The sequence below is a fragment of the Ensifer sp. Root1252 genome (assembly GCF_001425885.1).
Lineage (GTDB): Bacteria > Pseudomonadota > Alphaproteobacteria > Rhizobiales > Rhizobiaceae > Ensifer > Ensifer canadensis.
The window spans coordinates 1-52245 of the sequence record NZ_LMDT01000025.1 but is presented as its reverse complement, the minus strand read 5'-3'; the positions used below and the strand labels follow the sequence as shown (position 1 = coordinate 52245).

At 60.2% G+C, this 52245-nt stretch carries 46 protein-coding genes, 1 tRNA gene and 3 pseudogenes; 23 read left to right on the top strand and 27 right to left on the bottom strand.

Features of this window, described 5'->3' with window-relative positions; translation table 11 throughout:
- The 7 genes from ASD02_RS25040 to ASD02_RS25010 all read left to right on the top strand — a co-directional run.
- Nucleotides 1-483, top strand: a 483-nt coding sequence (locus tag ASD02_RS25040) for a VCBS domain-containing protein (RefSeq protein WP_057258485.1), incomplete at its 5' end; no start/stop codon positions are given.
- A complete protein-coding gene (locus ASD02_RS25035; protein ID WP_057258484.1) occupies nt 395-2680 on the top strand; it encodes a VCBS domain-containing protein in 2286 nt (761 codons plus the stop codon). The genes ASD02_RS25040 and ASD02_RS25035, both read left to right, overlap by 89 nt.
- A gap of 77 nt (nt 2681-2757) precedes the next feature.
- Nucleotides 2758-3123: a hypothetical protein gene (locus tag ASD02_RS25030; RefSeq protein WP_057221319.1), complete on the top strand. Its 366-nt coding sequence runs from the start codon at nt 2758-2760 to the stop codon at nt 3121-3123.
- An 86-nt stretch (nt 3124-3209) separates the two neighbouring features.
- The gene (locus tag ASD02_RS25025; protein ID WP_057221318.1) at nt 3210-4352 is read left to right on the top strand and encodes an ABC transporter substrate-binding protein; all 1143 of its coding nucleotides are present in this window, start codon (nt 3210-3212) and stop codon (nt 4350-4352) included.
- A gap of 291 nt (nt 4353-4643) precedes the next feature.
- The gene (nuoH, locus tag ASD02_RS25020) at nt 4644-5645 is read left to right on the top strand and encodes an NADH-quinone oxidoreductase subunit NuoH (RefSeq protein ID WP_057221317.1); all 1002 of its coding nucleotides are present in this window, start codon (nt 4644-4646) and stop codon (nt 5643-5645) included.
- 10 nt (nt 5646-5655) lie between these two features.
- On the top strand, nt 5656-6222 hold the full coding sequence (locus ASD02_RS25015; RefSeq protein ID WP_057221316.1) for an NADH-quinone oxidoreductase subunit I: 567 nt from the start codon (nt 5656-5658) through the stop codon (nt 6220-6222).
- A gap of 45 nt (nt 6223-6267) precedes the next feature.
- Complete coding sequence (locus ASD02_RS25010) at nt 6268-6708, top strand: CBS domain-containing protein (protein ID WP_057221315.1); 441 nt, start codon at nt 6268-6270, stop codon at nt 6706-6708.
- Between the two features lie 23 nt (nt 6709-6731).
- On the opposite strand, the gene nuoG is transcribed toward ASD02_RS25010, so the two are convergent.
- The 16 genes from nuoG to ASD02_RS24930 all read right to left on the bottom strand — a co-directional run bounded on the left by nuoG (nt 6732) and on the right by ASD02_RS24930 (nt 23199).
- Nucleotides 6732-9350: an NADH-quinone oxidoreductase subunit NuoG gene (nuoG, locus tag ASD02_RS25005; protein ID WP_057221314.1), complete on the bottom strand. Its 2619-nt coding sequence runs from the start codon at nt 9348-9350 to the stop codon at nt 6732-6734.
- A gap of 30 nt (nt 9351-9380) precedes the next feature.
- Nucleotides 9381-10646: an NADH-quinone oxidoreductase subunit NuoF gene (gene nuoF / locus ASD02_RS25000; RefSeq protein WP_057221313.1), complete on the bottom strand. Its 1266-nt coding sequence runs from the start codon at nt 10644-10646 to the stop codon at nt 9381-9383.
- Between the two features lie 4 nt (nt 10647-10650).
- The gene (gene nuoE, locus ASD02_RS24995) at nt 10651-11163 is read right to left on the bottom strand and encodes an NADH-quinone oxidoreductase subunit NuoE (protein ID WP_057217306.1); all 513 of its coding nucleotides are present in this window, start codon (nt 11161-11163) and stop codon (nt 10651-10653) included.
- 17 nt (nt 11164-11180) lie between these two features.
- Nucleotides 11181-12395, bottom strand: a complete 1215-nt coding sequence (gene nuoD / locus ASD02_RS24990) for an NADH dehydrogenase (quinone) subunit D (protein WP_057217308.1) — start codon at nt 12393-12395, stop codon at nt 11181-11183.
- A 29-nt stretch (nt 12396-12424) separates the two neighbouring features.
- Entirely contained in the window at nt 12425-12961 is a 537-nt protein-coding gene (locus tag ASD02_RS24985; RefSeq protein ID WP_057221312.1) for an NADH-quinone oxidoreductase subunit C, read from the bottom strand.
- A complete protein-coding gene (locus tag ASD02_RS24980) occupies nt 12958-13461 on the bottom strand; it encodes an NADH-quinone oxidoreductase subunit B (protein ID WP_025431448.1) in 504 nt (167 codons plus the stop codon). The genes ASD02_RS24985 and ASD02_RS24980 overlap by 4 nt, the downstream gene beginning before the upstream one ends.
- Complete coding sequence (locus ASD02_RS24975) at nt 13449-13814, bottom strand: NADH-quinone oxidoreductase subunit A (RefSeq protein WP_025431449.1); 366 nt, start codon at nt 13812-13814, stop codon at nt 13449-13451. The genes ASD02_RS24980 and ASD02_RS24975 overlap by 13 nt, the downstream gene beginning before the upstream one ends.
- A gap of 154 nt (nt 13815-13968) precedes the next feature.
- Nucleotides 13969-15408: an NADH-quinone oxidoreductase subunit N gene (locus ASD02_RS24970; protein ID WP_057221311.1), complete on the bottom strand. Its 1440-nt coding sequence runs from the start codon at nt 15406-15408 to the stop codon at nt 13969-13971.
- Nucleotides 15405-16880, bottom strand: a complete 1476-nt coding sequence (locus ASD02_RS24965; RefSeq protein ID WP_057221310.1) for an NADH-quinone oxidoreductase subunit M — start codon at nt 16878-16880, stop codon at nt 15405-15407. Before ASD02_RS24965 ends, ASD02_RS24970 begins: the two co-directional genes overlap by 4 nt.
- 8 nt (nt 16881-16888) lie before the next feature.
- Entirely contained in the window at nt 16889-18649 is a 1761-nt protein-coding gene (locus tag ASD02_RS24960; RefSeq protein WP_057221309.1) for a Na(+)/H(+) antiporter subunit D, read from the bottom strand.
- The gene (locus ASD02_RS24955; protein WP_025431453.1) at nt 18642-18896 is read right to left on the bottom strand and encodes a hypothetical protein; all 255 of its coding nucleotides are present in this window, start codon (nt 18894-18896) and stop codon (nt 18642-18644) included. The genes ASD02_RS24960 and ASD02_RS24955 overlap by 8 nt, the downstream gene beginning before the upstream one ends.
- Nucleotides 18893-20356, bottom strand: a complete 1464-nt coding sequence (locus tag ASD02_RS24950; protein WP_025431454.1) for a monovalent cation/H+ antiporter subunit D family protein — start codon at nt 20354-20356, stop codon at nt 18893-18895. Before ASD02_RS24950 ends, ASD02_RS24955 begins: the two co-directional genes overlap by 4 nt.
- Before the next feature lie 4 nt (nt 20357-20360).
- Complete coding sequence (gene nuoK / locus ASD02_RS24945; RefSeq protein ID WP_025431455.1) at nt 20361-20663, bottom strand: NADH-quinone oxidoreductase subunit NuoK; 303 nt, start codon at nt 20661-20663, stop codon at nt 20361-20363.
- The gene (locus tag ASD02_RS24940; RefSeq protein WP_025431456.1) at nt 20663-21163 is read right to left on the bottom strand and encodes an NADH-quinone oxidoreductase subunit J; all 501 of its coding nucleotides are present in this window, start codon (nt 21161-21163) and stop codon (nt 20663-20665) included. The genes nuoK and ASD02_RS24940 overlap by 1 nt, the downstream gene beginning before the upstream one ends.
- Before the next feature lie 240 nt (nt 21164-21403).
- A complete protein-coding gene (locus ASD02_RS24935; RefSeq protein ID WP_200951712.1) occupies nt 21404-21823 on the bottom strand; it encodes a hypothetical protein in 420 nt (139 codons plus the stop codon).
- A gap of 23 nt (nt 21824-21846) precedes the next feature.
- A complete protein-coding gene (locus ASD02_RS24930; RefSeq protein ID WP_057221308.1) occupies nt 21847-23199 on the bottom strand; it encodes an MFS transporter in 1353 nt (450 codons plus the stop codon).
- A gap of 20 nt (nt 23200-23219) precedes the next feature.
- On the opposite strand from ASD02_RS24930, the gene ASD02_RS24925 reads away from it, so the two are divergent.
- Together ASD02_RS24925 and ASD02_RS24915 are read left to right on the top strand one after the other, a co-directional pair.
- Nucleotides 23220-24224, top strand: coding sequence for a LysR family transcriptional regulator (locus ASD02_RS24925; RefSeq protein ID WP_200954067.1), 1005 nt, complete (start codon nt 23220-23222; stop codon nt 24222-24224).
- Nucleotides 24225-25776: 1552 nt separating this feature from the next.
- Nucleotides 25777-28374 carry an SH3 domain-containing protein gene (locus ASD02_RS24915; RefSeq protein WP_082555628.1) on the top strand — a complete coding sequence of 866 codons (2598 nt, stop codon included), beginning with the start codon at nt 25777-25779 and terminating at the stop codon, nt 28372-28374.
- A 542-nt stretch (nt 28375-28916) separates the two neighbouring features.
- Here the strand turns inward: ASD02_RS24915 and ASD02_RS24910 are convergent.
- From ASD02_RS24910 to adhP, 4 genes and pseudogenes are all read right to left on the bottom strand, one after another.
- Nucleotides 28917-31262 (bottom strand): ethanolamine ammonia-lyase, encoded by a 2346-nt coding sequence (locus tag ASD02_RS24910; RefSeq protein WP_057221345.1) that lies wholly within the window; start codon nt 31260-31262, stop codon nt 28917-28919.
- Between the two features lie 101 nt (nt 31263-31363).
- Complete coding sequence (locus ASD02_RS24905) at nt 31364-31663, bottom strand: ATPase inhibitor subunit zeta (RefSeq protein ID WP_063978373.1); 300 nt, start codon at nt 31661-31663, stop codon at nt 31364-31366.
- Between the two features lie 28 nt (nt 31664-31691).
- Nucleotides 31692-31945: pseudogene (locus tag ASD02_RS39945) on the bottom strand (glucoamylase family protein); the annotation flags it as partial.
- Nucleotides 31946-32198: 253 nt separating this feature from the next.
- The gene (gene adhP / locus ASD02_RS24900; protein WP_057221305.1) at nt 32199-33224 is read right to left on the bottom strand and encodes an alcohol dehydrogenase AdhP; all 1026 of its coding nucleotides are present in this window, start codon (nt 33222-33224) and stop codon (nt 32199-32201) included.
- Nucleotides 33225-33283: 59 nt separating this feature from the next.
- Here adhP and ASD02_RS39940 point away from each other — a divergent pair.
- Nucleotides 33284-33553, top strand: a pseudogene (locus ASD02_RS39940) (transposase); the annotation flags it as partial.
- Between the two features lie 427 nt (nt 33554-33980).
- Here the strand turns inward: ASD02_RS39940 and ASD02_RS24895 are convergent.
- Nucleotides 33981-34904, bottom strand: coding sequence for a LysR family transcriptional regulator (locus ASD02_RS24895; RefSeq protein ID WP_057221304.1), 924 nt, complete (start codon nt 34902-34904; stop codon nt 33981-33983).
- A gap of 124 nt (nt 34905-35028) precedes the next feature.
- Between ASD02_RS24895 and lysA the strand changes: the two genes are divergently transcribed.
- The 7 genes from lysA to ASD02_RS24860 all read left to right on the top strand — a co-directional run bounded on the left by lysA (nt 35029) and on the right by ASD02_RS24860 (nt 42655).
- Nucleotides 35029-36480 (top strand): diaminopimelate decarboxylase, encoded by a 1452-nt coding sequence (gene lysA, locus ASD02_RS24890; protein ID WP_244494281.1) that lies wholly within the window; start codon nt 35029-35031, stop codon nt 36478-36480.
- 106 nt (nt 36481-36586) lie between these two features.
- Nucleotides 36587-38173: an ABC transporter substrate-binding protein gene (locus ASD02_RS24885; protein WP_057221303.1), complete on the top strand. Its 1587-nt coding sequence runs from the start codon at nt 36587-36589 to the stop codon at nt 38171-38173.
- A 134-nt stretch (nt 38174-38307) separates the two neighbouring features.
- On the top strand, nt 38308-39246 hold the full coding sequence (locus ASD02_RS24880) for an ABC transporter permease (RefSeq protein ID WP_057221302.1): 939 nt from the start codon (nt 38308-38310) through the stop codon (nt 39244-39246).
- Nucleotides 39243-40133, top strand: coding sequence for an ABC transporter permease (locus tag ASD02_RS24875; RefSeq protein ID WP_025431468.1), 891 nt, complete (start codon nt 39243-39245; stop codon nt 40131-40133). Before ASD02_RS24880 ends, ASD02_RS24875 begins: the two co-directional genes overlap by 4 nt.
- 11 nt (nt 40134-40144) lie before the next feature.
- Nucleotides 40145-41143 carry an ABC transporter ATP-binding protein gene (locus ASD02_RS24870; protein WP_025431469.1) on the top strand — a complete coding sequence of 333 codons (999 nt, stop codon included), beginning with the start codon at nt 40145-40147 and terminating at the stop codon, nt 41141-41143.
- Nucleotides 41140-42114 (top strand): ABC transporter ATP-binding protein, encoded by a 975-nt coding sequence (locus ASD02_RS24865; RefSeq protein WP_057221301.1) that lies wholly within the window; start codon nt 41140-41142, stop codon nt 42112-42114. The genes ASD02_RS24870 and ASD02_RS24865 overlap by 4 nt, the downstream gene beginning before the upstream one ends.
- Nucleotides 42115-42139: 25 nt before the next feature.
- Nucleotides 42140-42655 carry a L,D-transpeptidase family protein gene (locus ASD02_RS24860; protein WP_057221300.1) on the top strand — a complete coding sequence of 172 codons (516 nt, stop codon included), beginning with the start codon at nt 42140-42142 and terminating at the stop codon, nt 42653-42655.
- 217 nt (nt 42656-42872) lie between these two features.
- On the opposite strand, the gene ASD02_RS24855 is transcribed toward ASD02_RS24860, so the two are convergent.
- Nucleotides 42873-44234: an aspartate aminotransferase family protein gene (locus ASD02_RS24855; protein WP_057221299.1), complete on the bottom strand. Its 1362-nt coding sequence runs from the start codon at nt 44232-44234 to the stop codon at nt 42873-42875.
- A 133-nt stretch (nt 44235-44367) separates the two neighbouring features.
- Here ASD02_RS24855 and ASD02_RS24850 point away from each other — a divergent pair, with 133 nt between their 5' ends.
- The 4 genes from ASD02_RS24850 to ASD02_RS24825 all read left to right on the top strand — a co-directional run bounded on the left by ASD02_RS24850 (nt 44368) and on the right by ASD02_RS24825 (nt 49101).
- Nucleotides 44368-45237: a LysR substrate-binding domain-containing protein gene (locus ASD02_RS24850; RefSeq protein ID WP_057221298.1), complete on the top strand. Its 870-nt coding sequence runs from the start codon at nt 44368-44370 to the stop codon at nt 45235-45237.
- Between the two features lie 165 nt (nt 45238-45402).
- Nucleotides 45403-46455 carry a D-alanyl-D-alanine carboxypeptidase family protein gene (locus ASD02_RS24845; RefSeq protein WP_057221297.1) on the top strand — a complete coding sequence of 351 codons (1053 nt, stop codon included), beginning with the start codon at nt 45403-45405 and terminating at the stop codon, nt 46453-46455.
- 233 nt (nt 46456-46688) lie between these two features.
- Nucleotides 46689-47051 (top strand): hypothetical protein, encoded by a 363-nt coding sequence (locus tag ASD02_RS24840; RefSeq protein WP_057221296.1) that lies wholly within the window; start codon nt 46689-46691, stop codon nt 47049-47051.
- 370 nt (nt 47052-47421) lie between these two features.
- The gene (locus ASD02_RS24825; protein ID WP_082555624.1) at nt 47422-49101 is read left to right on the top strand and encodes a GMC oxidoreductase; all 1680 of its coding nucleotides are present in this window, start codon (nt 47422-47424) and stop codon (nt 49099-49101) included.
- 141 nt (nt 49102-49242) lie between these two features.
- On the opposite strand, the gene ASD02_RS24820 is transcribed toward ASD02_RS24825, so the two are convergent.
- Nucleotides 49243-49692: a hypothetical protein gene (locus ASD02_RS24820; protein WP_057221293.1), complete on the bottom strand. Its 450-nt coding sequence runs from the start codon at nt 49690-49692 to the stop codon at nt 49243-49245.
- On the opposite strand from ASD02_RS24820, the gene ASD02_RS38515 reads away from it, so the two are divergent.
- A complete protein-coding gene (locus tag ASD02_RS38515) occupies nt 49691-50077 on the top strand; it encodes a hypothetical protein (RefSeq protein ID WP_057247467.1) in 387 nt (128 codons plus the stop codon). The genes ASD02_RS24820 and ASD02_RS38515 overlap by 2 nt on opposite strands.
- Here the strand turns inward: ASD02_RS38515 and ASD02_RS24815 are convergent.
- The 3 genes and pseudogenes from ASD02_RS24815 to ASD02_RS24805 all read right to left on the bottom strand — a co-directional run.
- Nucleotides 50048-50673 (bottom strand): annotated as a pseudogene (locus tag ASD02_RS24815) (DUF5131 family protein); the annotation flags it as partial. The gene ASD02_RS38515 and the pseudogene ASD02_RS24815 overlap by 30 nt on opposite strands.
- 36 nt (nt 50674-50709) lie before the next feature.
- Nucleotides 50710-51141, bottom strand: a complete 432-nt coding sequence (locus ASD02_RS24810) for a PIN domain-containing protein (protein WP_057208401.1) — start codon at nt 51139-51141, stop codon at nt 50710-50712.
- Nucleotides 51138-51440, bottom strand: a complete 303-nt coding sequence (locus ASD02_RS24805) for a hypothetical protein (protein ID WP_057221292.1) — start codon at nt 51438-51440, stop codon at nt 51138-51140. The genes ASD02_RS24810 and ASD02_RS24805 overlap by 4 nt, the downstream gene beginning before the upstream one ends.
- 223 nt (nt 51441-51663) lie before the next feature.
- Between ASD02_RS24805 and ASD02_RS24800 the strand changes: the two genes are divergently transcribed.
- Nucleotides 51664-51924, top strand: coding sequence for a hypothetical protein (locus tag ASD02_RS24800; protein ID WP_234908109.1), 261 nt, complete (start codon nt 51664-51666; stop codon nt 51922-51924).
- 223 nt (nt 51925-52147) lie between these two features.
- Here the strand turns inward: ASD02_RS24800 and ASD02_RS24795 are convergent.
- Nucleotides 52148-52224: transfer RNA gene (locus ASD02_RS24795), tRNA-Met, on the bottom strand.
- Nucleotides 52225-52245: the final 21 nt, after the last annotated feature.

Sequence of the window (52245 nt, the reverse complement as noted above, 5' to 3'; positions counted from 1 at the left end):
ATCGGTGCGGCCTCGACGATCACCGGTTCGGTGACCGAGACGGGTCTTGCAACCGACGACACGACACCGGTGACCGGTCCGCTGACGGCGACGGGCACGATGGTATCGAGCGACGTCGACACCGGCGCGACGGCGACCTGGAGCGGCAGTGCCGGCGGCACTTTCGGCGGCTTCGCGATCACCGCGGCCGGGGTCTGGACCTACACGCTCAATGATGCGGTGGCCAACAGCCTGGCCGAGGGCGAGACCCGCACCGAGAGCTTTGTCGTCACCGTTACCGACGACAAGGGCGCGATCGACACCGAGACGGTGACGATCACCATCAACGGCACCAACGATGCACCGGTRATCGGTGCGGCCTCGACGATCACCGGTTCGGTGACCGAGACGGGTCTTGCAACCGACGACAAGCGGCAGTGCCGGCGGCACTTTCGGCGGCTTCGCGATCACCGCGGCCGGGGTCTGGACCTACACGCTCAATGATGCGGTGGCCAACAGCCTGGCCGARGGCGAGACCCGCACCGAGAGCTTTGTCGTCACCGTYACCGACGACAAGGGCGCGATCGACACCGAGACGGTGACGATCACCATCAACGGCACCAACGATGCACCTATTCTCACTGCCGATGGTGCCGGTTCCGTAACGGAAGACGTAAGCGTTGTTGCCGGAAAGCTCAGCGATAGCGGCAGCTTGAACTATACGGACGTGGACATCGGCGACACGCATACGGTGACGAATACGCTTGTCGGAGCACCCGTGTGGTCAGCTGGCAATCTTTCGACAGTCCTGAGCGCGGCCCAGATCGCCGAGCTGACGAGTAATTTCACGACCTCCGGTTCTGCCTGGAACTACAACGTCTCGAATGCGCTGGTGCAGTTCCTCGACAGCGGCGAAACGATCACGTTCTCCTACAATGTCGCCGTTACCGACGACAAAGGCGCGGCCGACACCGAGACAGTGACGATCACCATCAACGGGGCCAACGACGCACCGGTGGTCGCCAGCACAAGCGTATGGCTGCCGAGTGACCCTGCTCAGCAGACGCCCGGATTTACCAACGGCTATCCGCTGCAGGTGTCCGTGCCGACGGATGTCGATGGTGAAAATGTAACCGTCACCGCGACCAACGCCCCTGCTGGCGTCTATTACTTCAACGGCAGCAGCTATGTCGCCGTCACAAGCAGCACGGTGCTCTACAACTCCGCAGCGGGCGTCAATCTGCTTGATGATCTCGTCTACAGGCCAACTTCTACGGCAAACGACACCGTCACCAACATCTTGAATTTGGCGGCGAGCGACGGGACCGCAACGACGACCTATTCCGTGTCGATCAACGAGGTGCCACCGAACCGACTTCCAGCCACCGACGTGACCGTCGGTGACGGCAGCGGCCCATTGAACTCGGGGAACACCTTCACCTCGCAACTCGTGTTGTCTCAAGGTGTGGCCGACGGCATCAATGCAAATCTGTCTGGTTCGACGATCCGAGTTCTGACTGATTTTCAACGGGCCCCCTTCGACTCGCCGATACCGACGACTGAGCAGAATCCTGACGGATTTAATGGGAACAGTGCCGGAACCGCGCGCGAGAGGGAGCTGCAGGTCGAACTGTGGATCGGCACTAACAAGTTCGTCGTAGTCGAAGCCGACACAACGACCGCGAAATTCGAGCAGAGTTGGTCTTTCGACTCGGCAACCGGCAGCATGGCGGCGACCGCAAACTATTCGAGTATCTATCTACTCAATAGCTCCGGCGTTCCGACGGCAACGACCCTGGCGGATTTCCTTGCACTCAATCCTGCCCACGCGAACGATCAATGGACAGTGAGTTACTTCGACAGCACGGGGGGCAACTTCCAGGCGCGGTTCGCCAAGTTTGAGTTTTACTACAACGACCCCGGCGACGCTGGCATCGTAGTGGTAGGCGACAATGCCAAGGAAAACCTCATCTACGGCACCTCGGGCAACGACAACCTGACAGGCGGGGCTCTCGACGACACCATCATCGGCCGTGGCGGAAACGACGTGCTCAGCGGCGGCGGCGGCCACGACACACTGAAGGGCGGTGCGGGCAACGATACGATCGATGGCGGCGCTGGCACCGATCTGCTCGACTTGTCTGATGCTACAGGGGGCCTGACCCTTACACTCGTGCAAAGCAGCAGCAACACGACCATGAACCTAACGAGTGCGGGCCTAGGAGCCGACATTTACAGGAATATCGAGGGTCTGATCGGCTCGGACTTCAATGACAGTATCACCGGCAGCACCTCCAACGACCAACTCTATGGCGGCGGAGGCTTAGATACGATACGTGGTGGCACCGGTTCAGACACCATGACTGGCGGCGCCGGCGGCGATACCTTCGTGATTGGCTCCGACTCCGTGCAGCTTAGTATCGACGACGTCATAACCGACTACTACTACGGCGAGGGCGACACCGTCGACCTGTCCGACCTGCTGGGCAACCTACCATCGGGAACGAACCTCGACGGCAATTTTGTCCAGGTCGTTCAGGATGGCCAGAGTGCCAACCTGCAGGTCGACACGGACGGCAGTGCAGGCAATGCTTCGGGTTGGCACACGGTCGCCGTACTGGAAGATTTCCAGGTGTCAACCGAGGTGGTGAAGGTCCTGTTCAACGAAAACGGTGCGCCGAAGACACAAGACGTTCCTTAAACGCAAAGTCGATCTCGACAGTTCCGCGGTTCTCGGCAATCATCCGGGAACCGCAGTTTCCAGGGGGAATCTTTTTCATGATCAGAAGCATGCTGGCGGGCGCGATTGTCGCTCTAATGCCCTTTTCAGGGTTCGCGGCCGATCTCATCGTCGACTATGCGCCGGTTGCCAGACAGTGCACCGAGCTTAGCCAATCCTCGCTGACAGTCGAGGAGAACGTCGCCACGTTGACGAAGGAGGTCGTGTCGCGCATGGACGAGGCGATCGCTGTTGCCGACGATCCGCGCTGGATTTTCTCGACGCGCCCCGCTTTCGTTTGGGCGTCCGAAACCAAGGTCGCTTGTGGCAAGGCCTACGGTTACCTTCGAGCCAATTGGCGCGACGAGGACTATCTCACCAAGTGCGATTGCTTCCACGCCAAAATGCGTCGCTTCATGAACTGAAACAGGCGGTTTGATCGTCAATGTCTCGCGCTGTCATTTCATCAGCAACGTGTGTGTCGCCTCGTCGGCAATGGCTAACCCTTTGCATGTTCGCGCTCGGCGTGCTTGCCGGCTGCCAGGGCACCCCCACCCCTCAAGACGTGCTCGACGTGGAATCACCGCAGGCGATGCATGCCCGGCGCGCGGCAGAACATGCGGCGAAACCGCAGGAAACCTTCGGCAGCGGCGCGACCCGGATCGCCCTCATCACGGCCCTCATGTCGCCGACCGGAGAAACGGTGCGCGAACGTGACATCCGGGATGGCGCGTCGCTCGCCGTGGATGAGGTTGGCGGTGGCCAGCTCTCGCTACTGGTCGAGAATACCGACGGCTCACCACAGCAGACCCAGGACGCGGCGAAACGGCTCGCCAGCCAAAACGTCGCGCTCGTTGCCGTATCCGTCGCCGATGTGCCTGTCAGCACCGTCCGCCAGGGCCTCGGCAATGCCCGGGCCCCACTGCTGGTGTTACGCGACAACGGCGCCGAGCGGCCGACAGGCACCTTCGCCTTCGTATCCGACCGCATCGACAGCGCCGTCGAGGGCGCGTCATACGCGGTGGCTTCCGGCCATAAGCGGTTTGTCGTGCTTTTGCCGAGCGATGTCTCTGCCGCCGAGCGGCAAAGGCTCGAGCGCGAGCTTGCCGGCTATGGCATCAAGCCGATCCTCGTTGCTTTGACAGGAGGGACCGCGTTTTCCGCCGACGCGGCCACCAAGGCCAAGCTGAAGGACGTCGATGCAGTGATCCTGGTCGGTGCTGGAGACTCCGACGTCGGCGCGTTGTCGCAACTCAAGGCCAACGGTTATCTGAAACCAAACGCGATGGTCGTTGGAAGCTCCGGCTGGAGCGCTGCCGCCTACAGGCGCCCAGAGCTTTCCGGAAGTCATCTCTGTCTCTTCGGTCCGGAGAACGGTTCGCGGATGACGTCGCGCTATCTCGACCGCTACGAGCGTGCTGCCAGCCCCGACGCGGCCTATGGCTTCGACATCATTGCGCTTGCAGCCGGTCTCGTCCGTACCCAGGGTGAAGACGCCATCAACCAGGAGAACATCCGTTCTCCGAACGGCTTCATCGGCGCAGCGGCGGCATTCCGCTTCGAAAAGAACGGCACCGTGCGGCGGACCTGCGCAATCCATCAAGTTACGGGCGGAAGCGTGAAGCTCCTGGATCCGGCCCCACGCTCGTTTTGAGCCGGGCGACTGGACACTGTGCAAGCCCTGAGATCGACAACGAAAGGTTCGCCCACGGCAATGGCGGCCTCGCGATTTGGTCGCGTGGGCATGCTTGCGCTGAGACTTATAAGAATCAGCTGAGTTCAAGTTTTGAATGAAGTCGTTTGCGCCAAACGCGCAATAGATGCGGAAATGATTTTCGCTTTGCAAGTAATGCATCACCGCTGTACCGTAATACTGGCATTCAACGTATAGCTGGAGCCAACGTCCGGGCGTCGTTTCAACCCGATGAATAAGTAGCCGCCGATCATGGAACTTATCGTCGCTCTTGGCCTGATCGTCTTCAAGGTCGCATTTCTAATTGCGATCCTGCTACTGCTGCCCTTGCCGCTGACCTGGGTGGAGCGCAAGGTCGCGGGTCACATCCAGCAGCGTATGGGGCCAATGCGCGTGGGTTGGCACGGGCTGCTACAGCCGCTGGCGGACGGTATCAAGCTGCTAACCAAAGAGGATCATATCCCGGCCGAGGCCGATCGCTTCCTCTTCAAACTGGCGCCGATCCTGGCGCTTGCCCCACCCTTCGTGGTGTTCGTCGCGATCCCCTTCGGCGAAACCGTCTCGGTTCTCGGCACCGAAATTACGCTCTACGTCTCCAATATGAATGTGGGGCTGCTTTTCGTTTTCGCGGTGATCGGGATCGAGGTCTACGGCGTCATCTTCGGCGGCTGGGCCGCCAACAGCAAATATGCTGTCCTGGGCAGCCTCAGGACCTGCGCGCAGATGATCAGCTACGAGATCCCGATGGGGTTCGCGGTCATCGGCGTGGTCATGCTGGCGCAATCCATGAGCCTGCTCGAGATCGTCCGGGCGCAAGCCGATGTCTGGAACATCGTCTACCAACCCGTCGGTTTCTTCGTGTTCTTCGTCGCCGGCCTGGCCGAAGCGCAGCGCATTCCCTTCGACTTGGCGGAAGCGGAAGGCGATTTGGGGGCCGGGTTCCACACCGAGTACAGCGGCATCCGCTTTGCATTCTTCATGGTCAGCGAATACGCCATTGTGTTGCTGGTGTCGGTGCTGGTGGTGATCCTGTTCTTCGGCGGTTGGAACGGCGTGCTGCTTCCCTTGCCGCCGCTTCTCTGGTTTGCGCTCAAGGTCGCCTTCTTCATCTATGTATTCATATGGTTCCGCTTCACTTTCCCACGCTATCGCTACGACCAGTTGATGGCGATCGGATGGAAAGTCTTGCTTCCTCTTTCGATGGCGAACATAATTATAACCGGTGTTCTTTTGGGAGCCGCAGCGGCTCCGTAGCGGGGCGGCGATGTCGCACGCAGGAAACAGAGTTGGAACTTGGATCGGCTGGGTGTTCTTCGCCGATCTAGCGAACGCTTTGGCTCTGACATTCGGCTACATGTTCTCCAAATCCGTGACCATGCAGTATCCGGACAAGGAAAAATGGTTGCCTTATGCGCGTTACCGCGGGCACCATTTCCTGAAGCGCGACGACCAGGGCGAGATTAAATGCGTGGCCTGTGAACTCTGCGCGCGGATCTGTCCCTGCTACTGCATCGAAGTCGTTCCCTACGAAGACGAGAAGGGCAACCGTCGGCCAGCAAAATTTGAGATCGACACGGCCCGATGCCTATTCTGCGGGTTGTGCGAGGACGCTTGCCCAGCGGACGCGATCGCGCTTGGCCAGCAATACGAATTCTCGAGTTTTTCCTCGCCCGACCTGGTGATCGGGCGTGACGATCTGCTTGCCAAGCCGGGCAAAGCGATGACCGGCGGCGGTGTGGTCGCGGCGCACCTGAACACCGACGGGGACGTTCTGGTCGAGACGAGCGAACTGCAGGGGTACAACTGGTGGCGGAATATCCGGCGAACGTGAACGCGCGTCCGCCGCCAAGCCGGAACGCGTAGACAGGAGGCTCAGATGCATATCTGCCAAATTTTGAAAACCAAGTCTCCCAACCTCATCTCGGTTACGCCGGATCAGACGATGGAAGAAGTCCTGCGGCTGTTTCGGGCGAACAATATCGGCTTCGTAGTCGTCAGCCGTTCTCCCGGGGAATGCCTGGGCACAGTGTCAGAGCGGGACTGCTGCTATGCAGTGGCTGAATACGGAACCGGGGCGCCCACTATGCGGGTCGCCGACATCATGAACCGCAATGTGGCGACGTGCTCAACAGAGGATTTGCTGCCCTATGTGATGGCCATCATGACCAATTGGCGCACGCGCCATGTGTTGGTCATGGACGGAGGCGCGCCTGCCGGCGTGGTGAGCATCGGCGACGTAGTCAAGCACCGGCTCGAAGAAGCGCTGCGCAATGAACAGGCATTGCACGACTACATTGCCGGCACCGCCTATCACTGAGGGCGCAAACCGGGGAGCGGGAATTAGGGTGGACTGCCCGGAAGCTCGGCAATGCCTCGGCCGGGATTTTCAGTTGCTGCCCCGGCTCCCGCCGCCGAATCGAAGGCGGCGCGCACCTTTTCAACCTCCACCGGACAAGGGTATTCGCCCTGCCGCATCAGGCTGTTGAGACGCAGGTCTCGGTAATTTTCCGGCACGAACACGAGCCCGCTGGGAAAGTGCCTGTTGATCTTGAGCTGCGCTGTCAGTTCGCCCTGGGTGGATCGCACGACCACGTGATCGCCATCCGCAACACCAAGTTGCGCCGCATCGCGCTCGCTCATCTCGACATATGGCTCGGCAGCAACCGTATTCAGGATCGCGGAGCGTTCAGAAAGATATCCGTTGTGGAACAGGCAGTTGCCGGTAATCAGCATGAGCCGGTCGCCGGCATTCGGAATGGCAGGCGGCGGCGCGAGGAACTCATCAGCCGGCGGTGTCGGCACCGATCGGGTAAATGCTCCGTCAATGCCAAGCCCGTTCAGCGTCAGCCCCTGATAGGCCGGTACCAGTTGGGTCATCTCGTCGAAGATTTCGGCTTGCGTTGACGACCGCAACTGCTGATTTCGAAGCGCCGCGACGAAGTCGAGGATCGCCAGATTGCCCCGCGTCTCGAAGGCGGCTTCGCGGAACTTGCAGACTTTCTGGGTCCGGCCCTCATTGCTGGTGAAGGTACCGGATTCTTCGCCGTAACTCGCTGCGGGCAGCACCACATCGGCAAGCCCCACCGTATCTGTGAGGAATGCGTCCTGTACGATCAGCAGGTCAGCGGCGCCAAGCGCCCGCGTCACGCGTTTCCGGTCGGGGTAGCTCATCACTGGGTCGCTTCCAACGATATAGAGCGCGCCCATCCGCCCGCCATCGCAGATCTCAAGCATGGCCCCGAAATCTGCGCCTGGCTCAGGCGGGATCGCGGCGCCCCAGGCCCGTTCGAGAGTTGCGCGCGCAGCAGCATCGGTGACGGCACGCAGTCCTGGTAGCGCTGCCGGCAGAACCCCCATGTCCCAGGCGCCCAGCTGGTTGGCACGGTCGAACAGGAATTGCATCGCCAGGTCCTTGCCAAGGGCACGGAGGAGCCGCAGCAGCTTGTTGATCTGTTGTAATGCTGCGCGCGCAAGCGTTGATCTCAGGAGGTCGACGCTGACCAGAACGGTGACGCTGCCACTGTCCAGCAGCGCAGCAGCGAGGCGGTCCGCCCCGTCACCATCGGTTGCGCCCAGCCTGCCGGTTGGTGTGCCGATATCCGCGGGAACTTCGCCCGGCACGGCCTGACCGGCCGCCGCAACGAGACCGTCCACGACCGCGGCAAGGCCGGCCGCCTCACCGCCGGGAGGAACGCGAATGACCGCCCGGGCATCGGCGTCCAGACGGGATGGCCGCGCCGAGAGCATAAGCAAGTCGGTCTGCCGTCGCCGCGCGCAGTCGCGCAACAGATATTCGGTGACCGGGTTTTCCTCGGTCACGTTGCCACCGACAACAAGCACGGAGTCGTTGCCGATCACGTCCTGCAATGGCGCCCGTGTGTAGAAACTCGCCAGCAATGGGCCAAGCGCATCGGAAGGTGTGGCCCAACGCGACCCGCAGTCTATGTTGTTGGTGCGGAACACCGTGCGCATCACTTTCTGGAACTGGTAAAGAACCTCGTTGGGAAGGCGCGGCGAGGCCAGCCCGCCCGCGACCTTTCCCTCGACGGCCGAGAACCGCCGCTGCAGATAGTTCCCCGCTTCTTCCCAGGAAACCGGGACGAGGGCGCCATCACGACGGACCATCGGCCGTTTGATCCGGTCCCGGCTCCCGACGAAATCGAGGCCGAAGCGCCCCCGCACGCAAAGGGTTTCGCGGTTGACCCCATGCTCCTGCTTCGAGCGGACCCGCATGAACTCGCCCTTGCGCGTGCCGACGGTCAGCTGGCAGCCAGTGCCGCAATGCGGGCAGATCGTGTCGGTCTCGGCCAGATCCCAGGGCCGCGCCTTGTAGCGATAGGGAAAGCTCATCAGCGCACCGACCGGACAGACCTCGACGCAATTGCCGCATTGGTCGCAACTCGCGAGGCTGCCCTCGAAGCCGGTCACGGCGGTATCCATGCCTTTTTCAACCGTGCCCAAGGCGACGGCGCCGACCACTTCCTCGCACATCCGGACACAACGCTGGCACTGGATACAGCGGTTGACGTTCATGATGATGACCGGGCTGAGGCGGATGTCCTTGGAGTGAAACACACGTTTGGCATCACGGAACTGGCTTTCGCGGGGGCCGTACGCCATCACCAGGTCCTGAAGCTCGCATTCGCCGCCCTTGTCGCAGATCGGGCAATCGAGGGGATGGTTGGCGAGCAGCATGTCGAGCATGGAAGAGCGTGTTTCCTCGATCAGCGGCGTGTTTGCCCGCACCACCATGCCGTCTGTGACCGCGGTCGCGCATGCGGGTTGCAGCCGCCGCTGCCCTTCGATCTCCACCAGGCACATGCGGCAGGAGGCCAGCGCCGGCAGCCGCTTCAGGTAGCAGAAGGTCGGGATGTCGATGCCCAAACGCTCGGCGGCCTGCAGCACGGTCGAGCCTGCCTCCACTTCCAGTGTTTGTTCGTCTATCGTGATGCTAACCATTGCCTTCCTGCGGCCTTCTATTTGCGCTCCTCAGTGAAACGGGCACCTGCCCGCTTCGATATGGGCGACGAATTCATGCTCGAAATGCGTCAGCGCCGCCCGCAGCCCCATGGCCGCACCATCGCCCAGAGCACAGAACGTGTTGCCGAAAATGCCCTTGCAGAGTGCCTGCAGTTGTTCGAGGTCGCCCGGCGCCCCCTGCCCCGCCTCGACCCGGCGTAGCACTTTTACAACCCAGTTGAGCCCTTCGCGGCACGGGGTGCACTTGCCACAGGACTCATGGTGGAAGAATTCGATGATGCGGGTGGCGACCTTGACCATGCAGGTCGAGTCGTCGATTACGATGACCCCGGCCGAACCGAGCATTGAGCCGGCAGCCGCCAGCGAGTCGAAATCCATCCCAACGTCGAGCCCATGCTCCGGGATCACTGGCGCCGAGACGCCGCCTGGGATCACCGCCTTGATCTTGCGTCCAGGCAGCGGCCCGCCGGCGCGGTCCTCGACCAGTTCGCGCAGTGGTATGCCCATCGGCAGCTCGTAAAGGCCCGGTTTCCGCACCTGGCCACTGAGGCAGTAGAGCTTCGGACCGGGACTTTTGTCCGGACCGATGCTGCGGAACCAGTTCGGCCCTCGCGCCACGATATGCGGAACGCAGGCCAATGTTTCGACGTTGTTGATGACGGTCGGGCTGGCGTAGAGGCCTTCGACCGCCGGAAACGGCGGTTTCAAGCGCGGCTGCGCCCGCTTGCCTTCAAGCGAGTCGAGCATCGCTGTCTCCTCGCCGCAGATATAGGCACCGGCACCGCAATGGATATGCACGGCGAAATTGAAATCCGAGCCGAGAATGCGTTTTCCCAGATATCCCTTCGCATGCGCCTCGGCGAGCGCCTCCTCGAGCCGCCGGATCGCCAGCGCGTATTCCCCGCGGATGTAGACATAGGCGGTTTCAGCTCCGATCGCGTAGGCGCCGATGGCCATCCCCTCGATCAACTGGTGCGGATCGCGCTCCATGATGATCCGGTCCTTGAAGGTGCCCGGCTCGCCCTCATCAGCGTTGCAGCACAGGTATTTCGGCTTGCCGACGCGCTTCGGAACGAAGCTCCATTTCATTCCGGTTGGGAATCCGGCCCCGCCGCGACCACGCAGGTTGGATTCTTTGACAAGATCGATGATCTCGTCGGGCGTGTGTTCGCGAAGCGCCTTCGACAGCGCTTGGTAGCCACCGCCGGCCTCGTAGGTCGCGAGCTGATGGCCGTCCGGCACGCCCACATTCCTGAGAAGGACGGGTTCCATCATGACACTACTCTCCCGGCGGTGCTGTGGCGGCGGGATCGGCGCCGATCGCCTGCCCCGCCATCGCCCGCAGCCGTTCCAACAGCGCGTCGATCCGCGCAATGTCGAGGCCGCCGCAATAGTCGTCGCCGACCTGCATCACCGGGGCCATCTCGCAAGCACCGAGGCATTCGACGGTCGAGAGCGTGAATAGCCCATCCAGGGTCGTGCCGTCCTTTTTGATCCCCAGCACCGCTTCCAGGTGCCTCAGCAATTCCTCGGATCCACGCAGCATGCAGGAGACATTGTCGCAGAGTTGCAAGTGGAACATCCCCACCGGCTCGGTGCGGAAGAGCGTGTAGAACGTCGCCAGCTCGTAAACCCAGATCCGCTCGACGCCGAGGATGTCGGCGACCTCTTCCAACACGGGGCCCGGCAGATGGCCATGCTCCTTTTGCGCGATCAGAAGCGCGGGCATGATCGCCGAGCGCTGGTTCGGATAGCGCGCCGCCGCCACTTCGATCTTTTCGCGCATGTTCATCGCGTCCAAATCTCCCGTTACTTGTCCACCTCGGCCATCACCGGGTCGAGGCTGCCCAGAACGGCGATCATGTCGGCCAGGTAATGCGCATTGCTCGTCCCGAACAGGCCCTGGAGGTTGACGAACGACGGTGCCCGCACCTTCATGCGGAACGGTTTTTCCGAGCCGTCGCTGATGATGTAAAACCCGAGTTCGCCCTTTGGCGCCTCGATCGCCGAATAGACCTCGCCCTTCGGCACCTTGAAGCCATACGCCGACAGGTCGAAGTGCTGGATCAGGGCCTCCATCGAGCAATGCACCTTGTCCTTGTCCACCGGGAAAGCGATCGTCGGCATGTCGATCTGGAACGGCCCCTCGGGCATCTGCTCGAGGCATTGTTCGATGATGCGCATACTCTCGCGCATCTCCTCTACCCGACATTGCCAGCGCGCGTAACAATCGCCCTCTTCGCGGGTGATGACGTTGAAGTCGAGACGATCGTAGATCTCGTAAGGCTCGTCGCGGCGGATGTCCCAGTCGACGCCGGAGGCGCGCAGGTTGGGGCCGCTCAGGCCCAAATCGATGCCGTCTTCGGCGGTGATCACGCCGATTCCCTGCGTTCGCTTCAGGAACACCCGGTTGTTCTCGATCAGCCGTTCATAGTCGCGGATCCGGTTCGGGAAGATGTCGCAGAACTCCCTGATCTTGGGGAAAAAACCGTCGGGCAGGTCCTCGCGCACACCGCCGACCCGGCAGAAGGAGGTGTGCATCCGCGCGCCGCTGATCATCTCCAGCAAGTCCATGATCATTTCGCGCTCGCGCATGGCGTAGAGCAACGCGGTCATTGCCCCCAGATCCAGCGGCAGCGCGCCGGTGATCAGGAGATGACCGGAGATCCGCGCCAGTTCGGCCATCAGCACGCGGATATACTGCGCGCGGATCGGCGCTTTGATGCCCAGGAGCTTCTCCACCGCGAGCGCGAATGCCAGGTTGTTTGACGGTGGGCAGACGTAGTCGAGCCGATCGGTCAGCGGAAAAATCTGGGTGTAGGTGAAGCTCTCGGCCAGTTTTTCCGTGCCGCGATGGAGGTAGCCGATATGCGGGTCCACGCGAGCGACATATTCGCCGTCCAGCTCAAGGACGAGCCGCAGCACCCCATGCGTGCTGGGATGTTGTGGGCCGAGATTGAGGAGCACCTCCTTGGTGTCGAGCGCCTCGCCTTCCGGCCTGCTCAGTTCCGTGACTTCGGTCATCTCAAATTCCCGACGTGGAGCGGCCCCCCTTATGGAATGTCCTTGGTCGCGAGGTCGGGCTGTGTCGGCGGCGGGCCTTCGGCGCCAAACGGGTTCAGCTCGTCCTTGTAGCCCCGGAGCGGAAAGTCTTTGCGCTGAGGGAAGCCCTCGAACCCTTCCCACATGTAGATCCGCCGCAAGTCGGGGTGGCCCTCGAACCTTATCCCGTACATGTCCCAGGCTTCGCGCTCATGCCAATTGGCGGTCCGCCAGACGCCCGTCACCGACGGGACCCGCGGCGGATCGTCGAGGCGGCATTTGATGCGTACGCGCCATTTGTTCGGCAGCGAATAGAGGTGGTACACGGCCTCGTAGCGCGGCAACTCGGGGTAATGATCGACGCCGCAAATGTCCGACAGGAAATTGAACCGCAGCGCCGGGTGTTCCTTCAGAAACCGGCAAAGCTCGACGATCATGTCGGGCGGAGCGGCCAAGGCGTGAACGCCATGCGCGAAGCCAAGATCGTCGATCGCGTTGCCGAAGCGCTCCTTGATCAGGATGAGATCGAGGGGTGTCTCCACGCTCATGGCACCGCGATCCGGTCCAGAGGCGTCCCGGCCAGCGCTCGGGATTTCTTGATCTTCTCCTGAAGCAGGAGGATGCCATGCATCAGCGCCTCGGGCCGTGGCGGGCAGCCGGGAACATGCACGTCCACTGGCACGAAGGTCTCCGCTCCCTGCACCACGGCGTAGGTGTTGTAGACCCCGCCCGAGATTGCGCAGGTGCCCATTGCGATAACCCAGCGTGGTTCCGGCATCTGATCATAGAGCCGGCGTACGACGGGCGCGAATTTCCGGGTTATGGTACCGGCGATAATCATCACGTCGGACTGGCGCGGTGATGGCCGGAACACCACGCCGAACCGGTCGAGATCATAGCGGGCGCAACCCGCCGAAATCATCTCGATGGCGCAGCAGGCAATACCGAAGGTCTCGGGCCACAGCGCCGATTTTCGGCTCCAGTTGATAACGCTCTCGGCGGTGGTGAACAGCACGCTGTCGCGGATCGCATTGTTTACGCCTCCCATTCCAGCGCTCCCTTCAGCCAGGCGTAGGCGAAGCCCACAAGAAGCAGCACTATGAAGACGAACATCTCGACATAGCCGACCAGTCCGATGTCTTTCAGCACGACGGCCCAGGGAAAGAGGAACATCGTTTCGACATCGAAGACGACCAACAGGATTGCGAGAACAAAGAACTGCACCCGGAAGCGGCCTCCGGCAGCCTCGCCTGCCGGGTCCATGCCGCATTCGTAGGGCATGTTCTTCGCGGGATAAGGATTGGACGGACGCAGCAGCGAAGAGACAAACAGCGTCGCCCCCGCCACCAGAACAACTCCGGCGACCATGACAAGAACCGGGAGGAACTCCATCGCAGTCATATCGCGTTGCCCCGTTCACCCGCCGAGGGCTTTCCTCAGGCCGCGACCGACCCAATTCGGGACCGGTAATGCGTCGCCCAGGGAAGGGACTTGGGCTATCCTTTCTTGAACTTCCAGTTTATTCCCCCGGGCGGATCATTGCAAATCCAATCAATTAGCCCCCCAAAACCGAATGCTGGGCAAGCCTCAGAAACCACGCCGGGAATAGGCCGATGCCGATGGTGCCGACGGCGGTGAAGGCGAGCGTGACGCGGACCAAGGGCGTCAGTGCCGGCTCGAACGCCCGTTCCGGCTCCCGCATGTAGATCACCATGACGATGCGGATGTAAAAGTAGGCGGCGACGGCGCTCAGCAGCACTGCGATCACCGCCAGCATGACGAAACCGCGCTCAACGAGCGCGACCAGGACGTAGAACTTGGCGAAGAACCCAGCCGTCGGCGGAATACCGGCCAGCGAGAACAGATAGAGCAGCATCAGAAGCGCCAATCCGGGGCGTGACTTGGCGAAACCCGCGTAGTCTTCGATGATCTCGCCCGAGAAATCGCCGTTCCGCATCATGATGACGGTGGCGAAAATGCCGAGATTCATGAAAGAGTAGATCAACAGGTAGAGCATCACGCTGGCGATCCCGTCGGCGCCGCCAGCCACCACGCCGAAAATGGCGAACCCGGCATGGGCGATGCTCGAATAGGCCAGCAGTCGCTTGAAATTATCCTGCACCAGCGCCACGAAACTGCCGAGCGCCATCGTCACCACAGCAAGGACCGCGAGGATAATCCAAACGTCCGAGGTCGCGACCAGCGGATTGAGGAACACCCGCAGGATCACCGCGAACCCCGCCGCCTTGGGGCCTACCGACATGAAGGCCGTGATCGTCGTCGGTGCGCCTTCATAGACGTCCGGGATCCACATGTGAAAAGGCACCGCGCCGACCTTGAAGACCAGCCCCGAGACGATGAAGACCACAGCCAGCAGCAAGCCGGGGTCGAGCGGATCGCCGGTCACCGCCGCAGCCATCGCGTCCAATTGTGTGGTGCCGGTGAGCCCATAGACCAGTGAAACGCCGTACAGGAAAATCCCGGTCGAGACCGAGCCAAGGATCACGTATTTCAGCGCCGCTTCGTTCGACCGCTGCTCTCGCCGCAGGAAGCCGGTCAGCACATAGGTGCAGATCGCCATCAGTTCGACGCCGACATAGACCGACAGGAGGTCGGTCGCCGAGGCCATGATCATCATTCCTGAAAGCGCAAGAAGCAGCAGGACATAGTATTCGCTGCTGCCGATCCCTTCGGTCTCGGCATATCGCCGCGAAAGCAGGAATGTCAGAACGGTGGCGAGGTAGAACACGAATTTGAAGAAGACCGCGAAGCGGTCAGCGATGAACATGCCGGCATAGGCCGGCTGCGCCGCGCCGGCGAGCATGAGTGTCACAGAGGCGGCAATCAGCACGACCGCCACGGAAGCCCAGATGAGGAAAGGTTCCCTTCCCTTCCGCAGAAACTGTCCCAGGATCAGCAGGATGCAGGCCCCCGTGATCACCACGATCTCGGGCAGGCTCGCCAGCACCGACTGGAAGAGCGCGGCGGCGGTCATTGGCCGCTCCCCTTACTGTGCACCTGCATCAGCAGATGCTTCGCGGAGGCATCGATAATGTTGAGAAAGGGTTTCGGATAGAGCCCGACCCAAAGCACGAAGGCGGCCAGGGGCAGGATTGCGACCATCTCGCGGGCATTCACATCGCGTATGCTGAACCGGGCGCCGACGCTGGCCGGGCCAAGCGCGACTTTCCTGTACATGCCAAGCAGATAGGCCGCGCCCAGCAATGCGCCCAAAACAGCGGTCGCGCCGACGGCCAAGTCGGCCGCAAACCCGCCCGACAGCACGAGCAACTCCCCCACGAACGAATTCGTTCCCGGCAGCGCCATCGCCGACAGGACGAACAACGCAAGAAACGCGGTGTAGACCGGCGCCGCCTTCATCAACCCGCCATACTCCGCCATGCTGCGCGTGTGTGTCCGCTCGTAGATCAGACCGACGAGCAGGAACAACGCTCCCGTCGTTACGCCATGATTGAACATTTGCAGGATGCCGCCCTCAAGTCCGCGCAGGTTCAGCGCAAAAATCCCTAACGTCACGAAGCCCATGTGGCTGATGCTCGAATAGGCCACCAGCTTCTTCAGGTCGTCCTGCGCCAACGCAAGCAACCCGCCATAGACGATCGCAAGCGCCGAAAGTGCCATCATCAGCGTCGAATAGTGCACTGACGCTTCAGGCAGCATCGGCAGCGAGAACCGCAGGAATCCGTACGCACCCATTTTCAGGAGTACGCCCGCCAGGATGATACTGCCCGCCGTCGGCGCCTGCACATGGGCATCCGGCAGCCAGGTATGGACCGGAACCATGGGGACCTTGACCGCGAAGGCGATCAGGAAGGCGAAAAACAGCCAGGACTGGACCTGGAACGGCAAATCCTGCGCTGTCAGGGCGAGGATGTCGAAGGTCTTGCCGCCGTGGAAATAGAGCACGATGACACCGATCAGGAATAGGAGGCTTCCCGCCAGCGTGTAGAGGAAGAACTTGAACGCTGCATAGACCCGGCCTTCGCCGCCCCAGACGCCGATGATCAGGTACATCGGGATCAGCATCGCCTCCCAGAAGACGTAGAACAAGAACAGGTCGAGCGCGCAGAACACGCCCAGCATCAACGCCTGCATGACCAGCAGGCTGACCATGAACTCCTTCACCTTGCGGTCGATCGCGGCCCAGGAGGCAAGCACGCAGATCCAGCCCAACAGCGCAGTCAGGAACACGAAGAGCGCGCTTATTCCGTCGATGCCGAGCGCATATGTGATCCCAAGCGCGGGCACCCACGGGTGCCTCTCGATGAACTGCATCTCATGGGTAGTAGTGTCAAAACTGGCCAGCATGGCCAAGCAGAGAGCGAGGTCGAGGATGGTGACACCGAGTGCTGTCCACCGCACCGCATCGTCACGGCGCAAAAACATCAGAACCGCTGCCCCGGCGACGGGCGTGAATACGATGAGACTGAGTAGCGGGAATCCCATCGCGCCTCCTACCGCCACGCCACGGCGAAGACGGCAACGGCTGCGATCACACCGACAATCATCGCCAGCACGTAGTGGGTCACGACGCCGGTCTGGAGCCGACGCAGCGCCGCGCCGCCGCGCAGGATCGAGCGGGCAACGCCGTTCACGATGGCGTCCACGCCGGTGAGATCGATCCGCAGTCCCGCCCGTGCTGCCCCATGCAGGAAGGGCAGCGCCGCAGTCTCAGACACGTCGCTCACCGCCTTCTCGTAGCGCGCCAGCGGTTTCTCGGCGATCCACATGAAGACCCGTGCGCCCTTGCGGTAGAACCAGTCAGTGTCGAGGCTGATCGTATTCTCGGGATCGAGCGCCTTGAGGAACAACACGAACCCCAACGCTGTAAACATCAGCACGCCGAGGCTCTCGGTGACATGGACGCCGGTGTAGGGTTCGAAGTCGACCGGATAGGGCAACAGCGCATACAGCGCCTGGGGGAACACCCCGATCGCGATGCACAGCACCGCCGCCATGCCCATCGCGACCAGCATGTTGCCGGGCGGTTCGCGCGCCTCCAGCTTCTGATCCGTGCCGAAGAACATATAGTACGGGAGTTTTAGTCCGGTGTGCAGGAATGTCCCCGACGACGCCATCGTCAGCGCCAGCACCACCAGCGCCCGATGGTCCTGCCCGGCGGCGGCCACCACCATCGACTTGGTGACGAAGCCGGAGAAGAATGGAAATGCCGAAATCGCCAAGGCACCGACCATATAGAGCGCCACGGTCATCGGCATGGTTTTGTAGAGCCCACCAAGCTCGGTGAGCTTGCGACGGCCGGTGACGTAGATGACCGCCCCCGCCCCCATGAACAAAAGCGCCTTGTAGAGGATATGCGCGAAGGCATGGCCCGTTGCCCCGTTCACGGCCATCTCGGTCCCGATGCCGATGCCCGCCACCATGTAGCCCACCTGGCTGACGATGTGATAGGCCAACAGTCGCCGGCAGTCATTCTCCAGCACCGCGTAGATGACGCCGTAGAGCGCCATCGCGGTGCCGAGCCAGACCAGAAGCTCGGTGCCCGGAAACGCCCGCGCGAGCACGTAGACGGCGGTCTTGGTGGTAAAAGCGCTCATGAACACCGCCCCGGTGACGGTCGCCTCCGGATAGGCGTCGGTCAGCCAGGCGTTGAGCGGCGGCACCGCCGCGTTGAGCAGGAACCCGGCAAGTATCAGGTAGGCGCCGACGCCCATCCCACCCTCGATCGGACCGAAAAGCAGCGAGCCGGTGGCGAGCCCGTGGAGAATGATGCCGCCGAGCAGGGCAACCCCGCCGGTGATGTGGACCATCAGATAGCGAAAACCGGCGGCGATCGCCTGCCGGCTGCCCTGGGCGAAGACCAGATAGGCAGAGGCAAATGCCATGGCCTCCCAGAACAGGTACAGGGTCAGGTAGTCGCCGGCGAACACCACTCCGAGCGCGCTGCCGACGTAGACGAACGCGGCGACATGCTGGCCGGCGTGAGACAGGTGCAGCGCGTAGACGGTTCCGATCAGCGCCATAATGGTGAAAACGGTGCCAAAGACGATGCTCAGCTTGTCGACCTTCGCGATCAGGACTTCCTGGCCGATGAATTGCATCTCGCCATAGCTGCCCGGCTGCATTGCAAGCACGGCAAGGATCGCCAGCGCCGGAACCAGCAGCAGATAGGCCTTGCGGATCGACCCGTTGAGCAACGGGATCGGCAGCGCGCCGAGAATGAAGATCAGGCTCGGATGGATAAAATCAATCATAGTAATCCTCGCGCCGCATGAGCCCACACTGGTGGCCGAGGAACTTGGAAACGAAAATCAAAACCATGCAGGAGCCGAAGCCGTAAACGGCAGACCAACCAGGCAGGCGGTCCCACAGGTATTCGGCGTGTTCGCGAGAAACCAGAAAGTCGGCGACGACGATCAGGACGAGCACCAGATAGAACAATCGGCGGCGCTGCCTGGCATATTCTTCGTCACCAAAGAAGTTGACGACGCGTTTGATCATTTGACCACTCCGTCCGCCAGGGCGAGAAAATAGCCGGGAAAGATGCCCATCAGCACCGAAAGGATGGCGGTTGCGACCAGCGGGATCGTCATCATCGGAATTTCACGGACCGTCGCCGGGCTCTCCTGCACCTCCGTCCCGAAAAAGGCGACATAACTGACGGGCAGGAAGTAGGCGGCGTTCAGGACCGAACTCACCAACAGCACGATCAGGAATGCAATCTCCCCCGCCTCCACAGAGCCCAGCGCCAGATACCACTTGCTGACGAAGCCCGCGGTCGGCGGCACCCCGATCATGCTGAGCGAGCCGACAAAGAATGCCCCCATCGTCCAGGGCAGCCTACGGCCGATACCGGCCATGTCGCTGATGTTCCGTTTGCCAGACGCGCAATAGATCGACCCGGCGCAGAAAAAGAGTGTGATTTTCGAGAAGGCATGCGCGGCAATGTGGATGATCCCGCCGACCATTGCGACCGGCGACAACAGAACCACGCCCAGCACGATATAGGACAGTTGGCTCACCGTCGAATAGGCGAGCCTGGCCTTCAGATCGTCCCGGGTCAGGGCGTAGACCGACGCCATCAGGATGGTGAACGAGACCAGATAGGCCGTGGCTGTGCCGAGGCCCAGCTCGCCGACCAGCCCGACGCCAAAGACGTGGAACACCACGCGCAGCACGCAGAATACGCCCATCTTGACCACGGCCACCGCATGCAAGAGTGCGCTGACTGGTGTCGGCGCCACCATCGCGGCAGGTAGCCATGCGTGCACCGGCATCACGGCGGCCTTGGCAAAGCCGAAAAGATAGCAGAAATAGACGACCGTCAGCAGCGCCGCCGATGCATCGGCCCCTGCCAGCAGTCCCCCCGCCACAAAGTCCAGCGACCCCGCAATGTGATAGGTCAGCGCCAGCGCGGCAAGCAGCACGCTTTTCGACGCGCCCATCAGATAGACGAGATACTTACGGCTGCCCTTCCATCCCTCTTCGTCCTCGTGGTGGTAGACGAGCGGATAGGTAACGAGGCTGAGTACCTCGTAGAAGATCACCAGCGTAAACAGATTGGCGGCGAAGGCGCCCCCGACGGCCGCTGCCAGGCTGGTGGCGAAACAGGCGAAGAACCGGGTCTGCGCATGCTCTTTCAGGTGCCGCATGTAGCCGATGGAATAGATCGCCGCCACGATCCATAGAAGTGACGATACTGTGGCAAAGACCATGCCGAGCGCATCGACGCGGAAAGCGAAGTCGATCCCCGGTAGTATCTCGAAAAGGCGCAAATCGACGGTCCCGCCCGCCAGTACTGTGGGCGCCATCGATGCGACAATCGCGAACAGGGCGATCGCGGCCAACGGCGAGACGATGTCGCGGAGTTTCTCGCGGTTGTTGAGAAGGACAACGGCCAGGGCCGCCAGAGCCGGGACGGCGACGGCAAGCAGCGGCCGGATCGTTGTCTCCGGGTCCAAGCCGCTATCCTTTCATCATGGTCACATCGTCGACCTTGAGGGTGGATTTGTTCCTCACAAGGGCGACCAAGATGCCGAGGGCGACGGCAACCTCCGCCGCAGTGATTGCGATGACGAAGATCGCGAAGATCTGCCCGCGGAAATCGCCGTACTGACGGCCGAAAGCGATGAAGTTGATGTTGACCGAGTTGAGCAGCAGCTCCAGCGACATCAGCACAACCAGAATATTGCGTCTGAGCAAGACGCCCGCCGCTCCAATCACGAACAGGGCCACTCCGAGCAAAATATACCACCAGAGCGGAACCATCACCCCGACTCCTTCCGCGCCAGCACGATGGCGCCCACCAGGGCCGCCAGCAGGATCACGGAGGCGGCTTCAAACGGCAGGAGATAGTCGGAGAAAAGCGTCGTGCTGAGCTGTCTGATCGCGTCGCCATCGCGCGTCGCGACCGGTTCGACGACGGAAAAGCGGTCGCTCCGGAGCACCAGCACGAGCATCTCGATGCCGAGCAGGACGAGCAGCACGAGAGTTGGAAGGCTACCGCCGGGCAAGAACCGCTGCAAGACGGCTTCGCGCACGTCGATCATCATGATCACGAACAGGAACAGCACCATGATCGCGCCGACATAGACGAAGATCTGGATGACGGCGAGCAACGGCGCCTCGAGCATGATGAAGATTGCGGAGATCTGCAGAAAACAAGCCATCAACGCCAATGCGCTGTGAACCGGATTCCGCGCCACGACGACCATCAGGGCCGCGACCACGGCCACCGTAGCGAACAGAAGAAAGAACCCCTGATCCATCGACGCCGCCCCTCGGGCGCGAACTGTCACTCGGCGAGACGGCCGGATTGGAGTAGCGCCGCACTTCAGATGCGTTCACAAATTGTGCCCTAGTATCGGATTTTTCACAAGATTATTGTCGGCGGTCGGCTAGAGGGGCGACCTTCGGAGGGCGTTAAGAAGCACCGGAAAACTGCACCGGAAGCGGCTAGAGGGCGACCCTTCGGAGAGGATAGTGCGCTAAGGGCATCGTAGAAGTGCCTAAGCCGCAATCGGCGTTTCATGCAGATGCCGCCATCGAAGCGAGCCATCCGCTGAAGTTTCCAAAACGACGGTCGAGCGTCTTGCGGTTTGAACCCCACCGGCATCCGCGTGCGTCTCGCGATAGGTGATGCAGGCTCCGCCCGACCATTCATGACTGATCTGCATCTCGTCGACCGTGATCCGCAGGCCCGGGCGTTTCCCGTGCAGGCGTCCGAACAATTCACCCAATCCCTCATTGCCGAGAGCGGTCCCTTGCATGGAAATCATGCGAAACTCAGGCGAGAAGCGTTCGAGCAGTTGCACCAGATCGGCAGGCCGAGCCGCCCCGATGAACCAGCGTTCGATCGTGACGTGCACATCGACAATCTCACGGAAGAATCTTTCAGTATCGGTCATGTTCGGCTCCTTGTCGGACATTGTGAAAGAATGGGCTCCGCGCGCTAATCGGCTCGCCGCAGGCGCAGAACGAAGGGCAGCGGAAACATGATCAGAACGGCAGCGATCACAAAACAGTAGCGGTAAGGCAGAGCGTCGTCCGCGCCGCCGCTCGTCGCGAGGAAAAGCCCCAGCAAGCCTCCCAGCACACTCGCACCGAGCGAGAAACTGAGCTGACGGTTGATGTTCCACAGCGCACTTGCCTCTGCCATCCGTTCCGTTCGAACCGCCGTAAAGGCTGCCGTCTGGGCCGTGCTCGTGCAAAGGCTCGCTCCGAAGCCCATTGCAACAAATGACGCGATCCTGACGGTGAACATTGTGGCGAATGGTGTGGCCAACAGCAGCACGCCAGCGCAGGTGACAGTCATGCCGACGAGAAAGAGCGAACGCGGGCCTCGGGACGCAAACAGCCGCCGCGTGGACATGATGGCAACGAAGGATGCGGCTGCCCATGGGAGCATAAGCATTCCCGTCTGCGTGGCCGTCAGACCAAGGCGGTCCTGCAAGTACAGGGAGGCGATCAGGTTTACGCCCGTGAAAACGCCAGGCACACACAGGTAGATGATGCTGCCAGTCCTGAGCATCGGATCGGAGAGCAGACGCAGATCAATCAGCGGTTCGCGCGAACGCAGCGCATGGCGGACATAGGCAGCGCCCGCGACAATCGCCAAGGCAAGGACAATCGCGGCATGAACGCCGCTTCCCGTCTGGCTAATGAGCGTCAGGCCAAGCGCAAGGCAACACAGGGTGATGGCGCTTAGCAGGAAACCTCGAATGTCGAGCGCCGGCTTCGTTTCCGCCAACCGATCGACCGGCGCCCAGGCAAGGGCCAATGCTGCTATCGCCGCTGCCAGTGGCGCAACGCCGATAAACACCCAGCGCCAGGACACATGATCGGCCGCGATCCCGCCGACAGCGGGTGAAAGCGCCGGCACCAGCAGCGCAACCGTCATGACCACGGCCGTCAGATGGGCGCGGTCTTCCGGCGGATAGGCGCGATAGGCCATGCCCTGGCCGACCGGCACGAGCAGTCCGCCGCCGAGACCCTGAACGAGCCGACAGGCGAGAAGCGTCGCAATCCCAGTGGCCGTACCCCCGCCGAAGCTTCCGACGGCCAAAATGAGCAGGGAGGCAATGAACACGCGGCGTTCGCCGATCCGGCGCGCAAGCCAGCTCCCCAGCGGAATGGCGACAGTCAGGCCGAGCATGTAGATCGTGCCGACCCAGGCGAGTTGCACCACCGATGCGCTCAGCTCCCGTTGCAACGCCGGCAGGGCGGTATTGAAGATGAACATACTTGCGAGATCGACGGCGAAACCGAGAAGATAGAGGGTGGCAATTCGGGAGCGGGCGGACAACGGTAAAACCCTCGATAGGAATGACGCCCGCAGGGTATTCCCTTTCATATCATCGAATAAGACGATACAATTCGACAACACTTGTCGATTTGATTTACCAATTGGAGTGCCTGATGGCGGTGAGTCTTGATCGCCTGACTGTTTTCCGAGCCGTCGTGCAAACAGGATCGTTCACAGCGGCTGCCAAGCAACTCAATCAGGCCAGAGCCGCAGTCAGTTTCAACGTCAAGCAGCTCGAAAGCGAATTGGGCGTCACGCTCCTTTATCGCACCACGCGCAGTCTTGCTCTTACCGATGCCGGCGAACGGTTCTATGCGCGCTGCCTGCGCATTCTCACGGAAGCCGATGAGGCGATTGCCGAAGCGCGCACGGAGCAAACGGTGCTGACCGGCAGCTTGCGCCTGACATCGACTGTTGAATATGGCGTTGCGGTGATCGCTCCAGCACTTCAGAAATTCACCACGCTGCATCCAGACCTCGACGTTCAGTTCGAAGCCTATCCGACGAATGTCGACCTCCTGCGCGACCGCTTTGACGTCGCCATCCGGCTGGGGCGCAACGAGCAATTCCAGACGTCGCCATATGCTGGTGTGCACCTGGGAACGTATCAGCTCAGGCCAGTCGCGTCGCCGGATATCCTCGCCCGCGTTGATGGAACTGTCGTTGGTACGCCCGAGATGCTGAGCGCGCTGCCGCACATCATCAATGCCACCGTCGACCATGTGAAGAGCTGGAGAATGTTCGACGAAGACGGGTGCGAATGCGCGTTCGAGGTGCCTCCTCAGTCCCGGCTACGTGCCAACAACGCATCGGTTGTCAAGGCGCTGGCAGTTGCCGGCACAGGCGTTGCACTTCTGCCTGACTGGTTCGTCGCACCAGAACTCGCCAAGGGCACGTTGGCCGACGCCCTGCCGTCCTATCGCTTCCCCGATCACCAGATTTACGCGATGCACCTGCCCATGCAGATGGTGCCGCAGAAAATCCGGGCCTGGCTGCGTTTCCTCAAGGATTATGTCCGTCGTTAATTTCCTGGCACGGCAAGGCGGACTTCTGCCCGGAAGTTCCCGACGTTGGCAATCGTCCGGCCCCGACGGTCACGGTAGCGGACAAGATACGGAGGATCGGTCAGGATGAAATCCACCGCCCCGCCCGGAAGGCGCTGAATCAAGGAGATGCAGTCGCCATAGAGGACAGTGTTGCAAACGGGGCGCATTACGCGTCGTCCTGTTTCCAGCAGCAAGCCATGCTCTGATGCTTCGGCTTTCAACCCAGTGGCCTGTGCGTTCTGGGCCTCACGTTACTCCGGCCCTGCTGGTCTCCCATATCGCTCACAGTCGCCGCTCAAGGACCTCAACCGTAATGTCCTGCCCGCGATAGAAAACACCCAAAAACCAAAACGTGCACCTCTTCGACTACAAAGGCGATGCTCACGCTCCGGCGGTAACCGATAATCCGAAGACCAGGAACAAGGCCAGTCCTCACGGTTCCCCGCTTGGGGAACGTTGCCAGTTCCGCAATGAACTGGCGTATACCGCTGATATAATTCCAAGCCATAACGGGCCCGGCTTTTTCGCCGCTGGCGAGCCAAGCGGGCGCTGCGAACCGGCAAGCGGTTCGTCGGACAACCCCTTCGGGTGTCTCGACGAGGCTCTAGAGCCTCGTTTCCGAGGTAGAGCGGCGGCTCCGCCGCTGTCTTCCCTTACGATCGCGATTAGCCCGACGGTGTAATGGCCTCATAAATCCCCGGACATGATCTCCCAATTAGTAAGTGAGCGAGGTAATGTGCCCCTATGACCAGCCGAAGGCGATCAATCGTCGAAAGGGCACATCAACGTGCGGACAAATTAGCGCTTACAAATGAGGGGCCAGTTTTGTGCTACCTGTGTGCTAGGTCATTTTGAACGCAAAAGGGCTCCGAGTTACCTCTGAGCCAACTGATATTTCTTGTAAATTTTGGTTGCGGGGGCCTGATCACACCGAGAATTGTAATCCGTCTGCCGCTCGAACTTCGCCATGGGTTGAATCGCGGATCATGCACCGGAGGAATGCGCCGCCGTCCGAGTGGCGCAAGGAGACGGACGCATATGTCACGCGGCTCGCGCAAACCGAACATTGCGCTCAAGGCCTGCCATCGGCAGGAGGAACATTCGGCGCTTGCGCCCAACGCGTTGAATGCACTGCATCTGGGAGCGGTCTTCATCGCCGCCCTCCGGACCCGCAAGGCAGCCTTTCGGTTAGCGGCGGGCAGATTACGCACCGCGCTTGATATCGTCCCAAACCTTTGAGAAATCGATTTCGAGATCCGCAACATCGCCGAAGACGACCGAGAGGACCATGAGGCCGATGCCGTGGCAATCCCCGCGGTGGGCTTAAGCTTAGGCGGAGGACAATTCCCCTCCTTGGAGCCGTCGCGGTATCCACGCACCTCAAGGATGTTATGGCCAAACGCACGTACCGCAGGATCTGTTCCGATGTTAACAGTTACGCACTTGTCGCGGCGTTCGTGTGGGAATTTACTGTATATAGTGCGGGATCGTTGGCCGGCGCATTGACGCGCAGCCACAGGAGGAATCGGATATGCGCGGTTCGGTGTTTCTGTTGATGACGGTGGCGCTTTTTGCAGGACCGGTCGCGGCCGATCCCGCGGTTTTAACGGCGAATGTCAATTTTCGAGAGGGCCCGGGGACGGGCTTTGCAACATTTGAAACGATCAAGGAAGGCACGCAGGTAGACCTAATCGAGTGCGACGCCAGCGGTGCCTGGTGCGCAGTGCGCCATGACAGCAAGACGGGGTTCGTCAGCGGCAAATACCTCGACGAAGTCGAGGCCGACAAACCGCGCTGGCCGCGTACCTACACCATGGAATCCGGCGGGGAGATGACCCTCTATCAGCCACAAATCACCGACTGGGAGAATTTTACCACGATTTCAGCGCTGATCGCCGCCGAATACCGTGCGTCCAAGGAAACCACCCCGATTTTTGGCATCATCGGGGTCAGCGGCCAGACGGTTTCCGATAACGATACCGACGACGTTGTCATCCGCGATGTCAACGTCACGGAGATCAATTTTTCGACACTCAACCGCCCGCGCCTCGCCGAACTATCGCTGGAGGTGGGAAAACTAATGCCCACCGGCACGCTGACGCTCAGCGAGGAGCGGCTGGCGGCGAGCCTCGCCGACTACAAGCGCGTCGATGACGTCCAAGGCCTGAAGGCCGACCCGCCTCCGATTTTCAGTAGCAAGACGCCCGCAATCCTCGTGCAGACGATTGGCAAGCCCGTTTTCTCGCCCATAAAGGGCGTCGAAGGGCTGCGTTTCGCGGTCAACACCAACTGGGACCTTCTCAGGACGGACGCGGACAACACATACTATCTGCGCAACGAAAAATCCTGGCTGACCTCGAAGGATCTGGACCAAAACTGGACGGTCGCCACCACTCTGCCGCCGGTTCTGTCGAGGTTGCCTGACGACGAGAACTGGAAGGATGCACACGCGGGGATCCCGCCCCAACCGTTCGAAGGCGGACAGTCGCCGAAGGTGGTCTATTCCGACAAGCCAGCCGAGCTCATCCAGTTCTCAGGAGAGCCGGCACTCGTGTCGGTTCCGGGCACGGGGCTGAAATGGGCCTCGAACAGCGAGAATGACGTTTTCTACCGCGACGCCGATGCGCGCTGGTATGTGCTTCTCTCCGGCCGCTGGTTCTCGTCCTCCGCGCTTGACGGCCCCTGGACCTTCGCCACGCCGACCTTGCCGACTGACTTCCAGAACATACCGGACGATGTACCCTATTACACGGTTCGCTCCTCGGTACCGGGAACCTCCGAGAACGCCGAGGCCCGGTTGAGGGCCAGCATTCCGAGGATGGCGCGTGTCGCGCTCGACGGATCGGTCAAGGTCGATGTCGCCTACAGCGGCGAGCCAAAGTTCGTGCCGATTGAAGGCACTGAGATGTCCTACGCGGTCAACACCAACGAACTGGTGATCAAGGTCAAGGACAAGTATTTCGTTCTCAAGGACGGCATATGGTTTGTCGGCGATACCGCGACCGGCCCGTTCGTGGTGGCGCAGGCGGTTCCCGACGAAGTCTACACCATCCCGCCGTCCTCACCGGTGTACAACGCCACCTATGTGCACATCTACAACACCGAGAATGAGGCTGTCTGGTACGGTTATACCATGGGCTATCTTGGGGGCTATTTGGCCTGGGACAGTTATGTCTATGGCACCGGCTGGTATTATGACGACTACTGGGATACGGACTGGGAGGACGGCAACTGGCCCTATTATCCCCCGCCGATAACCTACGGGGCCGACGTGTTCTACAATCCGGCTATCGGGGCATTCGGCCGCTACGGCTACGCCTATGGTCCCTATCGCGGGATCGTCGGCGGGGCGGCCTACAATCCGCGAACGGGAACCTATGTTCGCGGCGGCGCGGTCGCCGGACCAGCGGGCGAACGCGGGTTTGTCGCGGCTTACAACCCGCGCAACGGGAACGCCGCGGTCGTCCGGGGCGGAGAGAATGTCTACGGCTCGTGGGGATCGGTGAGCGTGAAGAAGGGCGCAAACTACGCCCGCGTCAGCGGTGGCTCCACGGGGGACTCCGGGGCGGTGCGCTGGCGCAGCTCCGAGGGCAACCGTGGCTTCGTCGCCGGTGAAAAAGGTGGCGACCTCTACGCCGGCCGCGACGGCAGCGTTTATCGCCGCCAGGACGGGCAGTGGCAGAAGCACACCGACGGCGCATGGACGCCGGTGGAGAAGCCTTCCAGCGAAAACCTGAAGAAGCCCGGCGAAAATTTCGCCGCGAAGCATCCCGACGCTCTTAACAAGATTCAGCAGCGGCCGAACGCCGGTTCTCGGCTCGCCAACACACCGGCGAAGCGACCAAGCGCGGGCCGGACTCGAGACCGTGCGCCCGACCATCTCGCCATTGACCGCGCCGGACGTCAGATGGGAAATCAACGGTCTCACCAGTTCGAAATGTACAATCGGCCGTACTCGGGAAGCTTCGACCGGTTTGAAGGAAGTGGCCGCGGCGGTAATCCGAGTTTCAGTGGCGGCGGCGGTGGAGGTAGGAGCTTCAGCGGTGGCGGTGGCCGTGGCGGGGCTGCCATCCGGGGCGGTGGGGGTGGCCGTGGTGGGGGTGGCCGTGGTGGTGGTGGCCGGAGGTGATGGCGCGGAAACGGCAATATTGTCGGCTGTGGAAGGTCGCGGCGCTCAGACATGGAACTTTTACGGGAGATAACAGCGGCTTACCTCATGAAAGGAACAGCGCGTGAAATACATGTACTCCCAGATCGACATGAAGGAGCGCCGCAAGATCGTCCCTCTGTTGCCGACACCGTCAGCCAGCCACTGCTGCCGAAGCCAAAAGTAAACAGATTGCAGGCGACGTCCTCTCGCTCAGCCGTGAAACTGTCGAGGATTTGTTATGGCCACTGGCACCATTAATTAAACCCGAAAATGCAGGCCCTGACGTGTTCGTACACGTGTCGCTTTGCAGGGTGGCAGTTCACTAAGCGAAGGGCAAAAAGTGAGCTAGGACGTAGACCAGGATCGCAAGACCGGGAAATCGAAAGTAGAAAAGTTCGCGTGCTTTGAGTGAGTTTGTTCAATTTGTAGAGCGGCCGCCCATGCAGGCCGATTCTTGGACCCTGAAATCCTTGGTCTCGCGTAACCAGTCGGCGCGGATTCATTCGTCCACGTAACTGTTGCTATCCAAAGCGACGGCTACCATTCACATTTTTCCCGACGATCTCCCTTATAATGGTCAGGGTTTCCTTTGCAGCTTCTTTTGGCGGCAGGGATGTATCTGAGACGTTGCTCACGAGTTTCGTGATGTCATGATCAATTTTCTTCTCGGACCATTGCTTGCCTTTGGCGACGGTGATGTAGACCGAGTAGGCGTGATGCATGGTTCCAGGTCGTTCACCGATGATGTGGAGGATTCCTCTGAAACTGTTGGGATCAGCATTTTCGAAAAGCAATTCGCCGATCCGGTAGCCGGCTCGCACTCTTCCACTGGTCACCACGATGTTCTTGTCGCTCATCGTGACATCGGCCCCGGCAAGCAGCCGACGTACTTCCTCAAGATAAGGGACAAGGTGTCCGTCGTCCATGATGGCCTTGGCATTGAGACCGTCAGAGATGACGATCTGACCTTTGGGCATATCGTTTCCCCAAGAGTCTTTTATTCTTGCGATATCTCCTATTGCTTCCGGGCTCAGCAATTCACCCGTGCTCGGGTGGGCGATAAAGTCATTTCGGTCCTTCGATAAGGTGTGGACGGGTACGACATCAGGCACGGCAGCGATAAACTCCGACGTGAGTTCGGCCCAGAGAGACTGCTTGGCGTCGTCGTACAGCCCCTTCACTTTGACTGCGAGCTCTGGATTAAGATCCCAGATATTCGGACCGTGCCCCGAAGCGAGGTCGACACCTCTCTCTTCAACTTCCAGCATTTTCTGTCGGCCTTCCGCGTAGATCGCATCCTTGGACCTACCATCTCCCTTTGCGAGGCGGTACTGATAGTACACCCAGAGAGGATCTCCATAGTTCGCAGTGTAGCTGTTGTTCTCGCCAACAATTCCTAACCGCTTGTAGAAATCCCATATTGCATCATTGACCTTGAAGCCAAACTTTTCCCTCAGTCGCACGTGGTCTTGGAACGACGTGGTGAGGTAGCTCAACATCGGGTCGTTTTTGGTAGGCAGCGCAATCAGATAAGCGGGATTGGCCGGCAATATCTGATCCTGGCACCAATCCAGATCGTCAAGGCTGACCGACATATGCAGGGTAGTGCAGATATCCAAGCCGATCGATAGCCCATGGAGCTTGCCCATCACCAAATCTTCGAGGCAACATCTCACCAATTGTTCGCGGCTTTTGAAAACCTCTGGCCCAATGAATCCGGCAACATCGTTGACATGCAGCCACGCGCCCTCGGGCTGCACCTTCGCAAGTTCCATCCCCACCGCTCTGCTGAATCCGTATTTTCGGGATTCGAGCACCATCATGTCGACACCGTTTGCCGCCGCGTTGGTGAACTCCGAGCCCTGCCCAGTTTCGAAGTAGAGGCCATATCTTTCCCCCTTCTTCGCACGCGCATAATTCAGGATCTTCTCATTCGTAATATCAAAGATCTTGTTGCAGACATCTGTCCCAGCAAGGCTCTGGAACATCGTGGAAACGGTTCCTGGGAAACGCTCGCTGACTTCGGCCTGGACATCAATGTGCGCTAGCACACACCAAGGGATCACTTCCTCCAGCTTGAAAGTGTCGACAATATCCTTAAGCGCGCTTTCAACCGCGACGACGCTCCCTACCGTGCTGTCCACCGGATTGGTGCCGATGACAATGTCGCCGGTTGCATAGGAGAAGGCATCGAAGACCTGCCAGACGATATCATCGGGATGGTCTGTGGGAGAATTCGGCTGGATCCGTGCGCCCATGTATCCCTTTTCCCCCATTTTGGTGCCCGGCATCGGATTGAAAATCTTCTGACTGAGGGAGATGAGGTCTTCATTGCTCATCAGTTTCGGTACAAAGCCGATTGTATCGCTGGTTAGGCCATTCATGATGCCCTTTATTTCATTCTCTGGTGCCGCCAGAAGGAAATCCTTCAGTTGGCCCATTGTCCAATCTTTCACCTTTTCATATTGGGGTTGGTCCGTGGTCTCCCAGATCAATTTTTGTAAATTGTCCTCAAACAATGGGCGCTCGTAGAGGTCCTTAATCGTCGTATTAGCCAACAAGGCGCGGGCGTTCCTACGTGTTGTCTCATCTGCGGCTCCCACTCCAATTGCTTGATCTCCCTCCTTGAACTCATTAGCCGCGCCTATCACCTGCTGGTAAGCTGCTTGATCAAAACCGCCTTTAACGCTGTTGAGATATCCAAAGACGTCCTCGCCCTGCTTTACCTCTTTGATCGCAAGGAGGCCTCCGCCGTTCGCTGATCTGGCCACACGAATGTTGCTTGCGACCGTGGCAATTCCTGTCATCACCAGGAGGTCTCTTCTGGAAAGCCCGTTATAGCGAATAGACAATAAGCCCTTCCTCATGGCCATTTCCTTTCTGCACAAGGTCCGGTGCACCCGCCACTCGGCTGGACGGCGCATGCGTAAATCTACTGTCTGCTGTCTTCACCAGAATTGATTGGAAGTCATTTCGACCAGAAATTGCGGCCGATCTGCGCCAGTGCGACGTCGCTGGCAGCAGCCCGCATCGCATGTTTCTTGTTGCCTTCGTCCAACCGGCATTGGCTTTTGATGTGCAGAACCTGGTCGCCGGAACGGACTACACCAGCCGCATTGAACTCACATCGAATTCTGCTGAGTTTGGCGAGGTCGTCTGAATATGCTTTGGCACTTTCGCCCACAAGCCCGAGCCTCTTCGCCGCCCAAATGCCGACGAGCTTGTTTCGGCGTACCATTCTGAACATGTCTTCATGGTGGCTGTTCATTGAAACCCCCGCGAATGCCATCGGAAATTCAACGAGAGTGATTATCAGCGCTTGCATCTGCATTGTCAAAGCAAGCCCCAGCGAAGCCTGCGCGCCGAAGCCCTACCACCTGTGGCTCGCACCGACGCATAATCTCCCAGACCAGTCCGGTTCTATAGCTTTTCAACCATCAGGACGACGGGACTTTGGTCGATGCGGTAGTGATAGGCACCCACCTGTCTTCTGCACAGCATAGGTATGGTTGAACGACGGTTAGGGCCCGTAGGGACGCGTCGTGCCGAGGTGGAATGCGGCAAGCGTCCCGAGAGTGGGGACATCGCCAAAACACGCACAACATCCGGGTCGCGTCCCTTGTCGTTGCTTGCCCACTCCCAGTGCCGCCTTGTGGTCAGACATGGGAAATAGTTCGGCAGATATTTCTGACCAACCAGAAAGGTAATTCGAAGCGCGCCAGTATGCGTTTGCCTGATGGTTTTTCGTCGAGCCTCCAATTTCAAAGACTTCGCTGTAACGAGTTCGGCCGTAATGCAAGCTGCTACAATCTCATGACGATGCGACCGTCAATCTTGCCCGCTTCCATCCGATGAAAGATATCGTTGATGCTCTCCAGGGGCTCCCACGAAAAATGGGGCGTTACCTTGCCTTCCGCCGCGAACTGAAGCGATTCCTCCAGGTCCTGGCGGGTACCCACGATCGATCCGCGCACGGTAATACGTTTCAGGACTGTTTCGAACACAGGCAGGGAAATTTGCCCAGGAGGGAGGCCGACGAGGGCCATCGTGCCCTTCGACCGCATGAACCCGAAACCCTGTTCCATCGCGGCGGGAGAAACGGCCGTCACCAGCGCTCCATGAACGCCGCCATTCGTGGCCTTGTGCACCTGTTCAATGGCATCGTCTGCCTTGCCGTTGATCGTGATGTCGGCACCAAGTTGTTTGGCCAAGGCCAGCTTTTCTTCGAATATGTCAGCGGCGACAACCTTCATGCCCATCGCCTTCGCGTACTGAACGGCCATGTGGCCCAGACCGCCAACACCCGAGATGGCCACCCATTCACCAGGGCGGACTTCCGTTTCCTTGAGGCCTTTATAAACAGTGACACCAGCGCAGAGAACGGGCGCAGCGGGCCCGAACTCCAACCCATCGGGAATGTTGCCGACGAAGTCGGGATCCGCCAGTCCGAATTCAGCGAAGGTTCCGTTGACCGAGTATCCGGTGTTCGATTGCGAGGCGCAAAGAGTTTCCCAACCAGTCCGGCAATAAGGGCAATAGCCGCAAGCAGAGTGAAGCCATGGCACCCCCACCCTGTCGCCTTCCTTCACCCTTTTCACACCCGCGCCGATGGCCGAGACATAGCCGACACCCTCATGTCCCGGAATGAAGGGGGGTGTCGGCTTCACTGGCCAATCGCCGTTTACCGCGTGCAAATCGGTATGGCACACACCGGTGGCTTCATATTTCACTAGTATCTGTCCCGGTCGCGGAGTCGGAACCTCCATCTCCTCGATGGTTAGCGGAGCGCGGAACTGTCGAACGACAGCCGCCTTCATCGTCTGTGCCATTTCCGTTATCCTCCGTGTCGCATGTATTGAGAGACGCCTTTGCAGGCAGCATAATAATGAAGTATCAATCGGGTGAGACAGACTAAAGCGGTCGCATCTCGAGGATCGGCGATGTGGGCGTGCGAACCGCGCTCTCCGAGGCGGCCAACGTCATTTTGACCCGGCCGGTCAAAGGCTCGGCTCTTAAGAGTTGGGCACTGGCGGTCGCCAGACGTGCGGGGCCTAGAAGGGCGCGTGTTGCGCTGGCCCGCCAGCTGGCGGGGGTGTTGCATTTGCAAGTTCACAGTAAACCTGCTGAAAGGCTTCGACAACCGCTCTTCGCCGGCTAGCGCCGCGGCCTTTGTAGCAAGGCCAGACTCAACTTGCAGATGGGGCCTATTTCTTCAGGTCGCCCCACCCCCAACGTTGCATGTTCATGCCCGATGATCCAAGCAACTCCCGTTGACGCATGTGTATGCGGTTTACGCCTCGCATTCATTTCCCCTTGAAGGTCCGTGTTTTCCTGGTCTTCGTTTTGGGCGAGCTTGGCGGTTAGTTGCGTTTGTCTTGTCTCGGAACGCCAAAAGCCCGCGGACATTACTGTCTCGCGGGCTTTTGGCCTGATCGCACCGAGACTTGCAATCCGCGCCATGCCTGAGCTTTACGCAACCATTCCGTTATACGGTCCAGCGGGTCATTCGCTTCGTCACGCTATCGGTGCGGCTCTTCCGGCGCTGTCGCGTGCGGTTCAGATCGTTTCGATGAGAACGCGGTTGCCTAGCCCTTGTCCATCGCAGACTGCAAGGTTGCTCGCATCTCGTTGGCAACATCTTTTAGGACTGCGGTGAATTTTTCCGCGACTGCCGAACCCGTTTTTCGGGCCGGACGCCAGACGGCGAGCGCGTAGGGGACGCCGACGCTGAACCTTCGCAGGACCACGCCCTTGCCCAAATGGTTCGCGGCGGTCAGCGGATTGATGATTGACACGCCCACTCCGGCTGAAACCATTGAACAGACGCTTGCCGCCGTCGTCGTTTCAACCGCGTAGCTACGCGAGATGCCCGCTGCAAAGAAGATGTCGTCCAGTTTCCGTCTATACGGGTCATCCTGCGAAAAATAGACGAACGGGACACTATCGAAATCGGCAGGCTCGAGAACCGGTTTGGACGAAAGCGGATGACCAATCGGCAAGACGCAGACCAGGTCGCCAACTTCGATGCGCTGCGAGATAACCCCCTGATGTTCGAACCGGCCTTCAGTCACCCCCAGGTCAAACACGGTCGTGGCCATCTCATGCTGCAGCGACAATTCCTCGAGGGAATGAAGGGACAAATGAACCGCGGGGCGATGCTTCAGGAGTCGTTGCGCCACACGGGGCAGGATCGCCTCCGCATAGGCGGGGATGGTCGCGACCCGGCAGTTCGCGGCATTGTGTGTTCGGATCGCGGACGCGGCCCGACTGATTTCTTCCATGCCTACGAAGGCGCGGCGCACGACTTCATGCAGCAGCAGCGCCTGGTTCGTCGGTGTCAGGCGCTTGCCGAAGCGCAAGAACAGCTCGAATCCGATCCGCTGTTCCATATCCCGCAACTCGCGGCTTATCGTTGGTTGCGACGTCCCCAAGGCCGCCGCAGCCGCGGTCATGCTCTTGTTGATCATGATGGCGTTAAAAATCTCCATCTGACGCTGATTGAGCCGCATCGTTCCGTTCTTTCTCTTTCCCGCCTCGGAGATGCCACCGTTCCCGTCTTTGACCGGTCGAGGTTCCAGCAACTTGCATATCAAATCTGAATAAGACGGCCTTAGCAATTATTTCCCAAGCATCGTGAGGTCTGGAATCATCTGCTCATTAGTAACCGCTGATGCAATTATTCGTGATGGGCTGATGACAAAACATACGGAATCCCCGAATCGCCTGGGAAAAGACCGGGACTGGCTCGTCTATCAGGCTGGCGGCCTGCATATCGAGGATGTCTGTCTAAGCGCCGTGGCAAGGGCCGTGCCGACCCCTTTCTACTGCTATTCCGCAGATGCCATCCGATCGGCGTACAAGTATCTCGCGTCTGCCGTTAACCCGATCGGCGTTTCGATCTGTTTCGCGGTCAAGGCCAACAGCAACATCGCCGTGCTTGGCTTGCTCGCCGAACTTGGTTGCGGCATGGACATCGTTTCCGGCGGAGAGCTTGAGCGCGCCCTCGCCGCGGGAGTGCCGGCATCCAAGATCATCTTCTCCGGGGTTGGAAAGACGCGCGCCGAGATTGCCCGCGCAGTTGAGGTCGGCATCCACCAGATCAACGTCGAGTCGGCAGCTGAAATCACCGCAGTGGCCGAGGTTGCTCGAGGACTTGGCCAGCGCGCGCCTATCACGCTTCGCGTGAATCCCGACGTCGATGCAAAGACACACGCAAAAATCACGACGGCCACCAAGGACAGCAAGTTCGGAATCCCGATCGGCGATGTAGCCGACCTCTATGCCGAGGCAGCGGCGATGCCGGAACTCGAGGTGCTGGGCGTCGCCGTTCACATCGGATCGCAAATTCACGACATGTCGCCGTTCCGACGTGCCTTTTCGGCAATGGCCGATCTGGTGGTGTTCATGCGCGGGAGAGGACTGGTTGTGCCGCGTCTTGATCTTGGCGGCGGGATAGGCATCGCCTCGAACGACACGCCGGGTCCCGACATCGCAGAATATGCTGCAATCATCGCCGAGACAGTCGGCCACCTTGGCTGCCAACTGACTGTGGAGCCCGGGCGATGGCTGGTCGGACGGGCGGGATTACTGGTGACGGAGGTTCTTTACCTCAAGGAAATGCAAAGCGGACCCATGGCCATCCTGGACGTCGGGATGAACGACCTGATGCGTCCGGCGCTTTACGACGCGCAGCATCCCGTTTTAACTCTTCACGAGCCGCGCACGGATCGGGCCGCCCCTCACTACAGCCTCGTGGGTCCGATCTGCGAAAGCTCCGACCAATTCGGGACGTATGATAGACTTGGCGAGATGCGCGCGGGCGATCTGCTGGCGTTCGATTGCGCCGGCGCCTATGGCGCGTCGATGGCCTCGACCTACAACTCCCGTGATCTCGTGGCCGAGGTACTCGTGGAGGGCAGCCGGTTCCGGACGATACGGCGTAGGCAGGATATCAGCGAGATGCTGAGGCTCGAGCAAGCGGGAAGGTGGCAGTTTCCTGTTCCGGAAGGGCAGGAAGCGACCAGGTCAGCTCAACCGGTCTCGGACGGGGCGCTCAGGACGCCAGTGACAATTGGCACGAGCTGAACTGGAAACTGATCCGGAAACGGAACAGCCGGGGAGGCACGCGGCGACATTCGTCGTGCACGTCGACCCGGATGGGGAACCAAGAAAAAGGAAGAAGGACGGACAAATGCTTAATAAGGTCAAAATTCTAATGGCGACGGGGCTGGTCACGCTTGCCCTGGCCTCGCCGACACTGGCGGCAGATCACGTATTGCGGATCGCCTACCAAGAGGATCCGAAGACGGTCGATGTGCAGATGACGCAGGACTTCTACACCCTGCCGCTGAATGTTTACGACCGGCTTATCGAAGCGGAAACGAGCGGCCCCGGCCAATCGAAGCTGGTGCCCGGCCTCGCCGAGCGCTGGGAAGTTTCGGAGGATGGCAAGACCTATACGTTCCATCTGCGCAAGGGAGTCCTTTTCCACAATGGCGAGGAACTGACGGCCGATGACGTCGTCTACACCTTCGACCGGATGCTCGACCCCAAGACCAAGGCCCTCAGCACCGATATTCTCGACTTCGTCGATGGCGCCAGGGAGCGGCTGGACGGAACGGCCACCACTGTCCGTGGATTGCAGGCAGTAGACAAATACACTGTCAAGATCGTTCTGCGCGACCCCTACGCGGCCTTCACCGCTCTTATGGCCGCCCCGGCCGCCTCGATCTACAATCGGAAGTTCACCGAACCGTTGGGCGACCAGTACGGTCTTACGCCTGAAACGACCAACGGCACTGGTCCGTTCAAGTTGACGGAATACAATCTGAACGACAATCAGGTTCTCGAAGCCAACGACCAGTACTACCGTGGTCGTCCCAAGCTCGACCAGATCATCATCCGCGTTGTCGCAGATTCGGAGACCTTGCGGCTTCTCTTTGAATCTGACGAACTGGACGTCTTCGACGTTGACTACGCTCCGACGCAGTTGCCCTATTTCACCAGCAGTGATCAGTGGAAGGGCCAGGTCCGGGCGGGTCCGCGCGTCGGCATGTACTACTATCACATCAACCAGGCGTTGAAGCCCTTTGACGACGTGCGCGTCCGCAAGGCATTCCAGATGGCCATCAACCGCGAGGAAATTCTCCAGAAGAATTTCTACGGCAAGGGCATGGTTGAAAACGGCGTGATGCCGCGCGGCCTTACCTGCTACGCCGCCGCCACGCCCATCGAATACAATCCGGGCAAGGCCAAGCAACTTCTGGCCGAAGCGGGTTATCCCGACGGCGTGGACATCAAGCTTGCGCAGGTCAGCAGCTGGTCTTCGAAATGGTCTGACATGAACCAGATCATTCAGGCCCAGATTAAGGAAGCCGGCTTCAACGTCCAGATCAACACGATGGACGAGTCGGCCTATCTTGCGAGCCGCAAGGCCGGGACGGTCGACAACTACACGCAAAACTGGTCCGCTGACTTCAACGATCCGGATAACTTCTTCTACACGTTCTTCAGCAAGAGCGGGACAGCGGTTCGTGGTTACAACAACAACGATACTGAAGTCTTCGCGGCTCTCGACAAGGCACGGTCGATGACCAATCCCGAGGAACGCTGCGCACTCTATCAGAAGATGACCGATCGGATCGTGCAAGAAGACGCGGCCTGGGTGCCGATGTTCAGCCTCGATCACGCCTACGTCGTCCAGCCGCGGGTGAAGAACTTCGTGGTGCCGTGGAACGGCTGGAGCGATATGAGCTACTATAAGATGGAAGTCGAATAAGACATTCGAGGTGGCGGGCGTTGTTCATCGGTGCCCGCCCCATTCCAGTGCGCGCTTGTCGCCAGTGCGCCTTCTCTGGCAGGTATCTCCTTGCAGCTCTCGCCTCAGTGAGACCCAATGAAAGACTTCTTTCGATGCTGATCTTCGTGATAAAGCGCATCGCGATTTCGATCCCCGTTCTGATCGCCATCACGGCGTTGCTTTTCATCATGCTCAATGTGATCCCCGGCGATCCCATCGCGCTGATGATGAAGGAACATGCGAGCGCCGAAGTGATCGACCGCGTGCGTGCCCAGATGCACCTCGATGATCCGCTGCTCACGCGGTATTTCAGGTTCCTTTTCGCCGCGCTGCAGGGCGATCTCGGCGTGTCGATCAAGCTCAACCGGGACGTGACGACGCTCATACTCCACGCCTTTCCGAATACGCTTCTCCTCGCGGCCAGCGCGGCGATCGTTTCCTGGGTCATCGGCATCCCCGTGGGGATTCTGTCGGCGGTTCGGCGGGGTTCCAAGCTCGACCATTTCTTCATGGGCTTCTCGCTTCTGGGCGTGTCGATGCCGATCTTCTGGTCCGCCCTGCTGATGCAGTACATCTTCGCCTTGAAACTGAAATGGCTGCCGGTATCGGGGTTCTACGGCTTCGAATATGTGATCATGCCCGCCATGGTTCTGGGGTGGAGTTCCGCAGGCGTGATCGCCCGTTTGACTCGATCCAGCCTCTTGGAAGTGATGCGCCTTGACTATATCCGAACGGCCCGGGCCAAGGGACTTCGCGAGATCCTGGTAATTCAGCGGCATGCACTCAAGAACGCGCTCATTCCCGTGGTGGCTATCATGGCGATCCAGGTTGCCACGCTTCTGTCCGGTGCGGTCATCACCGAAGCGATCTTCGGCATTCCCGGCGTCGGCCGCATCTCCGTCAACGCCATTCAGGCACGCGATATGCCGCTTCTGCAAGGGTCGGTCCTCTTTGCGACTACCCTTGTCATTATGGGGAATCTGATTGCCGATATTCTCTACTCCGTCCTCGACCCCCGCATTCGATACCAAATGAAGGGAGGATCGAAGTGACGCAATTTTCCGAAACAACGGAAGACTTTGCCGATACGAGCGAGAGCGACAGCTTCTTTCGTGAGACGGTCAGGGTCTTCTGCAGAAACCGCATGGCGGTGATCGGGCTGATCTTGGTCGGCGCTCTGGTCTTCGTTGCGATTTTTATTCCGCTTATCAGCCCCCACGATCCCTATCGCGTCGCGCTGGACGAACAGTTCTTGCCGCCGTCCACCACCTATTGGCTCGGGACAGACAATTTTGGCCGGGATCTTCTGACGCGGATTCTCTATGGCGCTCGGATCTCGTTGGTCGTCGGCATCGTGCCGAGCTTCATCTCTCTGGTGATCGGGGCCGTAATGGGCATCATCAGCGGATATTTCGGAGGCAAGACCGATGTCCTCATCATGCGCCTGGCCGATACCATGCTCGCTTTCCCGTCGCTGCTCTTGGCGATGGTCGTGATGTACACCCTGGGCGCAAACCTCTTCAACATCTTCATCGCGTTGAGCCTCGTCGGCTGGGCAGGTGTGGCGATGGTCGTGCGCTCCCAAACGCTCGCCCTCAAGGAGAAGGAATACATCGAGGCGGCGCGCGCGAACGGCACGAGCAAAGTGACGATCATGGTTCGCCACCTCTTCCCCAATGTCATCCCGACGCTGATCGTCCTGTTTTCGCTCAGCATTCCCGAGGCGATCATGTGGGAATCGAGTCTCAGCTTCCTCGGCGTGGGCGTCCAGCCACCCGAAGCGAGCTGGGGGTTGCTAGTGGCAAAGGGCAAGGAATACCTCTTCTCGGCACCGCTGGTCGCGATCATACCGGGGGTGGCAATCCTGGTCGCGGTGCTGGCGTTCAATTTTGTCGGTGACGGGCTGCGCGACGCGCTCGATCCCTACATGAAAGACTAGCGGGCGCTGCGATGACAGATCAGAGCATATTGTTAAGCGTGCGCAACCTGCGCACGGAATTCCAGACCCAGCGCGGCTCCGTCAAGGTTGTCGACGGCGTGTCGTTCGACGTCGGCCGTGGCAAAATAGTGGGACTGGTGGGAGAATCCGGCTCCGGCAAGAGCGTGACGGCGCTGTCGCTGATGGGGCTGGTGGCATCCCCCCAGGGAAAGGTAAGCGCCGACAGCATTATGCTGAACGGCACCGACCTGACACGGCTGAACGCCGAAGAACTGCGGCGCAACCGCGGCCGTCAACTATCGATGGTGTTCCAGGAGCCGATGACATCCCTGAACCCGGTGAGAACCATGGTCCAGCAGGTCGGAGAGCCTCTTTCGATTCACACGAATCTCGGTCGGCGTGCTATCCGCGACAAGGTTCTGCACATGTTCGAAACGGTGGGCATACCGGAACCTGCGGCGCGTCTCGACGTCTATCCGCACCAGCTGTCGGGCGGTCTCAGGCAACGGGCGATGATCGCCATGGGACTGATTTGCGAACCGAAGCTTCTCATCGCGGACGAGCCGACGACCGCGCTGGATGTGACGACACAGGCGCAAATCCTGCGGCTGATGATGGCGCTACGCGACAGGGTCGGCACCGCGATCGTCATGATCACCCATGATCTCGGTATCATCGCAGAGATGTGCGACGAGGTGAACGTGATGTATGCGGGTCAAATCGTCGAGCAAGCCAACGTCTTCGACCTCTTCGACCGGCCATCGCATCCCTATACGCGCGGACTTCTCGCATCGATCCCGAAGGCGACGGAAAAGCGCTCGGCGGAACGCATGAACAGCATTCCGGGTGTGGTGCCCAACCTCGCCAAACTTCCCACGGGCTGTCGTTTCAATCCCCGATGCGGGGACGCGATGCCCATCTGCCGGGTGCAGCAACCCGAACTGACGGATCTCGGCAATGGTCACAAGGCCCGCTGTTGGCTTCACGACAAACAGGGAGGAAAGCTGTGAGCGAAGTCCTCATCTCAACCGACGGGCTAAGCAAGCACTATCCTATCGGTACAAGTTTCTTCGGCCGACGGGATCAGGTGATCCGTGCCGTGGACGGCGTCAGTCTGGATATCTACGAGAGAGAGACATTCGCGCTGGTGGGCGAGTCGGGCTGCGGCAAGACCACGCTTGGCCGTGTCATGCTGCGGCTCCTCGACCGGACCGCGGGCACCGTGCGGTATCGCGGCCAGGACCTTCACGCGCTGAACGATTCAGCGATGCGGGCGATGCGCAAGAAGCTCCAGATCGTCTTTCAGGACCCGTTTGCCTCGCTCAATCCCCGGATGCGGATCAAGGACATTCTGGCCGAACCGCTGCGCACGCACCGCTTCGGAACAGAGGCCCAGATCGAGGAACGCTGCGGCGAACTGCTCGACATGGTCGGGCTGCGGCGAACCTTGTTGCGCCGTTACCCGCATCAGTTCAGCGGCGGGCAACGGCAGCGCATCGGCATCGCCCGCGCTCTCGCCAACAGCCCTGAATTCGTGGTCTGCGACGAGGCAGTTTCGGCGCTGGACGTCTCGATTCAGGCGCAGGTCCTGAACCTGCTCCGCGATCTTCAGGAACAGCTGAAGCTGACCTATCTGTTCATCACGCACGATCTGAGTGTGGTTCGCCAGTTCGCTGACCGCGTCGGCGTGATGTTCCTCGGGCGGATGGTGGAGGTCGGCACGACGGAGGAGATATTTTCCAATCCGCGTCACCCCTACACGATGTTTCTGATTTCGGCGGTTCCGCGCGCCGATCCACATCAGCGGAACCGCGAAAAGCCGTTGCTGGTCGGCGACATTCCGAGCCCGATGAACTTGCCTACCGGATGTCGATTTCAGACGCGCTGTCCTTACGCTCAGGCGATCTGCAGGACGGAGGAACCGGCCCTGTCCGATCGGGGCGGCCGGCCAGTCGCGTGTCATTTTCCCCTGGGTCTGTGAGATTTCAAGAAGGAAGGAGTTGAGCGTGGATCTGATCGTTTCGCGAGACGGGGACGGCTGGCAAGCCACATTTGGAGACAAGCGCTGGCGCTGCGCCGTCGGCCGCGGCGGCTTGCATACAGACAAGGTCGAGGGCGATGGTGTCAGCCCCGTGGGCCGTTGGCCGATCCGCCAGATTTTCTACCGGGCAGACCGGATGGCCAAGCCGACAACGCAGTTCCCCTGCCATGAGATCGACAGGTTGGACGGCTGGTGCGACGCCCCCTCGCACCCAGACTACAATTGCCAGGTGAAGCTACCCTTCGCCGCGAGCCATGAAGAGCTTTGGCGACATGACGATCTCTATGACGTTGTAGTCGTATTGGGACACAATGACGACCCGCCGGTGGCCGGCGCGGGCAGCGCGATCTTTCTGCATGTCGCCCAACCGACCTATTCGCCGACTGCGGGTTGCGCCGCGCTCTCGAAAGAGGATCTGCTCGACTTTCTGGCAATTGCCGAACCTACCTCGCATCTGTGCTTTCACCGTCGATCCGCATGATCTCGGTCAGCAGCCATCCCTGCGGGCGGTGATCGGCGTGTAGCACAAGAGCAGGAGGTCAGCTTCAGCCACCTCGCGCATCAGCCTGTCCTCGGCACGCCGTCGGGCAGCGAGACGAGCTCGACACCGCGCGCCCGTAGCCCGGCGTCGATCATTCGATTTCCTGATCCGTGCGGCTTTTATGGCATTCCTCCTGCTTTATCCGATGTCCGCCGCGTCAACCCGCGAGGATCGATTGTTCGACGATCGTCAGCGCCCGGTCGAGTTCTTGGCGGGAGACCACCATGGGCGGCGAGAGTGTCATGACGTTGCCCTGGCTGATCTTCAGGCTCAGCCCCGCTTCCATGCAGCGATAATAGGCCCGCTCCGCCAGCGCATTGTCCGGCGTGAAATCCGTCCGGTCGGATACGATCTCGACGCCGAAAAGCAGGCCGCGGCCGCGCACATCTCCGACCGCCGCGCAGCGTTCGCCGAAAGTGCTGAGCCGCTCCATCGCATAGCCGCCGAGTTCGGCGGCCCGCTCCGCAAGCCCCTCCTCGATGATGATGGAAATGGTGGTCAGCGCCGCGCGCGTCGTTACCGGGTTCTTTTCGTGCGTGTAGTGGCCGATGGCATAGTCGCCCGCCACGTCGAGATCGCGCCTGGCGACCACGCCCGCGATCGGCAAAATGCCGCCACCGAGCGATTTTCCGAGCACGAGGATGTCGGGAACGACGTCGTCGTGCTCGCAGGCAAAGAAGCGGCCGGTCTTGCCTAGGCCGGTCGGAATTTCGTCGAAGATCAGCAAGGTTCCGTGCCGGTCGCAGGCCTCACGCACCTGTTTCCAGAAACCCGGCGCCGGTGGATTGGGCGTCGCCCGCATCGGTTCGGCGACCAGCGCTGCAAAATCGCCCTCGCGGGCGAGGACGTAGGAGATCATATTGGCGCAGGCGCGCGCGGAACTTTCGAGATTGTCCTGGCCATAGCCGCAGTGGCGGTTCGCCCAGGGCGCGACGTGTTCGGCGCCCGGCAGGAGCGGGCCGGCTATGCCCGAGCGGAAGGTCGCCTCGCCGCCGACGCTCGACGCGCCGAATCCGGCGCCGTGGAAGGCATCCCAGAAGGAAAGCGTCTTAAACCGGCCGGTCGCGGCGCGCGCCAGCTTCAGTGCGACTTCGATCGCATCGGATCCACCCGTGGTGAACAAGACCTTGCCGAGATCGCCGGGCGCAAGACGGCCGAGCATCTCGGCAAGCTCGACGGCAGGTTCGCAGGTGAAACGACGCGGTGCAAAACACAAATCATCGATCTGGGCCTTGATTGCCTGTTTCAGCCGGGGATGGCCATAGCCGATGTGGTGAACGCTGTTTCCATGGAAGTCCATGTAGCGCCGGCCAGCGGTATCCTCGATCCAGATGCCCTCCGCCTTGGCGATGGCGGTCAGGCAGGGGCTTGACAGGCTCTGGTGCAGGAATGCGGCGGCGTCGCGCGCTACGAGGGAGTTCGTCCGTTCATCGCCCATCCGGGCGTTCCAGGCCCCGCGCGCTGCCGACGTGTTGGCTTCGCCCTCCGTGTGAACCAGGGCGGATGCTGTGGCTTTCATCGCTTTCTCCGATCATCGTGCAGCTGCGTGCAAGCTATCGCATCTATCGGAGAGTGAACAAAATCGATATTAATGAGACAAATTAAGAATTCTTCGATGCCGAAGAAGCATCACCTAGGGGCTTCCGCCTGTCATGCGCTATGTCCAGCTTCGGGCTTTCCATCACGTGGCTCTTGCCGGCAGTTTTTCGCAAGCTGCCCGCGCATTGCACCTCACGCAGCCTGCCATTTCCGACCAAGTGCGCTGGCTGGAGGAGGAATACGACGTCGCCCTATTCGTTCGAAAGCGCCGTCAGATCGAGCTGACACCGGCAGGTTCCCGGCTCCTGGCGGCGACCCACCGCCTGTTCGATGCCGAAGGCGAAGCCCTCGAGGTCCTGCAGGAGGAGCGATCGTTGCGGGCAGGCATGCTCAGGATCGCAGCCGATTCGGTGGATCACGTCCTGGACGTGCTCACCGTCTTCCAGGCGCGGTTTCCCGGCATTCAGATCAAGATCGTCGGCGGCAATTCCAACAGCATCGTGGAGGATTTGCTTGCCTACGACGTGGACGTCGGCGTCCTTGGCGAATTGGCCGATGAGCGCCCGTTCGAGGTCTTTTCGCTCAATGTCTCGCCTGTCGTGCTCTTCGCCGCGAAATTGCATCCCCTGGCGACGCGGACGAGCATTCCGCTTGAGGCGTTGAGCGCATGGCCCCTGATCATGAGGGAGCACGGTTCACGCACCAGGCAGATGCTGGAGAAGCTCGCGGGGGCGCAAGGGGTGACCCTCCGCTACGCAATCGAGGCCGAAGGACGCGAAGCCGTCCGGCGGATCGTTGCCGCAGGCATGGGTCTCGGGGTTGTGTCCGAAGCGGAGTTCGACAACGATCCGAGGCTGGTGAAAATCGCGCTCGAACACCAGCCGCTTTCGATGCATGAAAAGCTGATCTGCCTGAAGGATCGCCGTAGCAGCAAGTCAATACAGGCCTTCTTCGCGACTGCGCGCGCACTGGCGCAAGGCTAGTGCGCTCCCCCACCCCGCATGACCACCGATAGCCAATCGCGAAGATCCCTCGCCTTCGGCAGCGTCGCGTTACCTAGCGAAGCAACGCGCCTCCGACGCGCCGCAGCGAACGCTTGTGCCCCGCGGCACATCATGTCATTAGGACGCCTTCCCGGAGACTGGCACATGACGAAAAACATAATCGCCGGAAAACCTTTGAAAAGATTGGCGTTTATGGCGTCCCTTTTTTTGTGGACACCGGCGAATGCAACGCCGGCACTCGTCGTGGATGCCGACAGCCATCAAGTTCTCTATCAGGAAGATGCCGGCGTACCCTGGTATCCGGCCTCGACAACCAAGCTCATGACCGCGTTCGTCGTGTTTGAAGCCCTTCGGTCTGGCGAGGTGACACTGACGACACCGGTCACCATGACCCGCAACGCAACGAAACAGGCGTTTCTCGAATCCGGCCTGACCTTCGGCCGGACGATGACCCTCGAAGATGCGCTCTTTGCCACGATGACGGCTTCAGCAAATGACGTCGCTGTAGCCTTGGCAGAAGTAGTCGCTTCCGGCGAAACGTCTTTCGTTCGGCGAATGAATGAAGCGGCGGCCCGCATCGGGCTTACGGGCACGCATTTTACCAATCCAAACGGTCTATTTGACCGAGAGAATTACACGACTGCCCGCGATCTTGCGATCCTTGGGTTGGAAGTGGACCGGATGTTTCCTGAATATCGCCGCTTCTTCCTGGCTTCGGCAGTCACGATCGACGGTAAAGAGATCAAGTCCAACAATCTGTTGTTGACGCGTTTCAGCGGAACCATCGGGATGAAGACTGGTTTCCTATGTGCATCCGGACGAAATATCGTCGGGCTCGCAACTCGAAATGGAAGGCGCGTGATGGTGGTCATCTTGGGCGCAACGACAGAACGGGAACGCAACGAAAGATCCGCGCAATATCTGACGCAAGCCTTCGATGGAACGCTGTCCCCCGATGCAGTGCTTGTGGATCATCTGCCGAACCGGAGGGGTGTCGCGCCGCAGGATATGCGCATTCGCCTCTGCACCGACCAGAGTGCTGACTACGAGGCCAGCCGAAATAAGCTTTATCCAATGGGCCTGGCAGGTCAGGAAACCTACTTGCGGGATCATATCACCGGGCAGGTCCACGCGATCACGACATGGGCCAACGATAACGTCACGGATGTACCAACACCCACACCACGCCCATCATAATCACAACAACGAGCCAGCTGTATGGTGCCATACACCTTCGGCCCGAGTCCCCAGCGACCTGCCCAGAGCCGCGGCCTGCGGATCATGGGTCGCCGGCGGCACGCCGGCTCCCGTCTGGATGCACGGCCTTAGCCGTATGACACCCGCAGTTTGGTTTAGAGGTGCGCGCCCACGCGTGAAAGTTTTGGAAAGTCACGGATTTGCATTGCCGCCCCGTCGAAGGAGACTGCAAGATGGCAAAGAAGCTGCTCGAAGGCGCCTCGAAGGAGGATCAGACCTGGTCGGCCGAAGTGACATGCCGGTTTTCGCATGGCGGGCTTTTTTTGATTTGGTTGCGGGGGCTTGATCACGCAGAGACTTGTATTTCGGGACGCTATATCAATTTCGCTCATATTACGACGTCGCCGCCGCACCTTGAGGCGCCTAGCCGCGGCGATGATGCGGGCGGTGATCGGCGTGTAGCACAAGAGCAGGAGGTCGGCTTCAGCCACCTCGCGCATCAGCCTGTCCTCCGGCACCCGCCGTCGGGCAGCGAGACGAGCTCGACGCCGCGCGCCCGTAGCCTGACGTCGATTTCCGGGCATTCGATTTCCTGATCCATCCGAACGGCTTTCATGGCATTCCTCCTGCTTTGTCCGATGTCCGGCGCGTCAACCCGCGAGGATCGATTGTTCGACGATCGTCAGCGCCCGGTCGAGTTCCTGGCGGGAGACCAACGGATTTCACGCCGGACAATGCGCTGGCGAAAGCTGCCACTAATCCTTTTGATCGAGGTGACGAGCAAAATCATCCAACTTTAGGCGAAGTTGTTCTGCGGATAGTGAAACTCTAGCGTGCCGTGTCAGTTGGCGCCTCCGTCTTCAATCCGCTGGCGATCGCGCCAAGACTGATCCGCAGTGCCACAAGGGGACGGAAGGGTGATTGCGGTGGCGGCTAAAAGGGCGCTGGCTCAAAAGTGGGGGGCAGATGTTTGCGGGTTTAGAGGTCTTTCAACAGGCGTTTGACGTGTGCGTCGCGGGCGCTGGCCCGGTCGGTATTGCCGCTGCGCTTGAATTGAGCAGGCGCGGCATGCGAACGCTGCTTCTCGAAGCGGGGCCGAAACGATCGAAACGACCCCAACGAAACGAAACAGGCTTCGACATAGAAGACGATATCTATCACGCTGCGGACCGACTTACTTCGGCCACCGGACTTGGCGGCACGTCCGAACGATGGGGTGGGCAATGCGTTGAGCTGGATGATATAGACTTCGAGGCAAGAGATTATGTCGCACACTCCGGTTGGCCTATTGCTCACGAAGAGATTTCGCCTTTTTATCAGCGGGCACGGGCTCTTTTGAGCAGCAACGTCGCCGGCGAGCGATCGGAGCCGGAACCGGAGACTGCTTTCCCATCATCCCGGGAAAGCTGGACACGAATACGCAACACAGCGAAGGCCAACAGCGCCGAGCTCGCTTCTTCGAAGAACCTCTTCGTCGCCCTGGACGCGAGGATCAAAGCTCTGGCGTTCGATCCGGTTGAGGCGCGCGTACATTCCATGTCGATTGCCTGCCGCGGTGGTTCGTACAAGGTGTGCGCCGACCAATATGTGCTGGCCTGTGGCGGCAGAGGTAATACCCGGCTCCTACTGAACCTCCAGCTGGCGTTTCCGCAATTGTTCGGCGGAAGCGATGGGCCGCTCGGGCGCTTCTACATGGGACATCTCGCTGGACAGATCGCGCAGATCGAATTCGCCACCAAAGAGCATGCCGAACGGTATCTTTTTAAGCGCACATCCACCGGAACCTTCGTGTGTAACCGGTTTCAACCCGCCCCCCAATTGCAACGGGCACACGAGCTGCCGAATATCGCTTTTTGGCCGACGAACCGGAGGGCCGCTTTCGGTGAGGCCGACACGGCGCTCTCGCTGCTACATCTCTGGAACAGTCGGAAGTCCTTCGTCCACAAGGCGACATGGGGCGAAGCCGACCGATTCCGTTACTATAATGCTCTGCATAATGTACTGCGCAATCCCCTTGGCGCGACCTCTTCCGCGCTGGGGCTGCTTCGCCAAAAATTCAGCTTTGCCGAACCATATGTTCTGCTGCGCAGGCCAGACATGAAATACGGCCTTCGCTACCATGGGGAGCAAATTCCAAGCAGTTCAAGCCGCGTCTTCCTCAAGCCAGAGCAAGATGCGGACGGTCAGTTCAAGCTCGACGTCTCATTCCGATATCTGCCTCAGGATTTTCGCGGGACGCTCCAAGCACATGTCGCCTTGGATCGCTGGCTCAAGGAGCGCAAGATAGGCAAGCTGATATTCGACGCAGCCCCCGAAAACCTCGAAGAGCATATCGCCGCGCAAGCCAAAGACGGATACCATCAGATCGGGTTGACCAAGATGGGCGTGGACCGCAACCACGCCATCGTCAACCACAACTGTCGCGTCATCGACATCGCTAACCTCCATATCGCCGGCAGCTCCGTTTTCGCTACGTCCGGACAAGCGAACCCCACGCTTCCCGCCGTCGCCTTGGCCATCAGACTCGCCGAACATCTCGCCAGCGAGGCCCGCCATCAAAGCACGGCGGCGAGTTTGTCGACGAGCAGCCGCGGAAGCCTCTCGCCCGGTCCTCAACCCGAAACTAAAATCCTGCCCGCACTCTGACAATCGGGGGCGTTGCGTGGGAAGCTCCCCGCTCGAAGGCCGGCGACCGTGGCGCAGTCAGGGGGAAGCTGTCCGCACATAGGCTCAACTCGGCGCCCCCAGACAGGACACTAACCGCCACCCCTTACAATACTAATCTCACTAATCAACACCCTCTTGACTCCTAATTGAGACACCGACCATTGCTTTGTTCTGCCTTAGAACGCCAAAAAAGCCCGCCGGCCTTTCGATCTTGCGAGCTGTTGTTTTGATTTGGTTGCGGGGGCTCGCTTCAACGAATGGCATAAAAGGGCTGTTCTGCGGCCCTCCCGCTTCCGCATTGGCAAAGCCGAGAATGCCAAACAGCTCGCCGCGTAGCTCTGCATGAACGTCGCCGCGCTTGATGCTAGGGGTCAGTACGATCTCGCCGATCAGCGGGCGCAACGCCTCCGCCGCCTGCCTGCCTCCGTCTGGATCCTCAAGCGCTTCCGTCAGACGCTCCACCCGCAGCCGGTAGAGGATGACAACGTTCGGGAGAATGTCAGGCATGTCGGCGGAGGCCTGTGACAGGCGGGCGGTGATATCCGCCTTCTGTCGTTCGAGGTCATCCATGCGCGCCTTCATCGACGGCTGGTACATGCCATCCATCGATGGCGGAAATAATCCCGGCGATAGCCTTTTCGATCTTCGCGAGATTTTTCCGGTCGGTTGCCGCCTGCGCACGTCGGTCATGATTCAGCCGGTTCATCTCCTCGGCAGCCTCGGCGACCGCATGCGACGAGACAAGTTTGTCCTTGATGCCGGACAGAACCCGCGCCTCGATCTGCTCACGGGTGATGGACCGACCATTGTCTCAGGTGCCCCGCCTGTGATGGTTGAGGCAGGCATAGCGGCTAGGCGTGACGATGCCGAACTTGCCGCCTCAGCATCCGCAGGTGAGAAGGCCGGTCAGGAGAGAAACCGGCTCGCCCACAATTGCCCAGTGGATGTCCTGTAGATCAACGGCCCCAACCGAACCAATTAATGGCTCGAAAGAAATGAACCGGATCGCAGCGGGCGCCCTATGCAGATGCTCAACACGATTGACGACATCCGCGTTTTCAGTGCTGGTGCCGAGCCAGACGTTGGGCAGGGCTTCGCCAATCTTGCCGGAAACCAGCTCCGTCATTCGGTCCGGCCGCTTCGTGAGGATTTGATAGTTGTGGCTGCAGATTCCGAGGCAATCCGCCCCCGCATTCCGAAATGATGCCGCCCGTGGGGCGGCGTCTCGCGCATCACCTGCGAAACTTCGAGAATGAAGGCGTCGCTGACCTGCTCATGAAACAGGTCACTCATCGAGTTTACGAAGATCTTTCGGGGTTTGCGCCAGCGATGCGGAATCGACAGCGCCTCCCGATCCTCGCGTACCACGCCATTTTAGACAGTTCGCCGTCCAGTCTTGCGGGTCAGCCCCGCATATTTCTCCACGCCCATCGCCTCGAGGCGTTTAGCCATTTCCATGGCATAGCAATGCGTGCAGCCAGCGGTCACAATCGAACACCCGGCGACTGGATTCCAAGTCGAATCCGTCCACTCGATCTGCGTTTCAGCCATGCCTCTCTCCCGAGAATCTGTCACCCAACCAAGACATCAGTTGCCATCCCTCATAGGATTGACGAATTGGATACCGGCGAAATCTTTTCCGTTGTCCGTGACCACCACGCAGTCGTTAGCACCGGCGACGGCAGCGATGATCATGTCGAGTGCGCTGCGCGGACGACCTGCGGCTTTGCCTTCGGCCATCAATCGCGCCCAGATCAAAGCTGCCTTGTCGTCGAACGTAAGGATACGGTTGGCGAACAACTCCTGCGGACCTTCCGGCCCCGAGAACCAGGCATCAAGGGCGTCTCGCTTCTTGCCGCGCGGCTTCTCCAGAATGCCGCGCCGGATTTCCGCGATGGTGAGCGAAGCGACGAACAGGTTCTCATCCTTCTGTTCGATCCACCATGCCAACAGCGCTTCCGAGGGCTGCGGCTTGACGATATTGCTGATGATGTTTGTATCGAGGAGATAACGCGTCACAGCTCGACCCTGCGCCCTTCCTCGCGGGGGCGCGACAGATCGAGATCAGCGCCGACCAGAGGCGAGCGGCGGAGGGCGGACAGGATACCGCCGGATTTCGGCGGCTCACTCGCGACGAGGGCCTTGACCGCCGCCCGCGCCTGCTCCGCTTCCGGCCCCTCTTCAGCTAGTTGGCGGGCAAGCGACCGGATCAGTTCGCGGTCGGATTCTAGCGCCAGGACCTCGAAGCGCTTGAAGCCGCGCTGCGTCAGCCGTGCGCGATAATTCTCGATTGCTCTCTTCTGTGCGGCATTGCTCATGACGGGTCTCCGTTCTATATCCTGATATATAGCCGATATTAACATCATAAACAAGGGATGTCAGCGATGCCACGAGACTCGCGCCATAAAGCAGTAATGCAGAACAATACTGCGCGTTGGCGCCAGTATTTTCCATATGCTGCGGCACGCGGAAGTGCGCCAAGCTTTGCCGTAGCCGCCGAAGGCACGCCGTCCACCGCCGAATATACGCCTTTAATTTCAGTTGCTTATACTGATCCTCACGCGAATTCTGCAGGGCATGACCTTGCACCCACCCGGCAACAAAGCGAAGATGTCAAGAAGAGAGCGCGAAGAGCTCCTCGAATCCTTGCTGATCGACGAACTGGAGCTTACCTTTACACCTCGTGGCAACCCCGATCCGCGCTTTCTGGGTCTGGTCGACTTTCTGGCACGGCAGGCAGCGCGGGAGTGCTTCGCGGAAGAAGTGAAGATGATGAGGCGACGGGGGAAACGCACCTCCTGATGCCGAAAGGAGAGGTGCATTGAAGGTCGCGATGCCCGCTACAAAGAGAAGGAGAAGCGGATCGAGGCGGCGAGCATACTGCGCTTGGTGGTGGACACGATCGTGCTGAGGCCGGTGGAGGGCAAGGTGGAGATCGACGTTCAGGGCGATCTTGCTGGAATCCTTACGATTTCCGCACAAACGAAAAACCCCGCCTTAGGGGCGGGGTCATCGCAAGTAAAGATGGTTGCGGGGGCAGGATTTGAACCTGCGGCCTTCAGGTTATGAGCCTGACGAGCTACCGGGCTGCTCCACCCCGCGCCATCTCGGTAAACCGCTATG

Bases quoted from the DNA above. Each gene is read 5' to 3' on its own strand.
- ASD02_RS25030 (WP_057221319.1), top strand. From the start codon at position 2,758: ATGATCAGAAGCATGCTGGCGGGCGCGATTGTCGCTCTAATGCCCTTT.
- ASD02_RS25025 (WP_057221318.1), top strand. From the start codon at position 3,210: ATGTTCGCGCTCGGCGTGCTTGCCGGCTGCCAGGGCACCCCCACCCCT.
- nuoH (WP_057221317.1), top strand. From the start codon at position 4,644: ATGGAACTTATCGTCGCTCTTGGCCTGATCGTCTTCAAGGTCGCATTT.
- ASD02_RS25015 (WP_057221316.1), top strand. From the start codon at position 5,656: ATGTCGCACGCAGGAAACAGAGTTGGAACTTGGATCGGCTGGGTGTTC.
- ASD02_RS25010 (WP_057221315.1), top strand. From the start codon at position 6,268: ATGCATATCTGCCAAATTTTGAAAACCAAGTCTCCCAACCTCATCTCG.
- nuoG (WP_057221314.1), bottom strand. From the start codon at position 9,350: ATGGTTAGCATCACGATAGACGAACAAACACTGGAAGTGGAGGCAGGC.
- nuoF (WP_057221313.1), bottom strand. From the start codon at position 10,646: ATGATGGAACCCGTCCTTCTCAGGAATGTGGGCGTGCCGGACGGCCAT.
- nuoE (WP_057217306.1), bottom strand. From the start codon at position 11,163: ATGAACATGCGCGAAAAGATCGAAGTGGCGGCGGCGCGCTATCCGAAC.
- nuoD (WP_057217308.1), bottom strand. From the start codon at position 12,395: ATGACCGAAGTCACGGAACTGAGCAGGCCGGAAGGCGAGGCGCTCGAC.
- ASD02_RS24985 (WP_057221312.1), bottom strand. From the start codon at position 12,961: ATGAGCGTGGAGACACCCCTCGATCTCATCCTGATCAAGGAGCGCTTC.
- ASD02_RS24980 (WP_025431448.1), bottom strand. From the start codon at position 13,461: ATGGGAGGCGTAAACAATGCGATCCGCGACAGCGTGCTGTTCACCACC.
- ASD02_RS24975 (WP_025431449.1), bottom strand. From the start codon at position 13,814: ATGACTGCGATGGAGTTCCTCCCGGTTCTTGTCATGGTCGCCGGAGTT.
- ASD02_RS24970 (WP_057221311.1), bottom strand. From the start codon at position 15,408: ATGACCGCCGCCGCGCTCTTCCAGTCGGTGCTGGCGAGCCTGCCCGAG.
- ASD02_RS24965 (WP_057221310.1), bottom strand. From the start codon at position 16,880: ATGGGATTCCCGCTACTCAGTCTCATCGTATTCACGCCCGTCGCCGGG.
- ASD02_RS24960 (WP_057221309.1), bottom strand. From the start codon at position 18,649: ATGATTGATTTTATCCATCCGAGCCTGATCTTCATTCTCGGCGCGCTG.
- ASD02_RS24955 (WP_025431453.1), bottom strand. From the start codon at position 18,896: ATGATCAAACGCGTCGTCAACTTCTTTGGTGACGAAGAATATGCCAGG.
- nuoK (WP_025431455.1), bottom strand. From the start codon at position 20,663: ATGGTTCCGCTCTGGTGGTATATTTTGCTCGGAGTGGCCCTGTTCGTG.
- ASD02_RS24940 (WP_025431456.1), bottom strand. From the start codon at position 21,163: ATGGATCAGGGGTTCTTTCTTCTGTTCGCTACGGTGGCCGTGGTCGCG.
- ASD02_RS24935 (WP_200951712.1), bottom strand. From the start codon at position 21,823: ATGTCCGACAAGGAGCCGAACATGACCGATACTGAAAGATTCTTCCGT.
- ASD02_RS24925 (WP_200954067.1), top strand. From the start codon at position 23,220: ATGACGCCCGCAGGGTATTCCCTTTCATATCATCGAATAAGACGATAC.
- ASD02_RS24915 (WP_082555628.1), top strand. From the start codon at position 25,777: ATGCGCGGTTCGGTGTTTCTGTTGATGACGGTGGCGCTTTTTGCAGGA.
- ASD02_RS24910 (WP_057221345.1), bottom strand. From the start codon at position 31,262: ATGAGGAAGGGCTTATTGTCTATTCGCTATAACGGGCTTTCCAGAAGA.
- ASD02_RS24905 (WP_063978373.1), bottom strand. From the start codon at position 31,663: ATGAACAGCCACCATGAAGACATGTTCAGAATGGTACGCCGAAACAAG.
- adhP (WP_057221305.1), bottom strand. From the start codon at position 33,224: ATGGCACAGACGATGAAGGCGGCTGTCGTTCGACAGTTCCGCGCTCCG.
- ASD02_RS24895 (WP_057221304.1), bottom strand. From the start codon at position 34,904: ATGCGGCTCAATCAGCGTCAGATGGAGATTTTTAACGCCATCATGATC.
- ASD02_RS24885 (WP_057221303.1), top strand. From the start codon at position 36,587: ATGCTTAATAAGGTCAAAATTCTAATGGCGACGGGGCTGGTCACGCTT.
- ASD02_RS24880 (WP_057221302.1), top strand. From the start codon at position 38,308: ATGCTGATCTTCGTGATAAAGCGCATCGCGATTTCGATCCCCGTTCTG.
- ASD02_RS24870 (WP_025431469.1), top strand. From the start codon at position 40,145: ATGACAGATCAGAGCATATTGTTAAGCGTGCGCAACCTGCGCACGGAA.
- ASD02_RS24855 (WP_057221299.1), bottom strand. From the start codon at position 44,234: ATGAAAGCCACAGCATCCGCCCTGGTTCACACGGAGGGCGAAGCCAAC.
- ASD02_RS24850 (WP_057221298.1), top strand. From the start codon at position 44,368: ATGCGCTATGTCCAGCTTCGGGCTTTCCATCACGTGGCTCTTGCCGGC.
- ASD02_RS24845 (WP_057221297.1), top strand. From the start codon at position 45,403: ATGACGAAAAACATAATCGCCGGAAAACCTTTGAAAAGATTGGCGTTT.
- ASD02_RS24840 (WP_057221296.1), top strand. From the start codon at position 46,689: ATGGCAAAGAAGCTGCTCGAAGGCGCCTCGAAGGAGGATCAGACCTGG.
- ASD02_RS24825 (WP_082555624.1), top strand. From the start codon at position 47,422: ATGTTTGCGGGTTTAGAGGTCTTTCAACAGGCGTTTGACGTGTGCGTC.
- ASD02_RS38515 (WP_057247467.1), top strand. From the start codon at position 49,691: ATGCGCGCCTTCATCGACGGCTGGTACATGCCATCCATCGATGGCGGA.
- ASD02_RS24820 (WP_057221293.1), bottom strand. From the start codon at position 49,692: ATGGATGACCTCGAACGACAGAAGGCGGATATCACCGCCCGCCTGTCA.
- ASD02_RS24805 (WP_057221292.1), bottom strand. From the start codon at position 51,440: ATGAGCAATGCCGCACAGAAGAGAGCAATCGAGAATTATCGCGCACGG.